Consider the following 56,737-nt stretch of genomic DNA (forward strand, 5'->3'; position numbering starts at 1 on the left):
TGCGCACTACGTCCACCCCGACCTCGACACGGACTTCAACACCCTGATCCGTACGACCAGTTCGCTGGGGAGGATGGCCCAGCCCGATGAGATCGCCGCCGTTGTCGCATTCCTGGTGTCGGACGACGCCTCGTTCATCACCGGCCGGACGATCCAGGTCGACGGCGGCTGGTTCTGACGACGTCATTCCTCCATGTCCGCCGCCTCGACGGCCGTGAGCGTCACGGTGCCGTCGGCCGCGACCGACCAGCCGGGGTTGTGGCACACCTCCCAGCGGTGGCCGTCCGGATCGGCGAAGTAGCCGTGGTAGCCGCCGAAGGCCGCGCGCTGCGGCTCCTTGAGGACGGTTGCCCCTGCCGCACGGGCCCTGGCCATGACCGTGTCCACCGCGGCAGGCGTATCGAGGTTCTGGGCGAGGGTGAACGAGGTTCCGGCCGTCGCCACATGCCCGGTGTCGGCACCGAGGTCCGCCAGGGGAAACAGCGCCAGGGCCAGCCCCTTGCCGATCTGGTAGAAGACGATCCCGTCCAGATCGAGCAGCGGCGTCCAGCCGAGGCCCTGGCTGTAGAACCGACGGCTCACCTGAACGTCCTGAACGCCCAAGGTCACCAGGTTCACCTGCTGGTTCATCAAACACCCCCATGCGCCGTAGGAGATCACCACTCACACGCAACGTTACCGGCGTGACAACGCGAACGGCGGCTGGGCAGGGAACAGCGCACAGATACTTCGGCAGACGCGTGAGTGAAGAGAGGTCGACGGCGCCAACCCGTCTTTCCGGGCCGTGCGGTTGACGATCCATCACCGGGGCAACGGGAGTTGCCCACGGTTCACGGATCCGGGCCCTGGTTGCGTCACTGCCCCCCGGACTCCCCCTGGGCCGGACGGGACAGGAGCGGGGCTTTTTACCGATCTCTCACCATTTCGGACACAGTGACTTACCTCGCGGAGTGACCGTCGGCTCTGTCGCAGGTCGCCGCACAACAATCCGCAGCGGATCAGGATCGACACCGGACCACGGCCATCGATTCCGTGATGCGAAAACCGGCTCGTCCCCGACCGCCGATCCCGCATCTCTTCCACCGGCTGGGCCCCTCGGCCGTACGACATGCCTCCCCCGCGCACGCAGTGACCCCATGCAGGAAGCGTCAATGAGATACATCCCCAGAACCATCGGCTCGATCGGCCTTGCAGGCGCGGTGTCACCACAGGGGGACGGGCGACCACGTCTGGTTCAGCCGTCGGCGACTCTCTCGCTCCTGATGATCGTGGCGACGAGTCTGGGCGCCTTCTTCGCCCCTGTGGCGATAGCCGGCCACTGGTCGCCTCTGCTCGTCGCCGCACCCATCCTCGCCGCAGCGTTCGTGGGCTCCCGGTTCACCGCCTGCGTCGTCGTGGTCGCCGGCGGGGCCACAGTGGTCATCGACCACCACGACGGACTACTGCGCTCGCCGATCCTCCCCCTGCACTTCGGCGCTCTGCTCGCCATCTCCGCCGTTGCCATGACCGCCCGCGCTCTCCACGACCGCAGTGTGCGGGACCTGAACCAGATAAGGACGGTGTCGGAGGCGGTCCAGACGGTACTGCTGCGGCCGATCCCGAGGCACATGGGCTGTCTGAGGGCAGCCGCCGTGTACCGGGCGGCCGCCGAACACGCCCGTGTCGGTGGGGATCTCTACGCCGCAGCCCGAACCGGCCGTGCCACCCGCCTCCTCATCGGTGACGTTCGCGGCAAGGGACTTCCGGCCATTCATGACGCCTCCGCCCTCATCAGCGCCTTCCACGACGCCGATCACCTTCACGACACCTTGGCCGAGCTGGCCGCTTCGCTGGAACGCAGCGTACGCAGACATCTGACCCAACTCACCGAGTGCGGCTCCGAGTTCAGCGAGTGCTTCATCACCGCCCTCCTTGCGGAAATACCCGACGACGGCGGACTCGTCGACATCGTGAACTGCGGCCATCCACCGCCGTTGCTGAGGCATCACGGCCATGTGAACGTCCTGGAGTCGGACCATCCCGCGCCGCCGTTCGGGCTGGCCGGCGACGAGGCCGGGGCCTTCCATCCCGACACCTTCGCGTTCGGCGCCGGAGACACCCTGTTGTTCTACACGGACGGCATCATCGAGGCCCGGGACACCGCCGGCGATTTCTACCCCCTTGCCGAACGGGCCTCGGGCTGGCCGTGGGGAGAGCCGGAAGCCATCCTGCAGCGCATCAGTGACGACCTCGACGCCTACACCGGTCGACCGCTGGAGGACGACCTCGCCATGATGGCCGTGCAGTACTGCGCCCGCTCAAGCGGAGAGTTCCCCCGACCCCGTTGACGACGCGAGGACACCGGGTCTCAGGACCACCGTTCACCCGCTTGCCCCAACAGCGGTGCGTGGGGCCTACGCCGGCCCGGGGCCGTGCCGGTGGTCCTGCGGAACGGTCGCGCGTCGGGCGGCGAAACCGCCTCGCCGGGCGTCGCTGCTCAGGCGAACTCCCGGCGCAACACATCGCTCAGGGTGTTCGTGGCATCGACGATGCTGTCCGTGATGGGAAGGAGGCGACTGCCGTCCGGCAGCGACCGGTCGCGCAGCGAGGCCTCCAGACGCCGCAGGGGCGGAAGGCCGCTCGGGGCCTTCAGGGTCACAAGGGCCTCCGCCAGCTTGTCCAAGGTGTCGCCCAGAGCGGCGGCCAAGGCCTCCAGTTGAGCGCTGGCGGCACAGCCGCGCCACTCTTCGTCCCGGTCCGCCGCGCCTGTGGCCGCCGCTCGCCGGGAAGCGGCCTGCTGGAGGACAAGCAGATGCAGGGAGAGCTCCGCGTGTGCCAGACGCATGACGACGGCGACCAGGGTCCGGGCGACGGCCGGGGTCAGCGGCGGGTGGATCGGCTCGGCGGCCAGTCGGGCCGTGGACGCGTCGGCATCGGTGCGAGCACGGCGGGCGGCGCTCTGCAGGGCGCGCAGCCGGACCTGGTCGGTCGTCCCGGGCCGGCCCAGCCGGCTCAGCAGATAGGTGAGGTACGCGCTCTGCGAGGTGAGCAGCCGTGCGAACTTCTGCTGGGCCGTGAGGCCCTCCCAGGTGGGCCATGCCCAGTAGGCGATGATCGCGAGCGCCGCTCCGATAGCCGTGTTGGCCAGGCGGGCCGTGGCCGTGGATTCGGCCGACAGCCCGAGGATGTCCAGGACGATCACGATGAACACGGTGAGCGAGACGCTGAAGAGCAGATAGTTCACGGAGAACAGCGCGTAGGCCGCGGCGACGGCGACGGTCGCCCCGACGATCAGGCCGGCGTCCTGCGGACGGGCCAGCATGGCGGCCGCCGCACCGAGGCCTGCCCCGGCGGCCGTGCCCAGCGCCCTGTGCACGCTGCGGGACAGCGTCGAGGCGAAGTCCGGTTTGAGCACCAGGAAGATCGTCAGCACCACCCAACGGCCCTGGAACAGGCCGGTCATGTGCACCATCAGCTCGGCCAGCCCGGCGACGACGGCCAGCCGCACCGCATGGCGCCCGGTCTCCCCCGCCGGGGTCAGATTGGCCCTGAGCGTCAGGGCCGTCCATTCCACCCCCGGCCCGGGGACCGGCCGCTCCGGCGCCTCGTCAGGACCGGCATGTCCGGTGCCGCTGCCGGTCGTTCGCATACGGCCCACGATGGCGTCGACGGCACGCAGTTGTCCGAGGAGCGCCTCGGCGACCCAGTGCCAGCCGCTCGTCCGGGCCGCGGCCGCCTGCCCGGCCAGGGCCGCGTTCAACTCCCTCAGCCGGGTGGCGGGAACGGCCGACCTGGTGCTCATCACCTCGGCGGCGACGTCCAGGACCTCGGAGGTCCGTACAGCGAAGGTCCGGACGGCCCCCGAGGGATCAGCGGCCGTGTGCGCGCCCAGGGCCGCGAGCGAGGCGCGGATGCGTTCGGCCTGCTCCAGGAGGTTCAGACAGATCGCGCGAGTTGTGTCCGAAAGGAGCGGGTTGGGATCGGCGACGACGGCTGTGGCGCTGAAGTCGGCCGGCGGTGGCGGTTCGGTGCTGCCCGCGGCCAGGCCCGACGCGTAGGCGGACAGGCTGCGGTAGGACTCGGCCAGGGCAGCCCGCTCGGCGGCGCCGCGTTGCACCGTCCACGAGGCGGTGACCAGCACACCCTGGAACAGGCCCCCCGCCAGCACCAGACCGGCCCGCAGCGCCGCCTGCGACGGGCTCTGCGGGATTCCGACCGCGATCAGCAGCGCCACCGCCCACTGGAGGATGGCGACGCTCAGCCACAGGCCGAGGCAGACCGACAGCCCGGTCGCGTACCCCCACAGAGCCACCACGGGCACCAGCAGCCAGGGGGCCGAGCCGGCCAGTACACCGCCGACGAAGGTGGACACCGCCATGCCTGTGCTGGCCGCCACCACGGCCGCGACCCGTGTCCGGGCCCTGCCTTCGAACGACGCGAACCCGGCGGGCAGCGCGCCCAGCGCGGCGAACGCCCCGTCGTCCAGGTGGTGGGTCATCGCCCCGACGACGAGCGGGACCGCCACGCCGAGCGCCACGCGAAGCGCCCTGCCGAGGGACAACTCGTGCCAGTTGAACGGCCCCAGCCGCAGCATCCCCCGCCACTGGCGCCGCTCCCAGCGGGCCCGGGAGGCACGAAAGTCGCCGCCATGGGCTTCTCCGCGCATCTCGCCCTCAGCAGGCAAGGGCCGGGAGGGCCGTCCCCGCGGCATGCCGCCCCGTCAGCCACCGCGCACCGTTGAGGGGATCCATCATCGCCCGTCCTTTCGGGCCGCCGACCGGCCGTCCGCGATGCGGTGGCCGGGTCCGCCGGCACCGTGGCCCGCAGGGCCCCGGCACCGCAGTGCTCCACCGGCTCACGTTTCCTCAGCGTCCCATGCGTGCACCGCAAGTCAAACCACATCGGCAGCGGGCACCGCGTGTCCTCGGTCCGGTCCGGGCGCGCCGTTGCGAGGACAAGACCGCCGCCCGCCGAACGGACGCGGCCGAGCATCCGGGCCCCTCCCGCGGTTCACCCGTTCACCGCGGCGACGGCGGCCTCCAGGAATCCAGTCCAGGTGGTCGGACCGGGCCAGGTCGCAGTCCTGGGAGCAGACGGCGATACGGGGTTCGTCGTACAGGTGCACCGCGCGGGCCGAGCGCGCTGCCCGACGGCGAGCCGGCCGAGGACGACGACCACTGGAGGGACAAGATCGACCTTTTGCTGGCCGATCCGGTCCCCGTGGTGTCCTTCACCTTCGGGCTTCCCGGTCGGTCGATCGTCGCCGAGCTGCGCAAGGCCGGGACCGTCGTCGTCCAGACGGTCACCTCGGCCGACGAGGCCCGCCGCGCCGCCGAGATCGGGGTGGACGCGGTCATCGTCCAGGCCTCGGCGGCCGGCGGGCACTCGGCCACCTTCACACCCGCGCACCCGCCCGGGGCCGTCGCGCTGCCGGAACTGATCACCCGGGTCCGAGGCGCCGTCCCGTTGCCCGTCATCGCCGCGGGCGGACTCGCAGGCCCGGCCGACGTGGCCGACGTCCTCGCCGCCGGAGCGGAGGCCGCGATGGTCGGCACCGCCCTGCTGCGCACCGACGAGAGCGGGGCGTCCGCACCGCACAAGGCCGCTCTGACCGATCCCGCCTTCGACACGACCGTGATCACCCGCGCTTTCACCGGGCGGCCCGCACGCGCACTGCGCAATCACTTCGTCGAGCGCTACGACCGTGTCGCCCCCGTCGGCTATCCGGCCCTGCACCACCTCACCGGCCGGCTGCGCAGGGCGGCCACCGCAGCCGGGGACACCCGGCTGATCCATCTGTGGGCGGGCACGGGCCACCGTCACGCGAGGACCGAACCCGCCGCCCGTACGTTCGCCCGGCTGGCCGGCCGCCTCTGACCTTCGAGGGACTCGGACACCACGGCGCGGGGTCCTTGTTCAGGCTCGTGACGTGCAGCCTCTTGACAATCTATTCAGTCACCAAGAACTCTGCATGATGTTATACATGCCCGACACACCTAGGTCCGTCGTGGAAGACGACCGAGGAGGGACAGCGGATCATGACAGAGACTCTGGTCGAGCGGCGCTCCATCGACGTCGTACCGGACGAGGAACGACACGGCACCGCCTTCTCCCAGTTCACACTCTGGCTCGGCGCCAATCTCCAGATCACGGCCGTGGTGACCGGTGCGCTGGCCGTCGTCTTCGGCGGGGACGTCGTCTGGTCGCTCCTCGGCCTGATGGTGGGCAATGTGCTGGGCGGCGCCGTGATGGCGCTGCACTCCGCGCAGGGCCCCAAGCTCGGCCTTCCGCAGATGATCCAGTCGCGCGCCCAGTTCGGCGTGCGCGGCGCCGTGGTCCCGCTGCTGCTGGTGATCCTGATGTATGTCGGGTTCTTCGCGAGCGGCACGGTGCTGGCGGGCCAGGCGGTCGGCGAGCTGACCCACACCGGCGACACCAGCGGCATCGTGATCTTCGCCGTGGTCACGGCGGTCGTGGCGGTGGTCGGTTACCGCGTCATCCACGCCCTCGGCCGGCTCGCGAGCGTCATCTGCGCGCTCGCCTTCGTCTACCTGGGCATTCGCCTGCTCGATCACGTCGACCTCTCGACGCTGATGAAGGACGCGCACTTCTCGCTGTCGATGTTCCTGCTCGCGATGTCGCTGTCGGCGTCCTGGCAACTCGCGTTCGGGCCCTACGTCGCGGACTACTCGCGCTATCTGCCGCGCACCATCTCCGGCCGGGCCACCTTCTGGTGGACCCTGTCGGGCTCGGCGATCGGCTCGCAGTGGTCGATGACGTTCGGCGTGCTGGTGGCGGCGACGGCCGGCGACAAGTTCCTCGCCAACCAGGTCGGCTATGTCGTCGGGCTCGGCGGCACGGGCCTGATCGCGTCCTTCCTCTACTTCGTGATCGCGCTCGGCAAGCTGACCATCAACGTGCTCAACACCTACGGCGGCTTCATGTCGATGGTCACGAGCGTCAGCGGGTTCCGCGGCCGGCGTCTGCTCTCCCAGCGCGGCCGGGCCGCCTACATCGCGTTGATCATGATCGCGGGCACGGCGGTCGCGCTCCTCGGCAAGGACAGCTTCCTGGCCTCGTTCAAGGATTTCCTGCTCTTCCTGCTGACCTTCTTCACTCCGTGGTCGGCCATCAACCTGGTCGACTACTACCTGATCTCGAAGGAGCGCTACGACATCCCGGCGCTCTTCGACCCCAAGGGCCGTTACGGCGCCTGGCGGTGGGACGCGCTCGTGGTGTACGCGGTGGGTCTGCTTGCCCAACTGCCCTTCCTTTCCACGGCGTTCTACACCGGTCCGCTGGTCGATCCGCTGGGCGGCGCGGACGTCTCCTGGATCGTCGGCCTCGTGGTACCCGCGCTGCTGTACTGGCTGCTGGCCCGGCGGAACCCGGCGCTGCCCAGCGGGAACGAGTCCCGCACGAAGCCGGCGACCGCCTCGAGGACCGAGGCCGTCTAGGGTCTCTCGTTCGGATCGGGTCGGCTGAGAGACTGCGCCTTTCAGTCGACCCGCGTCGCGGGCGGGCTCGGACGGAGCGTCGCCCGCCCGCCTCGGGCGGCTCGTTTCGGAAGGGCGATCGCCGCGGTCAACGGCTGCTCCCGGCACCGGAGAAGGGTTCGCGGGCGGAGTGCCGGGGGTCCTCGGCTGGGTGGAGGGGGTGACTCCACAGGTCCTGCGCCCGAAGCCTCGGCAGGACCCCTTCGCCGAACCAGTACGGCGAGCTTCGCGTCCTCGACCCGGAGGTGTTCACCGCGCAGATCCACGTGCGGGGCGCGAGTTGCCGTCGCCTCGGCGGCGGCCGTGTCCCGGAGCGGGTGGCCCGGGCCGCGGACCACGCCGCTCATCCGGCCGCCGTCAGTACCGTCGTACGGCCGCCCAGTGCGGCGGAGAACTGATCCGTGACCTGCACCAGGGGTCCCGCCGAGCCCGGTGCGAGGGTGACCGTCCCGTCGTCGGACACGGTGATGTCCTTGTCCAGCGTGAACCAGCCGGGAACGATGTGCGTGGCGCCCATGGAGCTCAGCACGGGACGCAGGGCATAGTCGATGGCCAGGACATGGGCGACGGATCCGCCGGTGGCCAGTGGCAGCACGGTCTTGCCCGCCAGCGCGTACTGCGGGAGCAGGTCGAGCAGCGACTTCAGCAGCCCGGAATAAGCGGCCTTGTAGACGGGCGTGCCGATGACGATGCCCTCCGCCCGTTCGAACAGGGCAATGGCCTCGACGATCGCGGGGTTCCTGAAGTCGGCGCCGAGCAGTGCCTCGGCGGGGAGAGTGCGGACGTTCAGGGTGGTCACCTCGTGCCCCTGCGCGACGAGGCGCTTGTCCAGGTGGCGCAGGAGCCGTGCGGTGCGGGAGGTGGCGGAGGGGCTTCCGGAGACGGAGAGGACGGTGGCCATGCGGCGGCCTTTCAGGAGTACCGGGTGGACTGGGGCGGTTCGCCGCCGGGGACGCCGCGGCCGAACTCACGAGGCGTGTGCGCGAGGGTGCCGGGGATCCGGCCGGTGGCCGCCGGGACGGCTCCGGGAGCGATGTCACGGGTGCCGCCCCGCGGGAAGGGCTTCACGACGCGGCCCGCTGCTCGCCCGGCAGGTCGTCGGGGTGGGCGAGGCCGAGCTGGTGCCGCAGCGTCGGGCCCTCGTACCGTGTGCGGAAGACGCCCCGTTCCTGCAGCAGGGGGACGACCTTGTCGGCGAACTCGTCGAGGCCGCCCGGTGTGATGTGCGGGACCAGGATGAATCCGTCGGCGGCGTCGGCCTGTACGAAGTCGTTGATGGTCCTGGCGACGGTGGCCGGTGAGCCCACGAAGTTCTGCCGGTTGCCGGTGTTGACGACCAGGTCACGAATGGACCAGTGGTTGGCGGCGGCCAGTTCCCGCCACTCCCGTGCCGTGGCCAGTGGGTCCCGGTACATGCGTACTTGGGCGCGGCCCTCGGCGATATGGGTGTCGCCGACATGGGGGTCGATGTCGGGAAGCGGCCCGTCGGGGTCGTACGACGACAGGTCCCGGTTCCAGACGAACTCGAGATGTTTGATGGCGGTGGCGCCGCTGACCTGCCGGCGGCGCACTTCGCGCGCCCGTTCCGACGCCTCCGCGTCGGTGTCGCCCAGCACGAAGGTGGCGGCGGGCAGGATCAGCAGTTGGTCGGGGCGCCTGCCGTACTTGGCGAGGCGGTTCTTCACGTCCGTGTAGAAGGCCTGCCCCGCTTCCAGGGTGGCGTACCGGCTGAAGATCGCGTCGGCTCCGGCCGCGGCGAACTCGCGTCCCTCGTCGGAGTCGCCCGCCTGGAAGACGACCGGGCGGCCCTGCGGGGAACGCGGGACGTTGAACCGGCCGTGGATGTCGAAGTGCCGACCCGAGTGGACGAAGGCGCCGGCCTTGGCGTCCCTCAGGAAGGTTCCGGTCGCCCGGTCCGCGACGATCTCGTCACCGCGCCAGGAATCGAAGAGTTCGTTCGCGGTGGCCAGGAACTCTTCGGCGCGCGAGTACCGCTCCTCCTGCGGCAGAAAGCCTCCCCGGCGGAAGTTCTCCCCGGTGAAGGCGTCCCAGGACGTGACGACGTTCCATGCGGAGCGGCCGCCGGACAGGTGGTCGAGGCTGGCGAACTGGCGGGCCACCTCGTAGGGCTCGTTGAAGGTGGAGTTGATGGTGCCGGTCAGTCCGAGGTGTTCGGTGACGGCGGCGAGCGCGGCGAGGACGGTGAAGGTGTCGGGTCGGCCGACGACGTCCAAGTCGTAGATCTGCCCGCCCTGTTCGCGCAGTCTGAGACCTTCCGCGAGGAAGAGGAAGTCGAACTTGGCTCGTTCGGCGGTCTGCGCGAAGTGGACGAAGGAGCGGAAGTCGATGTGACTGCCGGCCTCGGGGTCGCTCCACACCGTGGTGTTGTTGACTCCGGGGAAATGGGCGGCCAGATGGATCTGCTTGGGCGGCTTGTTCATGGTGCTTCGGCTCCTCCGGCTCAGGCGGTGGCGTAGCGGTTGGCGGGGCGGGCGAGGCCGAGCAGTCCGCGCAGGGTGTCGGCCTCGTAGGCGCGGCGGAAGGCGCCCCGCCGCTGCAGTTCGGGGACGAGACCCCGGGTGATCGCCGAAAGGTCGTGGCCGAGTACGCCGGGACGCAGCCGGTAGCCGGTGAGCCCCGCCGACTGCCACTCCTGGAGGAGATCGGCGAGTTGGGCGGGGGTGCCGGTGAAGATGCGGGCGTCACTGGTGTACGGCTCGCCCGCGAGCGCGTCGAGGCGTTCGCGCCGGGCCGCCGCGGCCGCGGGATCGCTGTCGAGGAAGACCACCAGGTCGGCGAAGACGTGCAAGGGCGTGCCGGGACGGCCGGCCGCCGCCTGCTCGGCGCGGACTTCGGCGACGATCGCCCGGACCTGCTCGGTGTGGTGCGGGGTGACATAGCCGATGTCGGCCTGGCGGCCCACGAGCCGGTAGGGCACCGTCCAGTGGGCGAGGGCGCTGACGACGGGCTGGCCCTGCGGTGGGCGCGGTGTGATGGACGGTCCCCTGACGCTGAAGTGGCGGCCCTCGAAGTCGATGTAGTGGAGCTTGTCGCGGTCGATGAAGCGGCCGGTGGCGGCGTCGCGGATCTCCGCGTCGTCCTCCCAGCTGTCCCAGAGCCGGCGCACCACCTCCACGTAGTCGGCGGCCTCGTCGAAGAGGTCGCCGATCACCTCCCGTGCGGCCAGGCTCTCGTAGCCGTCGATGCGGGGGATCGTGCGGCGGCCGAAGTGCGCCGCCTCGTTCGGACGGGCCGTGATCTGCACGCGCAGGCCCGCGCGGCCGGTGCTCACGTGGTCGAGGGTGGCGATCGCCTTGGCGATGTGGAACGGCTCGGTGTGGGTGGCGACCACGGTCGGGACCAGGCCGATGTGCCGGGTGAGCGGTGCGACGCGGGAAGCGACGAGTACGGCGTCCAGGCGGCCGCGGACCTGGTCCGTGCGCTCGTCGGGGTCGAGGAAGTGGGTCGACTGGGGGCCGAGGCCGTCCTCGAAGGTCACGAAGTCGAGCAGACCGCGCTCGGCCTCGGCGACCAGCTCGGCCCAGTATCCGGCGGAGTACAGACTGCCGGGTTCGGCCACCGGCTCCCGCCAGGAGGCGGGGTGCCAGCCGGTGCCGTCCAGGGCGACGGCGAGGTGCAGCGCTGAAGAAGGCGGGGAGGTCTGTGTGGACACGAGCGGATGCCTTTCTGAAAGGAGTCCTGGGCGCGAAGGGGGTGTGTGCCAGGCGGACCACTCCCGCGCTCCGATGCGGCTACTTGTTGGACCTGGGCAGTCCGGGCGGGTTGATCTCCGACTTCGACACGGCCTCGTCGGACAGGCCCCAGCGCTCGAGCACCTTCGCGTAAGTGCCGTTACGGATGACCTCGTTGAGGGCGTCGGCGAGCGGTTGGACCAGGCCGCTGTCCTTCTTGGTGGTGGCCGCTATGAGGCCCTGGAGGCTTGCGCCCGCACCGGAGTAGGTGCCGACGACCTCTGTTCGGCCCGTGGTGGCCGCGTGGTAGGCGGCGGTCGGGTTGGGGCCCAGATAGAGGTCGATGCGGCCGGATCGCAGAGCGAGGTAGGTGTCGCTGTCGTTCTGGTAGTACTTGATGTCCACCGGCTTGCGGCCGGCCTTCTCGTTCTCCTTGCTCCATTCGATGAGCAGCTTCTCCTGGTTGGTGCCGCTGCTCACGGCGACCGTCCTGCCCGCCACGTCCGCGGGGCCCCGGACCTTCAGGCCGCTGCCCTTCTTCGCCTCGAAGCCGAGGTTGTCCTCGCGGTAGGTGGCGAAGTCGTACTTCTCCTTGCGCTCCTCGGTGTCGGTGACGTTGCTGAAGCCGGCGTCGTACTTGCCGCTGTCGAGGCCGACGAAGATGTTCTCCCAGGAGACGGTGGTGATGTGCGGCTCGAGACCGAGGACGTCGGCGACCAGATGGGCGATGTCGGGCTCGACCCCGATGACGGTCCTGTTGTCGGTCGCGTGGAAGTTCAGCGGTGCCGCCGAGCCGGACGACGCGACGATCTCCAGGGTGCCTCTCTTCCTGATCCTCTCCGGGACCTCCGCGGCTATGGAGTCGACCTTGCCCGTGGTGACGCGGTTCTGGTCGGGACTGAGGTTGATCTTCGTCGTGCTGCCCTTCGTGGCCGCGACCTCGGTCGTGCCGCCGTCGGAGGGGTTGGCGCAGGCGGCCAGGACGAGGGCCGAGGAGAGCGTCAGCGCGGCGGCGACGGTGTGGCGGGCGAGAGTCGCGGTCATGGTCGTACTCCTTGTGTGTGCGAGCGGCGGTGACGGGGCGTCAGAGGACCTTGGAGAGGAAGGCGCGGGTGCGTTCGTGGCGCGGATCGTCCAGGACCGCCGCGGGCGGCCCCTGTTCCACGACCCCACCGCCGTCCATGAAGACCACGGTGTCGGCGACCTCACGGGCGAAGCCGATCTCATGGGTGACGACGATCATGGTGGTTCCGGTGCCGGCCAGGTCCCTGATCACGTCCAGGACCTCACCGACAAGCTCCGGGTCGAGTGCCGAGGTGGGCTCGTCGAAGAGCAGCACCTTCGGCCCGAGGGCGAGGGCGCGGGCGATGGCCACGCGCTGCTGCTGGCCGCCGGAGAGCCGGCGGGGGTAGGCGTCGGCCTTGTCGGCGAGACCGACCCGGTCGAGGAGCCGGCGGGCGGTCTCCTCGGCCTCCTTCCGCGGCCGGCGCAGTGCGGAGACGGGGGCCTCGACGAGGTTGTCCAGGACGGTCAGATGCGGGAACAGATTGAAGGTCTGGAAGACGAACCCGATGCCGGTGCGCTGCTTCAGAACGTCCTTCTCCTTGAGCTCGTGCAGCTTGCCGCCGGAGCGGCGGTAGCCGATGAGCTCGCCGTCGATGCTGATCCAGCCCTGGTCGACCTTCTCCAGGTGGTTGATCGTGCGCAGCAGCGTGGACTTGCCGGAGCCCGACGGGCCCAGGATCACGGTGACCTCGCCGGCGCGGACCTGAAGGTCCACCCCGCGCAGCACTTGCAGTGGGCCGAAGCTCTTGTGGACGCCGTGGACGTCCACCATCACCTCGCTCATCGGCTCTCTCCCAGGGGGTTCAGGGGTACGACGGGCTGGTCGCGCCGGGCTGCCGCCGCGCGCAGATCACGCACGAAGCGCCGGGCACGCTGGAGCGGAGTGGGCGGCGGCGTGCGGTCGGCGCCCCGCGCGTAGCGGCGCTCCACGTAGTACTGGGCGACCGACAGCAGCGAGGTCAGGACGACGTACCAGGCGGTGGCGACCAGCAGCAGCGGGATCACCCGGCCGTTGCGGCCGTAGACGACCTGCACCTGGTAGAACAGCTCGCCGATGGCCATCACATAGACCACGGACGTGCCCTTGAGGAGGCCGATGATCTCGTTGCCCGCCGTGGGCAGGATCGCGCGCATGGCCTGTGGCAGGACGATACGGCGGATCTGCCGCAGTCGCGGGATGCCCAGTGCGGCGGCGGCCTCGGACTGCCCGTGGTCGACCGAGATGACGCCGCCGCGGACGATCTCGGCGGCATAGGCGGCCTGGTGCAGCGTCAGGCCGATGACCGCGGCGCCGATGGTGCCGATCAGGCTGTCGCTGTCGACGGACCAGAACACCGGGCCGAAGGGGATGCCTACGCCCAGCCTGTCGTACAGGGCGCTCAGGTTGAACCAGAAGACCAGTTGCACGATCATCGGGATCGACCGGAAGATCCAGATGTACGTCCAGGCCACGGTCTGCAGTACCGGGCTGCGCGACAGTCGCATGAAGGCCAGGACGGTGCCGAGAAGGAAGCCGAGCACGGTGGCGTAGGCGGTGAGTTGCAGGGTCACCCACACCGCCTGGACGATCGTCTCCGACAGGACGTAGGCACGGAAGACGCCCCACTCCCACACGGGGTTGGTGGCCAGGCCGTGCACGAACTGGGCGACCAGCACCAGCACGACGACGGCCGCCGTCCAGCGGGCGTAGTGGCGGGCGGGGACGACCCTGAGCGCTTCCGGGGCGGGCGGAACGTCGGGGGCGGTGCCCGGGGAGATCGCGCCGGGTGGCGCGGTACGGGTGGTGGGCATGGTGGGGTCCCTGCTCCTATGTGTGCTCGGGCGGGCTGATGCGGGACGTGCCGATCGCGGAGCCGGTGGTGCCCCACTTCCTGAGGATCCGGGCGTATGTGCCGTCCTTGATCAGCTCGTTGACGGCGGCCTGGAACGGCTTGGTGAGGGGGGAGCCCTTCTTGAAGGCGAAACCGACGTCGAGGCGGTGGTACTCGCCGAGGAACGTGGTGTGGGCGGCGGGCTGCGCGGCCTGGTGGCGCAGCCCGTTGATGGTCGACATGATCACGTCGATACGGCCCTGCTGGAGGGCGGTGAGGGTCGCCCCGTTCTCCGAGTAGACCTTCACGTCGTAGGGCTTCTTGCCGGCCTTCGCGCACACCCCCTTCTGCGCGTCGAGCGTCGCCTCGAAGGTGGTTCCTGCGCCGATGCCCACGGTCCGTCCGCACAGCTGGGTCAGATCGCCGATCCGCTTGCCGAACGACGTGTCGCCCTGCTTCACCGCGAAGCCCTGGCCGTCGTCGATGTAGGTGACGAAGTCGATGGTCCTCAGACGCTCGGTGGTGACGCCGAAATTGCCGGTGCCGACGTCGTACTTGCCACTGCGCAGGGCGGGCAGGATCGTCTCGAAGGAGGCGTCCTGCCGCTCCAGCCTGACTCCGAGGACCTTCGCCACGGCGTCGGCGATGTCGATGTCCTGTCCCTCGGGTGTGTCGGAGCCGTCCGGGTAGTACGCCGAGGGCGGCGCTCCGACGGAGCTGCCGATCCGCAGCGTGCCCGACGAGCGGACGGATGCCGGGAGCAGAGCGGCGACGGCGTCCACCGTGCGGACGGCGGCGACCGGGTCGTCCGCGGTCGCCCGCGCAGCCGGCACCGCCTCGTCGCCGGGGTCGCCGGAGCCGCACGCGGTCAGGGTCAGCAGGGGCAGGAGCGCGGCGGTGGCCGCGAGCGGGCGCAGACGTGCGCCGATGCCATGGAGCTTCACTGGACGGGGGCCCTTCCGGTGGGTGCGGTGGCGGAGAGGTGTTTCTCGAAGGGGAGCGGGCCGATGGTTTCCGGATCGGCCCCGATGTCGAACAGCGGTGTGTAGCCGGTGGCCAGGTACAGGCCTCGGGCCTCCGGCTGGCGCGGCCCGGTGGTCAGCCGGATCCGCCGGTACCCGCGGACGCCCGCCTCGTGTTCGAGCTCGGCGACGACGCGCCGGGCGAGGCCGCGCCGGCGGTGGGCCGAGTGCGTCCAGATCCGCTTCAGCTCGGCCGTGTCCGCGTCGTACCGCCGGAAGGCGCCGCCCGCGACGGGCTGGCCCCGCTCCAGGAGCAGCAGCAGAACACCGCCGTACGGTGCGGTGAACTCCTCGTCGGGGTAGCGGGCCAGTTCGGCGTGTGCGTCCTTGCCGTACCGGGTGGAGTACTCCTCGCCGAGTTCGTGCAGCAGGGGTCTCACGCGTGGGTCGGAGACCGGGACATGCACCACCGTCGGCCCGGGGACGGGCTTCGGTGCGACGAAGGTCATTCGGCCACCGCCGCGTAGGTCCGGGGAGCATGCGCCGACCGCTCGGCGTCGCGCCTGGCGACCTCCTCGCGGACGATCGGGATCACGTGCCGCCCGAAGTCGACGGCGTCCCCGAGCAGGTCGTAGCCGCGGGCGGAGAGGATGTCGACGCCGATGTCGTAGTAGTCCAGCAGGGCCTGGGCGACTGTCTCCGGAGTGCCGACCAGGGCGTTGGAGTTGCCCGCGCCACCGGTCGCGGCGGCGGTCGGGGTCCACAGGGCGCGGTCGTAGCGCTCCCCCGCCTCGGCGATGGCGATCAGCCGCCGTGAGCCGGTGTTCTCCGGGGCGTCGCCGCGGTGGTGCCGGACGAGGCCGGCTTCGCGCCGCTGCCGGATGGCACCGACCGTGCGGTGGGCCTTTTCCCAGGCCAGTTCCTCGGTCGGGGCGATGATCGGGCGGAAGGCGACCTGGATGCGCGGCACGTCGGTACGGCCCGCCGCCCTCGCGGCGGCCTTCACCGCCTCGATCTGCTCGGCGGTCCTCTCCAGTGGCTCCCCCCACAGGCAGTAGATGTCCGCCTCGGCGCCCCCGGCGGCGTACGCGGCGGGCGAGGAACCTCCGAACGACACGTTCGGGCGGGGCTGCTGGACCGGGAAGACATCACTGACGAAGTCGTGGAAGCGGTAGTGCCCGCCCTCGTGGTCGAAGGGCTCGTGGGTGGTCCAGATCTTCTTGACGACGCGGATGTATTCGCGGGTGCGGGCGTAGCGCTCGTCCTTGGTCAGGGTGTCGCCCTCGCGGCCCTGCTCGTGGTCGTTGCCGCCGGTGATGAAGTGCACGGTCAGCCGGCCCTCGCTGATCTGGTCGAGGGTGGCGAAGGTCTTGGCGGCGAAGGTGGGGTACGAGACGTTGGGGCGGTGGGCGAGCAGGATCTGCAGCCGGTCCGTCCGGCTCGCGATGTACGCGGCCGCCGGGGCAGGGTCCGGGGACCCGGAGCCATAGGCGAACAGCACCCGGTCCCAGCCGTGGTCCTCGTGCGCCCGGGCGAGCCGGAGCGTGTACTCCTTGTCGAATGCGGGGCCGGAGCGCGGGGTGGTTTCGGAGCCGTTGTTGGTCGCGGCGATGCCGAGGAACTCCACGGGCATGACAGAAGCCTTTCGAGAGGCTGTCCGTGTGGGGGCATGACGGAACTGCCCTGCACACGAGCATGGGTGACGAACCGTCAGACAAATGGACGGGGTGAGGCGGGCGTGACGACGCCGGGCGTCGGGAGATACGGGGGTGCGGCAGCGCGCGCAGGAGGAGTCTCGGCCCGCGACGGGGTCACCGAGGGAGGGAAGGGCCGGTCAGGCGGCCCGCTGCCGAGTCAGGCGCAACACGCTGCGGACCACACACGACCGAAGTCGATGTGACCGCGCGAGACCAAGCGCAACTGGGCATTCATGCGATTCATTGAGCAGTACGCCGGGCTTTTCGTCAACCGGTGCCCGCATGCCGGACCGCAGGTGGCCGTGGGCCGCATGGTTGACACAACCGTGCGGCCCACACATACGATCGACGGCGGAGAGGCTCCGCCGTGCGCGGTGTCTGTCCGGCCGCGTTGAGGGACGCGGCGAGCGTGACGACATCCCGTCCCGGGGCCCCGAGGCGGCGCGGCACCTTGCGCCCGCGAGGGACCCCGGCTGGTCACCTACGCCTGCGATTCCCCTCCCCGGAGAGCCTCCCCATGGTCACGCCTTCTGATGTCATGCCCGCCCCCGCACACGAACCCGATGAGCGCGGCGCCCCCGAAGGACCGCCGCAGATCGTGCCGCGCCGGCACCCCGGCCGCCTGCTGACGGGCGCCGCCGCACTGGTGGTTCTCGCGCTGGTCCTCCATTCCGTGGTCCGCAACGCCGCCTTCCAGTGGGACGTCGTGGGCCGCTACCTCACCACCGGCGCGGTACTCGACGGGCTGCTGCTCACCCTGTGGCTCACGGGCGCGGTGATGGTGCTGGGATTCCTGCTCGGCACCTTTCTGGCGGTGCTCCGCCTGTCGGCCAACCCGGTCCTGCGCACGCTGAGTTGGGGTTACGTGTGGATCTTCCGATCCACTCCGCTGCTGGTGCAGCTGCTGTTCTGGTTCAACATCGGCGCCCTGTATCCGACACTCGGCATCGGCATCCCCTTCGGCCCCGAGTTCGTCACCGTCAAGACGGTGAACCTGCTCGGTCCCACCCTCACCGCCGTCATCGGACTGACTCTGCACGAGACCGCGTACGCCGCCGAGGTGGTACGCGGCGGCATCCTGTCCGTGGATGCCGGGCAGAGCGAGGCGGCCCAGGCACTGGGCCTCGGCAGATGGCGCACACTGCGCCGGATCGTCGTACCGCAGGCCATGCGCTCCATCGTGCCAACGGCCGGCAACATGCTGATCGGCACGCTCAAGGGCACAAGCATCGTCAGCGTGCTGGCCGTGCACGACCTGCTGTTCTCGGTGCAGCTGATCTACAACCGGACCTACCAGGTCATCCCGCTCCTGCTGGTCGCAACCCTCTGGTACGTCGCGGTGACCTCCGTGCTCGGCATCGGCCAGTACTACGTCGAGCGCCACTACGCCCGGGGCTCCGCACGCAGCCTTCCGCCCACCCCGCTCGCGCGGCTGCGCGCCCGACTCTCCGCGCTGCGGGGCCGGTTGCACGGGGCGACCGCGGCCGACTCCCGTCCCGCCCTCGGCGGTGACCGGTGAGCACCGGTTCCGTTTCCGCCCTCGTTGTCGTCGGCGCGGGACCGCGCGCCACCGGGCTGCTGGAGCGCATCGCCGCCAACTCACCCGAACTGTGGTCCGGCCAGCGGAAGTTGCGCATCCATCTGGTGGACCCGCATCCGCCGGGGCCGGGGCGGATCTGGCGGGCGGCGCAGTCGCCGCTGCTGCGTATGAACTCCATGGCCGAGGACGTCACGATGTTCACCGACGAGACGTCCACCATCGACGGCCCGGTCCGCCCGGGGCCCTCCCTGGCCGAGTGGGCCGCCCAGTTCCGTCCCGGCGGACCGCGGTTCGCACCGTACGCCGAACCGGCCGACCCGCGGGTACTGCCCGAACTGCGCACACTGACCGGGGCCGACTTCCCGACCCGGCGTGCCCAGAGCGCCTACCTGGACTGGGTGTTCCGCCGGGCGGTGGCCGAACTGCCGTCGACCGTCACCGTCGAATGGCACCGCACGACCGCGACCGCCGTCACCGGGCCGCCCGACGGAGCGCAGCAGGTGCACCTCGCCGGCCGCACCGCTCCGCTCACCGCCGACCTGGTGGTCCTAGCCCAAGGGCACCTCGGCTCAGCCCCCGCCGCCGAGCACCGCGCCCATGCCGCCTTCGCCCGCCGTCACGGACGCTTCCATCTGCCCCCGGAGTTCTCCGCCGACGCCGATCTCACAGGGCTGCGCCCCGGCGAGCACGTCGTCCTGCGCGGATTCGGGCTGGCCTGCGTCGACCTGGTGACGCTGCTCACCGAGGGTCGGGGCGGCACCTACCGCGACGAGCCCGACGGCACCCTCACCTACCTGCCCTCCGGCCGTGAGCCCGTGCTGCACATCGGTTCACGGCGCGGGGTGCCGTACCACGCCAAGACCGGCTACCGGCTCCAGGGACCCCGTCCTGCGCTGCCCCGCCACTTCGGCCCCGAGGCGGTCGACGCGCTGCTCGCCGAGGAACGCCCGCTGGATCTGCGCCGCGACGTATGGCCCTTGATGGCCAAGGAGATCGGCTTCGGCCACTACCACGAGTTGTTCCACGCCCACCCGGAGCGCACTGCCGTGCCGTGGCCGGAGTTCGCCGCCGCCTACGACCGCCTCGACTGGTACTCGGACGCGATGACGCGCCTGGTCGCCGGGGCCGTGCCAGGACCGGACGACCGCCTGGACTTCGAAGCCCTCGACCGCCCTTTGCAGGACTTGGCCTTCGCCTCACCGGACGACTTCGAGGAGCATCTGCGTGACCGCATCGCCCGGGACGTGGCCCGCCGTGAGGATCCCGCGTACAGCGCCGACCTGGGCGCGTTCCTCGCCCTCCTCTCCGTGTACGGCCAGTTGCCGCGCCTGATCGCCGGGGGACGGCTGTCGGCCCGCTCCCTCGCCGAGGGCCTCGACGGCTGGTGGCACGGCTTCTTCAGCTTCCTCGCCTCGGGTCCCCCCGGGTTCCGGCTGCGCCAGTTGCTCGCCCTGTCCCGCGCCGGGCTGGTCCGCTTCCTCGGTGCCGAACTCCGCGTCGGGACCGACGAGACCACCGGCACCTTCACCGCGACGAGTCCCACCGTGCCGGGTCGCACGGTCCGTGCCACGGCCCTGATCGAGGCATATCTGCCCGGCCCGAATCTCGACCGCACCGAGGACCCGCTGCTGCGGCGACTGCACCGCACGGGCGCGCTCGCGGAGGAGGTCATCGCCGACAGCGGACACACCCACCGCTCCGGCCGGCTCACCGTCGCCCCTGCCGACGGCCGCGTCATCGATCCCGGTCTCGGCGGCCCGCACCCCCGCCGTGTCGCCCTCGGCGCCCCGACGGACAGCCGCGCCGTGGCCGCCTTCGCCCGCCCCCGCACCAACGCCCCCGCCTTCCGCCAGAACGACGCGGTTGCCCGGGCGCTCCTGCGCGCCCTCGACACCGGTACGCACCCCGGCGCGCCCGGTGACGCCCCGGAACGGCTCGACGCCGACGTGAGCGTCGGAGCCGGTGTGCAGCCGGGCGAAGGGTGAAGCGCTTTCCCAGTTTTCCTATCGATTTACTAGGAAAGCATTGACGGGGCCGAACCCGGATGCGCAGGATGATGTACACGGCCTGCACCCGGCAACGACTCGTTCGTCGTCGGCATGTCGACCTCGGTCACGTCATCAGTGCCGTCTGCTGCTGAAGTTGAGGAGACCACCTCCATGGGCGTTGCCCTTGCGTCGTCCGGCCTCACCTCGGAGCCCGACCGAACCGGGCCGCCCCCCGCACACTGGCTGCGCGTGGCCCGCGAGACCGCCGACGATCTGGCCACGGACGCGGCGGCCCGGGAGCAGGCGGGCAAGGCCCCGTTCGACGAGGTGTCCCGGCTACGCGACGCGGGACTGCTCTCGCTGCTCGTCCCCGCCGAGTCGGGGGGAGGCGGCGCGGACTGGCCGACCGCCTACACCGTGGTCCGGGAGATCGCCGCGGCCGACGGCGCGATCGGCCGGCTCCTCGGCTCCCACTACCATCTGTCGTCCAGCCCCCGGTTCTTCGGCGAACCCGCTCTCGCCGCACGGGTCCAGCGCCGGACCGCGGCGGAGCAGTGGTGCTGGGGCGGAGGCTTCGCCCGCCAGGAGCCGTCCCTGACGCTGACCGAGACGGCCGACGGGCATGTGCTCGACGGCCGCCAGAGTCATGTCACCGGGGTCCTGGTCGCCGACCGTATAGCCGTGCGGGCCGTGCGGGCCGACACCGGTGAGCCGGTCGCCCTGGTCGTCGATCCCGCCCGTGGCGGGGTGAGGATCGACAGCGACATCGACACCTTCGGCCAGCGGCTCGCGGCCGGTGGCAGCGTCGAGTTCGACGCGGTCCCGGTGGCCGGCGACGACATACTCGGCTCCCTGTCCGCGGACGAGGACGTCCTCGCACCCCACGCCGCGCTGGCGTCGCCGATCGGGCGCCTCTTCTCCGTCCAGCTCTGTCTCGGCGCGGCCGAGGGCGTGCTCGCCGAGGTCCGCGAGTACAGCAGGGCGGGCCACTCGCCCTGGCACCCCGCCTGGCCGGCCGGTTCCCCCGAGGAGCCGCAGGTACTGACCGTCTACGGCGAACTCACTGTCCTCACCCGCTCCGCGTCGGCGCTCGCCGATCAGGCGCAGCAGGCCGTGTGCGGCGGACTGGCGCGCGGCGAGAACCTCGGCTACGACGAGTACGCGGAGATCTCCGTCCTCGTGGCCATGGCCGAGGCCGCCGCGTCCACGGCCGCCCAGGAGGCCACCACCCGCGCGCTCGACGTCATCGGCGCCCGCTCCGCGTCCTCCCACCTGGGTTTGGACCGCTTCTGGCGCGATGCGCGCACCCACACCCTGTACGAACCCGTCGCGCACCGACTCCGCGACGTCGGGGACTACTTCCTCAACGGTGCGCATCCTCCCTTCTCACTCCCCGTCTGACCGCCGGGGCCGCGCACCTCTGCCCCTTCTCACTCCCCGTCGACCGCCGGGGCGGAGCACCTCTGCCGGGCCCGATCGCACGGCGGGAACCCGTGCCCCATCCGGGCCCGCCCGGGACGGACGAGTACGGGAGCTCTGCGGAATAATGAGCGCATGCGGATCTCAGCCAGGGCGGACTACGCGGTACGTGCCGCACTGCAGCTCGCCGCGTCCCGGGACGACGAGCCACTGAAGGCCGAGGCCATCGCCGACGCCCAGGACATTCCGCACAAGTTCCTGGAGAGCATCCTGAACGACATGCGCCGGGGCGGTCTTGTGCTCAGCCAGCGCGGCGGCAAGGGCGGCTATCGGCTGGCCAGGCCCGCCGAGGCAATCAGCATCGCCGATGTCATACGCGTCGTGGACGGACCGCTGGTCTCGGTGCGCGGGGTCCGTCCCCCGGAGCTGTCCTACACCGGACCCGCCCAGTCGCTGCTCCCTCTGTGGATCGCGCTGCGGACCAATGTGCGCGAGATCCTCGAGGGTGTGTCGCTCGCGGATGTGGCATCGGCCCAACTGCCCGCCGGCGTGTCCGCACTGACCGACGCCCCGGGCGCCTGGGTGAACCCCTGACGCCACGCCCTGCGGCCTCACCGATCTCGAAGAGCGAGATCTGATCATCCAGCATGTGAACACCCCCTTGGGGTGGGCGCCGACTTCTGCCACGATCCCCATCAACCCGGTAGGAAAACTAGGGATCTGTGGGGGGGCGGTCATGAGAACACTCAGCCGGGCAGACCGGTTGCTGCCCCTTCTGACCTCACGTCGCCACATCGACCTCGGCCGTACGTCCAGCGCCATCTGTCGACCCGCCTGAGACCGTCCGCAGAAGCGGCCGGCATCCCGCCGGACATCACCGCGACCCCGCCGCTCCGCGTCGGCGGACGGGACGCCCCTCGACCGACGGCATCACCCGCGCGCTCCCGTGACCTCGCGCCTTCGGGTCCCGCACGGACGCCGTGAAGTCACACCGTCCCCTGCGGCACACCACTGCCCGCTTCACCGCCCACGACGGCCTTCCACCCGCCGAGGGCCGGTGAGCGTTGCGCCGGGGTGTGCCCACGGGCTCCGCACCGCCCAGTTCCGTTCCTTCCCCGATCACCTATTCCCTGAGAGGACACCTCCGTGTCTGCCGCAAGACCGCTCACCACCCTGCGCACGATCGCCGTCATAGCGGCGCTCCCTCTCCTGCTGACCGCCTGCGGCTACGGTTCCGAGTCCACGGACGACGGCAAGCAGACCAAGGTCGCGGCGGACGGCAAGAAGCTCTCCACCGACGAAGTGAGGATCGGGTACTTCCCCAACCTCACCCACGCCACGGCGCTGGTCGGCGTCCAGGAGGGCCTGTTCCAGAAGGAGCTCGGCGGCACCACGATCAAGGCGTCGACCTTCAACGCCGGGCCCTCCGAGATCGAGGCGCTCAACTCGGGCTCCATCGACATCGGCTGGATCGGCCCCTCCCCCGCCATCAACGGCTACACCAAGTCGAACGGCAAGAGCCTCCGCATCATCAGCGGCTCCGCGTCGGGCGGCGTGAAGCTCGTCGGCGACCCGAAGAAGATCAAGTCCCTGAAGGACGTCAAGGGCAAGAAGATCGCCACCCCTCAGCTCGGCAACACCCAGGACGTCGCCTTCCTCAACTGGATCGCGGACCAGGGCTGGAAGGTCGACGCCGAGAGCGGCAAGGGCGATCTCGGTGCTCCGGATGGACAACAAGGTCACCCCGGACGCCTTCAAGTCCGGCTCGATCGACGGCGCCTGGGTGCCGGAGCCGACCGCCTCCAAACTGGTCGCCGAGGGCGGCAAGGTGCTGCTCGACGAATCGGATCTCTGGCCGGACAAGAAGTTCGTGATCACGAACATCATCGTGTCCCAGAAGTTCCTGAAGGAGCACCCGGACGTCGTCGAGGCCGTGCTGCGCGGCTCGGTGAAGACCAACGAATGGATCAACGCCAACCCCGACAAGGCGAAGGCCTCCGCCAACGCCGCGCTGAAGGAACTGTCCGGCAAGGCGCTTCCCGCCGAAGTCCTCGACCCGGCCTGGAAGTCCATCACGTTCCTGGACGACCCGTTGGCCGCCACGCTCGACAGTGAGGCGGACCACGCCGTGAAGGCCGGTCTGCTGGAGAAGCCCGATCTCAAGGGCATCTACGACCTCGCACCGCTCAACAAGGTCCTCAAGGCGGAAGGCAAGAACGAGGTCGAGGACGCGGGTCTCGGAGCCGGGTGACGACGAGTCGGATGCGTCACCCTTCGGGGAGTAGCCGGCCTCGACATGCCGGCTCCACCCGGACCGTCCGCGGGCCCGCGCCCGCCGTCCGCCGGCACGACCGGCCTGGACGGCGGGCCCGGGCCCGACTGCACTTCCCGTGCGCATCCCCGGATCCACGAACGGCGCACGGAGGGCCCCGACGGCACCGACACGTTCGTCGCGGCTGCCGTTCCTCGCCGCACTGCTCGTGGGGGTCACCTTCAGCCGCCGCGTCGTCCGGGCCGGCGCTTGGCGGACATGAGCGGGGAGCGCCTCACCGAGGACCTCACCGCCGCCGTCCACGCGCTGCTCCACCGAACGGCCGGGACCGCAGTCCCCGGCGAGGCGCGGTCCGCGGGGAAGCCGGCGGCGCACACCGGCGAGGGCACCGCGGGCTGCGTCCTATCGACCGGCCGGCGCGGTCGAGGCCGCGCGCGGCCCACTCACCCGCCTGCGAGCACGGTAGGCGGCGGCCTTCACCCTGTTTCCGCAAGGATCCATGGCGCACCACTCCCGGAAGCCTCCACGCGACCGGTCGAGGAAGACCTGGGTGCATTCGGGCCTGCTGCACTCCTTGAGCAGCGCCGCCTCCGGACCGCCGAGCACCTCCACGGCCTGCCGGGCGACCGACGACAGGGCCTGCTGCGCCGTCGCCTCGATCCGGCGCCCCGCCCGCGTGAGCTGCGGAATCGCGGACGGAGTGCGCGCCCTGTCGTTGACCAGCGCGAGCGCCTCGGCGTCGTAGTCGTCGCCGGCCAGCCTGGCGACGATCAGGAGGTAGATCGCCTCGCGCAGAGCGATCGCGTCCTCCACGTCGGACGGTCCGCAGTGCGTGTCTCCGTCGACCATGCCGGACTCACGGAACCAGGCGTCGAGGCTCTCCGGGGAGGTGAGCACCTCGACGGGCACCGCGTTGCGCCGTGCACGCAGGGTCCCCAGGAAGTCCAGCACAGGGGCACCGCATTTGAAGACATGCATCATGTCACCAGTTTGACCGGTGATGGACAAAAGAACAAGGGGTCAGTCCTCAAGCACCTCAAGGCAGGTCGACCCCTGACCCTCACGCGCCGGAAGGGCGATCACCGCCTCGGCCGCCACCTGGCCCTCCCCCGTCGGGCGCCACACACTCCGCTCGGCAACCCAGGACACCCCACCCTCATCCACTCCCGTCCATCACCCGCTTGACAGGTGATTCCGACACTGTCAGAGTCGTCACCGGTCAGAGGGGTGACGAACTCGATCGGCTCCCTCCCAGGTGAATCCGAAAGGCGCGATCATGGCTGAAACGAACTACACCGCCGTCGTCACCGCGACGGGTGAGGGCCGCAACGGCGGCCGTGCCGCATCCAGCGACGGGCTTCTCGACGTCACCCTCGCCATTCCGAAGGAGTTCGGAGGCAATGGCGGAGCCACCAATCCCGAGCAGCTCCTCGCCGCCGGCTGGGCCTCCTGCTTCCTGGGCGCGGTCAAGATCACCGCCGCCGAGAAGAAGGTCGCTCTGCAGGACCCGGCGGTCGTCGCCGAGGTCACGCTGCACCACGACGCGGGCGACTACCACCTCAGTGCCGTCCTGCACCTCGAGCTCAGCGGAGTGGACCAGAGCACCGCGGAGGAGCTCGGCGCCGGTGCCCACCTGATCTGCCCCTACTCCAAGGCGCTCGACATCCCCGTGACCATCGAGGCCACGGTCGCCTGAGACCGCCGACACCGTCCCCGGGCGCCGAGGATCCCCGTACCGCCCGACCGTCCCCGCCACCGGCCACCGACACGGCCGATCCCCCGGCGCAGCGGGATACCGAAGGCCGTCGGGCGGCGCCCGGCCCTTCGAGACGACCGGGCACATGCAGAGGAGAGATTCGGTGAGTCAGGCAGTCGAGTACGGCGACGCCGCGGTGAGCGCGGCGCCGCGGATGGTGGGACGCGGTCGCACAGGGCGTGCCCCCGCATTCCCCCCGCACCCCGAGGTCCGGTGACGATGGGCCTCCGAAAGAACCGGCCGGCCGAGGGAGCACCCGTGGCGCGGCGGACGATGCTCACCATGCTCGGCGCCGGGGCCTTCGGCCTCGCCACCGCGCCCTGGCTGCAGGACGGCTGGGAGAAGGCGCTCGGCGCGGCGTCGCAGAAGGACCCCACGGGGCTCACCGGGGTGCTCCCCAACCCGGGGGGATTCCGCTACTACAGCGTGGTGGGCTCGGTGCCGCGCAAGGACGGGACCGACTACGCACTGCGGATCGACGGACTCGTCGACCGACCGACGACCTACACGCTCGAGGATCTGCGCGCACTGCGGCAGACCCGGATCGTCCACGACGTGCTGTGCACCGACGGCTGGCGGGTGGAGAACACTCCGTTCGAAGGTGTGAGGCTCTCCGACCTGCTCGAGGCCGCCGGAGTACGTCCCGAGGGCCGCGCCCTGCGCTTCACCTGCTTCGACGGCGTCTACACCGAGAGCCTCACCCTCGCTCAGGCGCGCCGCTCCGACATGCTGGTGGCGCTCAGGATGCAGGACAAGCCCATCACCCACGAGCACGGCGGTCCGGTCCGGCTCTACGCGGCCCCCATGTACTTCTACAAGTCGGCCAAATGGCTCTCCGGCATCTCGGTGACCGACAAGGTCGTCCCCGGCTACTGGGAGGAGTACGGCTATGACATCGACGGATGGCTCGACGGCGAGGACCGCGACGGCGACGGCTCCGCGGCCTGAGCGTTCGGGCCGGGTCCGCCGGTTCAGCCGGGCCGAGCGCCTGGTGCACCGGGCCACCGGCTGGCTGATGCTGCTCTGCGTGGGGACGGCGGCCTGCCTCTATCTGGCGCCGCTGGCCCAGCTGGTGGGCCGCCGCCACCTGCTCGTCACGGTCCATGAGTGGTCGGGCGTCCTGCTCCCCCTGCCCTTCCTCCTCGGCCTCGCCTCGCCCGCCTTCCGCGCGGATCTCCGCCGGCTGAACCGCTTCGCCGCGTACGACCGGGAATGGCTGCGCGCCGTCCGCAGGCGGCTGACCGAGCCCCGGGCGCGACCCGCCGGCAAGTTCAACGCGGGACAGAAGATCTATGCGGGCTGGATCGCGGGAGCGGTTCTGGTCATGATGGCCACCGGACTCCTGATGTGGTTCACCGGAGTGCTGCCGACGATCTCCCGCACCAGTGCCATCTTCATCCACGACATCCTGGCCTGGGGGATCGCCGCGGTGCTGATCGGGCACATGAGAAGGGCGTATCGCGACCCCGAGGCACGGCTCGGCATGCGCACCGGATTCGTGGGGCGCGACTGGGCGAGGACCTGGCACCGCCACTGGACGCCGGAGGACCCGCCGGCCGCACGGGGCCCGGGCTCGGGCGACGCCGGGCGGGCAGGCTGAGCCCGCGCCGGCCCCGCCGGCAGACCGGTCGGCCCGGTCCGCCGGCGAAGCTGCCTCATCTGCCCCCTCGGGCGACGAGGGTCCACCGGCTCACGGCCACGCCCGCAACGGTCGCCGGATCACAGCGCACGTTCATAACCCGCCCACGCGACATGGGACTCGTGCAGGGTCACGGCGAGGGTGGCGATGCCCTTGGCGCCCTCCCCGAGTGCCCCCTTGTGGATGCGCTCCGCGAGCCGGTCGGCGATCACCTTCGCCAGGAACTCCGTCGAGGTGTTGATCCCGGCGAAGTCCGGCTCGTCGTCGAGATTGCGGTAGTTGAGCTCAGCCACGACCGCGCCCAGTTCCTTCGTGGCCAGCCCGATGTCGACGACGATGTTGTCGTCGTCCAACTCCTCCCGCCGGAACGTCGCGTCGACGAGGAACGTGGCACCGTGCAACCGCTGCGCGGGCCCGAACACCTCGCCGCGGAAGCTGTGGGCGACCATGATGTGGTCGCGAACGGTGATGCTGAACAACGAACGGCCCTCCGGGTGGCGCGACTGATCTTGCTGCTACCTGCCAAGGGACACTTGTAACACGTTCCGGATTCCCGCACTGCGGCCGTCTCGCTCTCCACACAGGAAGGTCGGACGGACGTCTCCTGGGCGAGCCGGTCAGAGCCGTCGGCGGCGGGACGATCCGACGGAGGCGAACCTCCCGCGACGACACCAGGCCGGTCACCACCCGGGGGGAGGTGCCGGCCTGCGCGGGCGTGCGCCGCAGTCATCGAGCGCCGGCCCCACCTTCGAAGCCGCTCTGGGCGAGCATCGAGCGGGTGCCCAGTGCGACGGCCACGCTCACGATCGCCACGAAGGCGAGCATCACCACGCGCGCGGACACATACTGCGTCGCGATCCCCAGTGCCACGACCGGCACGGACAGACCGATGTAGGCGCCGAGAAAGAAGAAGGCGAGCGCCTCGGCCCGGGACTCGGGCGGGGCGGTCGCACCGGCGGCGGTCAGTGCGCCTCGGAAGGCCAGTCCTCCGCCGGCGCCGGTCAGTATCCCGCCGATCACGAACATGGCCAGGCTGGGCAACCACATGCCGCCCACCAGCAGGGCCAGGCCGGCAACGAGGACGATCGGGCCCGTGCGCAGCGTGAGAGCGAACCCGCCGCGGATCAGCGCGATCTGGGCGACTGCCCCCGCGGCGAATGCGGCGAACGCCACGGCGCCTGCCACCGCGTGGGAGCCCTCGTGGAGGGTCCCGACCAGGAACGACGGCGTCAGGGAGTTGAAGATTCCGAAGACGGCGAACGAGGCCAAGCCCGTCGCGACGGCGGCGAACAGCATCCGCCGTGCGTGTTCCGGCACCGCGACATGTTGCGGCCGGTATCGCGGGGCAGGATCGGGCAGGTCGGCGGTCTCGGGCGAAACGGCGACGAGGGCTGCCAGTACGGCCAGCGTCACGACCCATACCGCGTAGGGCAGCTCCAGCGGCCGGGGGGCGTACTGGGCGAGCAACCCGGCGACCAGCGGGCCGAATCCGATACCGCCCAGGTTCGCCGCGGTGGCGACGACCTGGGAACGGCGAGGTGAGCCTGTCTGGCCGCGCCAGGTTCCAAGGTGCAGTTCGCCGAGATAGGCGGTGGCCGTCGCGGTGGTAAGGCCGACCGAGACCCCGCAGACGACCCGGGCCACCAGCAGTCCTGTCAGGCTCGGTGCGAACAGAAAGATCAGCGCACTGACGATGTTGAGCAGCAGCGCGGGAACGAGCACCCGCTTGCGGCCGATCCAGTCCGACAGGTGGCCGGCGAGGAACAGGCTGGCGATGACACCCACCGCGTACACGGCGTACACGACGGTGATCATGATCGTGGAGAAGTGGTCGCGCTGCTGGTAGAGCACGTACAGCGGGGTCGGTACGGCCGAGAAGCCCATGTTCATCAGGAAGGCGAGCGTGGTTGCCCAGAAGCCGAACGAGTGGTGCCGGTGGCGGCGGGTGGGTCCCTGGGGGTGCGTGCCTGGCTTCGCCCGTCCTGGGGTGATGACGGCCATCGGGGTCCTTTTCGAGGTGTGTACTCAGTGCAGCTTCAGCGGCGCCGTTGCCCTGCTGCACGTACCTCTTAGGCTTCCTGGCTGGAGTTATGATGTCCAACGAAGGGTATGCATGACATTCATCGCTGCCACACATGAGTGCGGAGAGAGAGGGACGTGGAGCTTCGCCACCTGGAGCACTTCGTGGCCGTCGCCAGGGAAGGCAGCTTCACCCGCGCCGCGGCCCGGCTGCATCTGGTGCAGTCGACGCTCTCGGTCTCCATCCGGTCCCTGGAGCGCGAGCTCGGCGGGCGGCTCTTCGAACGCACGACACGCCAGGTCGAGCTCACCGACGCCGGCCGGGCCCTGCTTCCCGAGGCACACACCGCGCTGGGCGCGGTGGACGCGGCTCGGGACGCCGTCGCAGCCGTACAGAACGGTGTGCGCGGCACCGTACGCCTCGGCATCATGCAGTCGCTGACGCTGATCGATCTGGCCACCACCCTCTCCCGCTACCATCGGGAACTGCCCCACGTGGAGATCATCCCCAGCACCTCTCCCGGCGGTTCGGCCGAACTGGTCAGCCAGGTGCTCGCCGGGGACCTCGACCTCGCCTTCGCCGCGCTCCCGGGCCACTACCCGGGCGGGGTGACGGTGCACCGACTGGCCTCCGAACCCTTGATGCTCGCGTGCCTGGAAGATCATGCGTTCGCCTCGCGCCCGGTCGTACCGCTCGCCGACCTCGACGGCGAGCGCTTCGTGGACGTCCCCATCGGATGGGGCACCCGGGCCAGCGTCGACCGTCTGTTCGCCCAGACCGGCCTACGGCGGGAGATCACCGTGGAGGTGACCGACATCCCCACGGTCGTCAATCTGGTGCGCGCCGGATTCGGTTGCGCCTTTGTGAGCACCTCGCTCATCTCGGGCTCCCGCACCGACTCCCTCGCGGTACGTCCGGTCCATCCCGCGCCCCTTTTCGAGGTTTCCCTCGTCACCGCCTCGGGACGTCGTCCCTCCGCTGCCGCAAGGGCGTTCATCGACCTCGTCCTGGCCACCCACGCCGACCGGGAGTCCGCTCCCGACCGATACGACACGCTCTGACGCCGCGCCCGGGTCAGCCGAGTTTGCGTTGCAGCTGAAGCGTGTAGAGCAGGACGAGCGAAGGCGCGATCAGGGCGGCCGCTACGCAGGAGACCACGAGCAGCACCCACAGGGTGGCCCACGGCGCGGCCGCCTGCTGGATGGTCAGGTGGGTGCCCAGGAGGTACGGATACTGGGCGACTCCCCATCCGGCGACGACGGTGGCGATCGCAAGGGCCGCCAGGGCGCGTACCACGGGCGGACGGCCCCGGTGCAACAGGATCAGCGCGGCGAGACCGCACAGGCCCGAGACGGCCAGGAGCGGCGCGCCCACCGTCCTCAACTGGTGGAACAGACGCGGGGCGTCCGAGTACAGGACGTACACGCCGACCAGGGCCACCACTCCCCCGCCGACGCCCGCCGCGAAGGCTCTCAGGCGGCATGCGTGCTCCAGGGAGGCGTCCGCTCGACGTTGGGCCTGCCCGGTCAGGAACACGGCGGCGAGGTAGGCGCAGACGGTGACCGCGAGGATCCCGCCGAGGACGGAGGTCGGGTTGAGCCAGCTGGACAGCGCGTCACCGTGCCCCGCCGACGGCACGCGTCCCGAGGCGATCCCGCCCGCGATGGTGCCGAAGAAGAACGGGGTGAGCACCGACGAACAGGCGAACGCGATACCGCTGACGCGCTGTGCCTGACGTTCGGTCAGTGCATGACGGAAGGCGAAGCCGGCTCCTCTGGCGACGATCCCCAGCGCCGCAAGTCCCAGTGGGATGTACAAGGTCGTGGTGATGGCGGTGAAGGCCCGGGGAAAACCGGTCCAGATCGTGACGAGACAGAAGACCAGCCATGTGTGGTTGGCCTCCCACACGGGGCTGAGGGAGAGGTTGATCAGCTCGCGGACGCGGTGTCCCCGCGTCTCGCCCCCGGCCGTCAGATCCCAGAAACCGGCTCCGTAGTCGGCCCCGCCGAAGAGGGCGTAGGCGATGACACCGACGAACAGGATCACGGCGATCACAGTGCTCATGCGTCATCAGCTCCGGAGGTGCGCCCGTTCATCGCCGGTGCCGGCCGGGGGCCGTACGGGACCGCCACGGCATCGGTTCCTTCTTCCGCCCATCGGCGGCGCATGGTCCGGAGCACGAACAGGGCACCGGCACCGACGCAGAAATAGATCGCGAGGACCGTGGCGAACAGCGGCCACAGATTGCCCTGCGTGGCGACCGCGTCCCGAGTGAGCAGGAGCCCCACGACGGTCCAGGGCTGCCGGCCGACCTCGGTCACCACCCAGCCGCTCTCCAGCGACAGCAGCGAGACCAGACCGGCCACGGCCGCACTGCGCAGGAACCATGGGTTCGTCGGCACCTCGCGCCGCCGCCACCACAGCCAGGCGAACCACAGGGCCAGCAGGAGCAGGAGCGACGCCGTGCCGACCATCACGTCGAAGGCGAGATGGACGACGCTGACCACCGCGTCGTCGGGGCGTACGTCCGGCGGGATCGCGTCGAGCCCCTTGATGGGGGTGGAGGGACGGAAACCGGCGAGGATCGACGCGACACCGGGGAGCGGAATGCCATAGCGCACCTCGCCGTCGATGTAGACGCCGCCGAGGATCTCCGGGACATGGGTGCCGGTGGTCGGCACCATCTCGATGGCGGCGAACTTGGCCGGTTCCCTGTCGAAGACCTGGCGCGCGATGGTGTCCCCGACGAGGAACTGCAGCGGCATGGCGATCGCGGCGACCGCGAAGGGGACGAGGAACCCGAGCCGGTGATAGTGGTCGCGGCGCCCCTTGAGCAGGTCCCATGCGTACACACCGGCGACCATGAACCCCGCGACGATGTACGCCGCGAGGAGCATGTGCACCATCTCCCACCAGAAGGCCCCGTTGAAGAAGACCTTGGACGGGATCACGTCCACCACGCGCCCGTTCTTCACCACGATGCCGGCCGGCTGGTTCATCCAGCTGTTGGCAGCGATGACGGACGCCGTTCCGCCCACGCCCGACAGAGTTACCACGACGCCGGTGAAGAAGTGTGGCCATGGTGGCAGTCTCTTCCAGCCGTAGATGTAGATGGCCATGAAGATGGCTTCGAGGAAGAAGAAAAGCCCTTCGATGGCGAACGGAAATCCGAACGCCGAACCGTACTTGCCCATGAGCCCGGGCCAGAGAAGGCCCAACTCGAAAGTCAGCACGGTTCCTGACACGGCCCCGACCGCGAACAGCACGGCGGCCACTTTGGACCATCGCTGTGCCAGGAGGAGCGCTTGCTGATCGCCGCGGCGCAGCCCGCGGTACTGGCAGATCAGCATCATGAAGGTGAAGGCGACGCCGAAGGGCACCAGAATGATGTGGAAGCCCAGGGTGAATGCCATCTGCTCACGCGCGGGGAGGAGTTGTGGCGGGTCGACGGCTCCCAGCAGGGCAGACAGCGTCATGAATTCTCTCTCCGGCTCGGAACGGCGGCGGACCATTCGCATGTCACGCCGGAAGGCGGCTGATGATGCCGGAATCCCTGTGCAGGCGAACCCCGCCGGGCGGCGAAAATCCCGAGGCCGACCGGCCGATAGGTCGTCAGCGTCGGTGCGCTACTGATATGTCCAGGTGCAGTCCTGTCATATCGCCCGGCCGGTGGCCGCGTCTCCCCGCCCTTTCCGCTGTCCGTTCAACGGACCGTCCCTTGTCCCATTGATCGCGAGAACGCCGTGCCTTTCGTGGTCGATGATAGACAGCGACTCGGCGGCTCACCGCAAAGGCATGAACGAAAGCACCGTCGTGTACGAACTCCACTCGATGCGCGTCGTCCGGACGGTCAATCCGTCGCGGATCCGGCCGCGGTGGACCCCGTGTACTCCTGCGACCACTCCAGCCAGCCGTCGAGGCCGACGATGCCGAACAGTTCCGCGGGACCGTGGGCGTCCGTCGGGGGCAGTCCGCTTTCGGCGAGGGTCGACAGGGCGGCGTCGACAGCGGCCGCGGCGGCAGCGGCGGACAGCAGGGGGTAGATCGCGAGGCGGAAGCCCAGGCGCCCGAGATCCGAGGCCGAGAGAACCGGCGTCCTGGACCGCGCGATCACGTTGGCCACCAGCGGTGCCCGCACCTTCTGCGCCACCTCTTCGAGCTCGTCCCTGCTCCGGGGTGCTTCAAGGAAGATCATGTCGGCGCCGGCGTCCACGTAGGCGTTCGCCCGGTCGATGGCGTCCCGCAGCCCGAGCGGCGCACGGGCGTCGGTCCGGGCGATGATGATCATCTCGTCGTCCCCACGGGCCGCGACCGCCGCCCGCACCTTCGACACCGCCTCTTCGACGGGCACGACCGCCTTGCCGTCCAGATGCCCGCACCTCTTGGGGGACACCTGGTCCTCGATATGGACGGCGGCGACTCCGAGGCGACAGTAGGTCTCGATGGTCCGCCGCACGTTCAGTTCGTTGCCGTATCCGGTGTCGATGTCCACGATCAGCGGCAGCGACGTCGCCGCCCGCAGCCTCGCGACGTGCGCTGCCATCTCGCTCGCGGTCATCAGGCCCAGGTCCGGCTCCCCCAGCAGGGACACGGACGCCGACGCTCCGCTCACATAGGCGGCCCGGAAACCACGCCGCTCGACGAGGGCGGCGGTCAGTCCGTCGTAGATGCCGGGGGCGGTCACCAGATCGCCCGCCGCCAACAGCTCACGCAGGCGGCGTGCGCCGGACTGCGCGCCGCGCTCGCGTGTCGGGGAACTGGTCATATCGCTCACTCCAGGATCGACGGGAGCTACAGTTCCAATGTAGGACGAGATTGTAGGACAATCCAGCGAAGCATGAGCGAGGCCGAACGAGAGGCGAGTCGTACCGCCCAACACATCCAGGAGGATCACCGTGACGGGCAGCGGGGCGCACGGGGGTGGCCGGCGCACCATGGGCACACACCCGCCGGACGGCAGGCCGTCGGCCGTCGACCGGGTGGTCGCCACGGTGCGTTCCGGGGTACGCGACGGGCGCTTCGCTCCGGGGCAGCGCCTGGTCGAGGCCGACCTGATGCGGGAACTCGGCATCGGCCGCAACACTCTGCGCGAGGCACTGTCACGACTCAGCAGCGACGGGCTCGTCACCATCGCACCCCATCGCGGGGCGTCCGTCCGCCGCCTCACCCGTACCGAAGTCGAACAGTTGTACGAATTGCGAGAGGTTCTGGAAGGCCTGGCGGCCCGGCTCGCCGCTCTGCACATCAACACGCCGGGCCATCGTGACCGTCTGCTCGCGGCCCTGGATGCCGTGCAGGAGACGGCGCGCACCGCAGAGATGCCGCAGTACATCGACGAGAACCTGCGCTTTCACCGGACCGTCGTCGAGATGAGCGGCCACACCCGGCTGCTGGAACTCGTCGACCAGCTGCAGTTGCAGACCTTCCGGGTCCAGTTCCGCTCGGCCGCGGCCCACGACCGTACGGGCATGCGCGGCTTCTCCGTCTCCGAACACCAGTCACTGGCGGAGGCGATCCTCGCCGGAGATGCCGAGCAGGCCGAGAACATCATGCGGACGCACCTTCGTCATACGGGCAGCAGCATTCTGCAGCTTCCCGACAGTGACTTCGCCTGACGCGACGTACCGAGAAGTCCATCGCCCGCTGCCCGGGACGGGCGGACGCAGGGGAGTTCGTTCGCCGTCGGACACAGGGTCAGCACTATTTTTTTGAGTGTGTGGCGCAACCCCGTCACCCGATCCCGCGATGATCGCCCGGGCCGAACAGGCGGGTACGGATGTGCGCGGCACCCGGGAGATGTCTCCTCGGCGGTCGGCGGTCGTCCCGTCTCCCCCGCCCGCAGCATGTCATCAGTCCGTCGAGCATCTGGAGCACTGGGTGAAACGCGCGAATCGATTGTCTGTTTACCGGTCACTGGCCGCCGGCGTTCTCGCCTTCGTGGCGTTCGGTGCGACAACACCCGGCGTGGCCACGGCCCGCCCGTCGACCGCTGCCGAGCAGGCGACCCGGAGTGTGCCGCTGCGGGTGGCCACGTACAACATCCACGCGGGGGCCGGCGAGGACAACGTCTTCGACCTCGACCGCACCGCCGACGCCGTCCGGGCCCTCCATGCCGATGTGATCGGCCTCCAGGAGGTCGACGTGCACTGGGACGCACGGAGCAACTTCACCGACGAAGCGCATGAGTTGGCGGCACGCCTGCACATGCGTGTCTTCTTCGCCCCGATCTACGACCTGCCTCCCGCACCGGGGCACACGGAGCGGCGCCAGTACGGTGTCGCGATCCTGAGCCGCCACCCGATCGTGCGCGCGGAGAACCACGAGATCACACGGCTGTCCACCCAGGACCCCAACCCGGTGCCGGCCCCTGCCCCGGGCTTCGCGGAGGTGACGCTCCGGGTTCGCGGGACCGATGTGCACGTCTACTCGACGCACCTGGACTATCGCGCCGACCCGACCGTCCGACGGACCCAGGTCGACGACATGTCGGGCATCCTCGCCCAGGACTTCGGGCCGAAGGTCCTCGTCGGTGACTTCAACGCCGAGCCCGGCGCCCCCGAGTTGGCGAAGCTGTGGGGACCCCTCGCCGACGCCGCCCCGCAGGGCGGAAAGACGTACCCGGCGATCACCCCGGTCAAGCGCATCGATGTCGTATCGGTCTCCCCCGAGGTCACCGTGACCGGCACCCGCGAGGAGGAGACCGCGGCCTCGGACCACCGGCCGGTGGTCGCCGACCTGCTGCTCCACCGGCGCGGTATCTGACCTTCGCCGGTCCGGAGTGCACTCCGACACCTGTTGGAACTGGGTCCGTCGGGGTGCGTATGCCGAACGTCGTCGTCCGGTGGGCGCAGATCCGGCCGCGCCCATCGGACGATGCCGGGACGGCGGGACGGCGGTTCTCGACCGTGCCTCCGCCCCGGACCATCGCAGGCAGGCATCGCCGATTCCTCGGCCGGCGGCGATGGCGCCGGCCGACTCAAGAGGTGGCGCGTACGGCGGTCACCGCCAGGGTGGTGTAGTTCATGATCAACTACCCGGTCCTGAAGGACCGGGCTTGCAGGCAGAGCACGGCCGAGCCGTGCTGTGGTCCCCTGCGTCCGGTATGGCGCTAGGCCGTACTGGGGCGGTTTTGGGCGGCTACGACGGCGTCGTACGTCCGGCCCGCCGGCTGCCATGTCTCGAAGGCCGCGACCTCGACCTGCAGCCCACGCGCTCGCGCGAACCCCGCCATCCGCACATCGGGCTCGACACCGAGTACGGCGCACCCTGCCGCCTGGAACTGACGAGCCGCGATGCCGGTGCCGCAGCCGACGTCGAGCACGTCGGGCGCAGGGCCGGCGGCGACGATCCGTGCCACCAGCGCCTCCGGATAGCCGGGCCTGGCCCGGTCGTAGCGTTGCGTGTCCACGCCGAACGACTCGGCCATCCGCCGGACCTTGTACGGCTCCGGCGAGGAGGGTTCGGGCTGTTCTCGCGGTAGAGTGGGCATGCGCCCACCTTAGTGGGCGCATGCCCACTGGGCCATGGCCGCGGGCGGGCCGACACGAGAGGACGGCAAGTGCCGACCGGGGTGCATCTTCGAGACGCGCGGCAGCAGCTGTTCGACGCCGCCGAACGCGTCCTGCTGCGGGACGGTCCGAACGCGCTGACCAGCCGGGCCGTCACCGACGAGGCGGGCTGCGCCAAGGGAGTCCTGCACCGTCACTTCGCGGACTTCGACGCCTTCCTCACCGATCTCGTACTCGACCGGGCCGCGCAGCTCGAGTCGCAGGCAGTTGCGCTGCGGGAGTCCGCCGGCACCGGGACGGTCGTCGACAACCTCACCGGCGCGCTGACGACCCTGTTCGGACCGATCCCGATGGCGATCATCCCTCTCGTCACCTTCCGGGACCAGCTGCGCGAGCGGCTGCGGCACGCCATGCCCGGCGGCGGCATCGCGATCCTCGCCCAGGCCACGACCGCCGTCTCCGCCTACCTTGCGGACGAGCGCGATCTGGGCCGCATCGCAGCAGACGCCGACATCGACTCACTCACCCTTTCCCTGGTCGGCGGCGGGCATCTGCTGTTCACGGACCGCGAACCCGGCCCGCCGGCCACCGGGGCCGTCCACAGGTTCGTGACGTCCGTCGTCGCCGACGCCGTACACCGGCGACCCGCGCGGTAACGTCTGCGACCTCCTCCGTTTCAGGGCGACGGCCCCCGGCGGCGGACGCATTCCCGCACACCCCTTGTTCTGGCGGGAGTGCGGCTGTACCCAGGTCACGTGTGACCCTTGACACAGCTCCGGCACCACTGCATTCTTCCACCATTCGGTTGGTGTCTACCGAGTAGTGGAATCGACCTCGTCGCCAACTCGGAGTACCCGCATGGGACACCGCATCAGATCCCGCGTCCGCGCGGGAGCGAGCGCCGGAACGTGCCACCTGTTGCGTCACGGGGCCCGCGGTCCCGGTGAACGCAGGACCAAGGCGATGCCGGCCAACTGCTCCCGGGGCACGTCGGGGACTGACCGCCGCCCCCGGGTGCTGGATACAGGTCGCGACCACGTCCGCCCGCATGTGCGAAGAATGCCCCTCGCCCCCACCGTGCAGGTGCTCGATGCCGCCGTCCGCAGCGTCCTCGCACGACAGTTGCCCAAGGGCGCGCCCGCGTTCCCGGCGACGTCGTCATGTACGCCATCCCCCCCGACCACCACGGTGCCGATCCGTGGCGCGGCCCCCTCATCTCCGGCGTCGTAGAAAAGGGTGCTACATGTTCCTCGCCAACTATCAGCAGGACTACAGTCCGGTGGGCGATTCGCTCGGGCTGTCGTCCATCGTCGCGATCCTTCCGCTGCTGGTCCTCTTCGTCCTGCTCGGCGTGGTGCGGATGAAGGCGTGGCTCGCCTCGTTGATCTCCCTCGTCGTCGCCGTGGTGCTCGCGGTCGCCGTGTACTCGATGCCGGTTGCCGACGCGCTCAACAGCGGCCTGCTGGGCGCCGCGTTCGGCTTCTTCCCGATCATGTGGATCGTCATCAACGCGATCTGGATCTACAACCTGACCGTGGAGACCGGTCACTTCGACGTACTGCGCCGGTCGTTCGCGTCCATCAGCGACGACCAGCGGGTGCAGGCGATCATCATCGCCTTCTCCTTCGGTGCCCTCATGGAGGCGCTGGCCGGTTTCGGCACCCCCGTCGCGATCAGCGCGGTCATGCTGATCGCCCTGGGCTTCAAGCCGCTCAAGGCGGCCACCGTCGCCCTGGTCGCCAACACCGCACCCGTGGCGTTCGGCGCGATCGCCGTGCCGATCACCACACTGGCCGGCGTCACCGGCCTGCCCGTGGACGACCTCGGCGCTATGGTCGGCCGGCAGACCCCGATCCTGGCGCTGTTCGTGCCGCTGGCTCTGGTGTTCATCGTGGACGGCCGCAGGGGGCTGCGGCAGACCTGGCCGCCGGCGGTGGTCTGCGGCGTGTCCTTCGCGGTGTTCCAGTACCTGTCCTCGAACTTCTGGTCCGTGCCGCTCGCCGACATCGTCGCCGCGCTCGCCTCCGCGCTGGCGGTCCTGGTGTTCACCCGTCTGTGGCACGCCGAGGAGACGTACCAGGAGAGCGACGAGGACGAAGGACTCGAAGGCGGCGACGCCGGCTCCAGCAGGCCGCACACCCCCGGGGGCGAACCGGCCCCGGGCCGCGACGAGTCCGCGGACAGCCAGGTGCTGACCCGGGCCCGCGCGGACGCCGACCGCGACATACACGACTCGCCGCTGGACGTCTTCAAGGCGTATGCGCCCTACCTGGCCATCATCGTGGTGTTCGTACTGGCCACCCGGGTTCCGGCGATCACCGGAAAGCCGCCGACCGGCGTCGGCGCGACCGGTACCGGCCTGGAGTCGGTGACGCACATCGTCAACTGGCCCGGGCTGCACATCCTCAAGGCGAACGGCGACCCGGTCGCCACCACCTTCAAGCTCAACTACCTTTCGGCGGCCGGGAGTCTGCTGCTGATAGCCGGACTGATCAGCATGGTGCTCATCCAGGTCGGGCCGCGCCGCGCCCTGCGCGCCTACGGACGCACCCTGGACCAGCTGAAGTTCGCGGTGCTCACCGTCATGCTGGTGCTGGGGCTCGGCTACATCATGAACGAGTCCGGCCAGACCACCACGCTGGGTCTGTGGGTGGCCGGGGCCGGCGGCGCCTTCGCCTTCCTCTCACCGATCCTCGGCTGGCTGGGCGTTGCCGTCACCGGATCCGACACCTCGTCCAACTCCCTCTTCGGCGCCCTCCAGATCACCGCCGCCCACCAGGCCGGCCTGTCGCCGACCCTCATGGCCGCGGCCAACTCCTCGGGCGGTGTGCTCGGCAAGATGATCTCGCCGCAGAACCTCGCCATCGCCGCGGCCGCGGTCGGCTTCGAGGGCCGCGAAGGGATCCTCTTCCGCCGGGTCATCGTGTGGAGCGTGGTCTTCATGCTCTTCATGTGCGTGCTGGTCTATCTGCAGAGCACCCCGGTGCTCGACTGGATGGTCGTGGACACACCGGCGAGCACCCCCTGACGAAGGCGTCCGTCCGAGGCCCTGTCAGTACGGCAACGCCACTGGCGTGAGGTCATGGTGCGTGGCCGACCGGTCGTCCCGCCGACGGTGGAAGCTCACCTCGGCGGGACGGGGAGGACCACCCGGAGTGTGCGAACCCTTCCGTTCCTGCGGACCATGAGCCGCGCGAGGTTCGGCGTGCAGGGGGTCCAGGGCCCCGACGAGCCGGCAGTTCGGCCGGCGAGGCGAAAGCGAGGTGGTTGGATGGGGCGGTGAGCGCGATCCGGCAACGCACCCGTGTCGGTGGTGGGCCTCTGGGAGATCCGACCTACCGCATGCTCTGGGCCGCCCAGTTGGGCTCGGCCGTCGGCGGCTGGATGCAGGCGGTGGGAGCACAGTGGATGCTGGTTCACCGCCCGGGCGCCGCCACCTGGGTCTCGCTCGTGGAGGCGGCGAGCCTGCTGCCGGTGATGTTCGTGTCGCTCCCCGCGGGCGTGCTCGCCGACGTCCTGGATAGGCGTCGGCTGCTCATCGGCGTGCAGAGCGCGATGACGGTACTCGCCGCGCTGCTGACGTTGCTCACCGCCACCGGACGGACCACTCCCAGCGTCCTCATCGCCTTCACCTTCCTGCTCGGTTGCGGGCAGGCCGTCGGCAATCCTGCGTGGCAGGCGATCCAGCCCGAGCTGGTACCCAGGGAGCAGATCCCGGCCGCGGCCGCTCTGGGGAGCCTCAGCGTCAACGTGGCGCGCGCGGTCGGCCCGGCCCTCGCGGGCCTGCTGCTCACCTTCACCTCCACCTGGGTGCTGTTCGGCATCAACGCGGTGTCGTTCACCGCCGTGATCCTGGCGCTGCTGCGCTGGCGCCGGAGCTGGGAGGAGCGCGCCGCGCCCGAGGCGGTCGTCGCCGCCCTGCACGCAGGGGGCCGCTATGTGCGCCACGCCCCGGGCGTGCGCCGGATCCTGTGGCGGGCTGCCCTGTTCGTCCTGCCTGCCAGCGTCCTGTGGGCCCTGCTGCCCGTGATCGCCAGCGGGCATCTGCACCAGGGCTCCGGCGGCTACGGCCTGCTGCTCGCCGCATTCGGGGCGGGCGCGGTGGCCGGGGCGCTGGGTATGGGCCGGCTGCGCAAAAAACTGACAGTCAATCAACTTCTTTTGTCCTCGGGCCTGCTCTACGGCGCCGGCGTTCTGGTCACGGCTTACTCCACCAGCCTGCTCGTCGTCACCGCGGTGTCCGTCGTGACGGGATTGGGGTGGCTGGTCACCCTGTCGACGCTCAACACCTCCATGCAGCTGACGCTCCCCGCCTGGGTCCGGGCCCGCGCGCTCGCGGTCTATCTGATCGTCTTCCTCGGCGGTCAGGGCGTCGGCTCGCTGCTCTGGGGGTTCGTCGCGCGGCCGCTGGGCGCCCAAGGGGCACTGGTGCTGGCCGGCTTGCTGCTGGTGGCCGGAGCGGTGAGCATGCCGCTGCTCCCGCTACTGCCCGACACCGGCACGCTCGACCGAACCGTCTCCGCCCACTGGCCGGAGCCTGCCCTGGTCTTCGACACCGTCGGCGACACGGGCCCCGTGCTGGTGGAGGTCGTGTACGAGGTGGACCCCGAGGAACTGTCCGAGTTCCTCCCGGCGGCCCAGCGGCTGTCCCGCTCCCGCCGCCGAACGGGAGCGACCCGCTGGCGGTTGTACCAGGACGCGGCGGACCCGGTGAAGGTGTACGAGGTCTGCGAGGTGCCCAGCTGGGACGAGCACCTGAGGCAGCATCATGAACGGACCACCGGCTTCGACCAGGAGGTCCTGGAGCGGGTGCGGTCCCTGTCGCGCACCGAGCCGCAACTGCGGCACCTGCTCCCGGCCGGGTCGGCGACGGCCGGCGGCTGACCTCGGACCAGGGGCCGGGGCACGGCCGGAGGTCTCGATCAGGGCCGGGGCGCGAGTGGCGCGCCCCAGGCACCGGTCAAGAGGGTTCTATCCCCTCGGGACCATCTCTTCCAGGTTCTGCGTGGCGATCAGGGTGGGGATGGTGACACCCGTCACGTACTGCTCGCCGAGCCCCGGCTGGCCGAACCAGGGCCTGATGGGCCCGGCCTGCACGGTGAACGCCTTGATGCGGTAGAGGTGGTAGTTGTACGCGGGAGCGGCCGGGTCGTACTCGTCAAGGTTGGTCGGCGGGAGCGCGCGCTTCGCGTAGGGCGTGCCCGCGGACGCAAGGAAGTTGCCGGTACCTCTGCCGAAGAGGTCGACCAGCTGCCCCACCCTGAGCGTCCTCGTCGACTGGACCGGACGACCGTTGCGGAGCACGAACCCGTTGTTGTCCGGGTACCACCAACCGAACTGGTTCTGCTGGTTCGTCTGCCAGTAGCAGCCCAGGAACCAGTACTGCGATGTGCTGTCCTCCGGGTGGCAGCCCCGAAGCATCCTTCCGATCGGCCCGGTCCGGCGCAGCTGGCCGGGCCCGAGCCGCCAGTCGTTGTGGTAGTAGTTCTGCAGCCCCGTCGGCGGAGCAATTGTCGTACTGGCCGACCGATGGTCCCTTCTCTTGCGGTGCCGGCCGGCACCGCATACGCGGGCATGACGGTTGACCGCGAAGAGGGCTGCGACAAACGGATCCCTGCCGCGCGGCTGGGGGCAGTCAATGCGCGCCGATCGAAGGTGGGCCGAGATCGCCCCGGCGGGCCCCCTGAACGGCGCAAGGAAAGACCTCGAACAGCCGAGCAGCGAACTCATCGTGGACGCACCGGGATCGGCCCCTGGGTACCGCTGCGCCGCGGACGTCATGGTGAGCCCGCCGCATCGCTGCCCGTACCGGAGCCCCCGCGAAAGCGCGAGGAACCCGACCCTGAGGCCGAGGTCCCTGGTGATACCGGATGCGTGAACGTCTGCCGCCACCGAGCGCGCCGCCTACCCGCGCCTCACCGCGGACGCCGCGGACCACGGCGGCCACAGGACCGCTCGTTCCGTGCTTGCCCGCGTGCCCCGTCGCTCCGGCGCCGTCTCCGGAGCGACGGGAATCAGTGGCCCGCCGTCGGGCGGGCGGCCGCGGTGATCAATGGAGGCTGCCCACGAGTCCCACGTGGAAGGGGTTCAGTTCCTCGGTACGTCCGGCGAGGACCTTCATCAGCCACTCCGGGTCGCCGAGAAGGGCACGTCCGACCGCGACGAGGTCGAACTCCTCGCGCTCCATGCGGTCGAGCAGCTCCACGATGTCGGTGACGCTTGCCTGCTCCCCCTGGAACACCTGGAGGAACTCATTGCTCAGACCCACCGAGCCCACGCTGATGGCGGGCTTCCCCGACACCTTCTTCGCCCAGCCCGCGAGGTTGAGGTCGGAGCCCTCGAACTCGGGGAGGTGGAAGCGCCGCGTGGAGCAGTGGAAGATGTCGGCGCCAGCCTCGGCCAGCAGGCCGAGGATGGTCTCCAGTTCCTGCGGCGTCTCGGCGATCCGGGCCGGGTAGTGGTTCACCTTCCACTGGGAGAACCGGAACGAGATCGGGAACTCCGCCGACACGGCCGAGCGGCAGGCGGCCACGATCTCGGCCGCGAACCGGGTACGGCGGGCGGCATCACCGCCGTAGCCGTCGGTGCGCCGGTTGGTGTGGGCCCACAGGAACTGGTCGACCAGATAACCGTGGCCGCCGTGGATCTCCACACCGTCGAAGCCGAGTGCCTCGGCCGCAGCCGCGGCCGTCGCATAGGCGGCGACCACGTTGTCGATGTCGGCCTGGGTCATCGAGTGGCCCGAGCGCGTGCCGTCCAGGGCGATACCGGAGGGACCGATCGCCGGGGCCCCCGGCACGGGCGGATTGCCGGCGGTGCGGTCCATGCCGACATGCCACAGCTGCGGCATGATCCGACCGCCCTCCCGGTGGACCGCCTCGGCCACCGCGGACCAGCCGGCCAGCGCCTCGTCGCCGTGGAAGTGCGGTACCCGGGCGCTGGTGCCCGCCGAGTCATGACCGATGTAGGTGCCCTCGGTGAGGATCAGGCCGACGCCGCCGGCGGCCCGCCGGGCGTAGTACCGCGCCACGTCCTCGCCCGGCACCCCGCCGGGGGAGAACTCGCGCGTCATCGGAGCCATCACGACACGGTTGGGCAGGGTGAGACCACCCAGGGAGAAGGGACGGACCAGGACGTCCCTGGCACGCTCGACCGGATTCGCGGACATCAGTCTTCGCCTTCGATTGGGAGCCGACCGCACGGCGACGGGGGATGACACCGTACGGTCGGCGGCTTGGATGGGAGGTGGTGCCTGGGTGCGGCCGGGCCGCGCTCAGTCCACGTGCGGAGTGCGGACGGAGTCCTTGTCCGGTGCGCTTCCCGGGGCGGCCGTCGCAGCGGCCGCCGGGTCTGGTTCCGGGGTCGCGCGGATGAACCACGCCGTGCCGAACGCGATCACCGACAGGACGGCCGCGCCGACCACGACACCGTGGAGTCCGCTGCTGACCGCGTCCTCCACGGTGTGGCGCACGCGGGCGGGCATGTCCTTCAGCAGGGCCGGGGTCAGTCCGCCGCCGGCGGTCAGCCGCTTCTCCGTGTCGGTGCCCAGCTGTTCGGCCAGGACGTCCGCCATGCGGCTGCTGTGCACGGCACCGAGGACGGCGACACCGAGAGAGCCGCCGATGGTGCGCACCAGGGTGACGGTGCCGGTGGCGGCGCCCATGTCGCGCGGGGCGGCGCTGTTCATGGTGGTGAGCAGGGTGCTCTGCATCAGGATGCCGACGCCTGCCCCGACGACCAGGGTCAGGGCCGAGGCGGCGACGAGCGGGGTGTCCGCGCCGAGCAGGAGCAGCAGCATCGCACCGGCCACGGTGACGGTGCCGCCGGTGAGCGGGACGATGCGGTCCAGTCCCCCGCGGTCCATGAGCCGTCCGGTGGTGAGCTGGGCGGTGAGCATGCCGAGCATCAGCGGCAGGATCAGCATGCCGCTGACCGTGGGCGAGGCGCCCTGGACGAACTGCATGTACTGCGGAAGGTAGTTGATGACGGAGACGAGCACGGCGCCGACCAGCAGGCTGAGCACCTGTGCGAGGGTGAACTCCCTGCTGGTGAACAACCGGGGCGGTGTGATCGGTTCGGTGGCGCGCAGTTCGACGCGCACGAACCAGGCGAGGCTGAGCACGACCACGACGGCGAGCGCGGCGATCTGCCAGGACGTCCAGGCGTAGGTGGTGCCGGCCCAGCTCGCGAGCAGGGTGAGTGCCAGGATGCCGCTGGTGAGCAGCGCCGCGCCCAGGTAGTCCACCCGCCCCGTGACCCGCTGGGCGGGCAGCCGTACGCCCTTGCCGACGGCCAGCAGCGCGACGATGCCGATGGGCACGTTGACGTAGAACGTCCAGCGCCAGTCCAGGTAGTCGGTGATGAATCCGCCGAGCAGCGGCCCGCCTACGAAGGCGACCGGCAGCATGACCCCCACCATCGACTGGATACGGCCACGCTCCTGCGGCGGTACCAGCACGCCGATCACCGACAGCGCCCCGACCATCAGTCCGCCCGCGCCGAGGCCTTGGACGGCCCGGAAGGCGATGAGCTGGCCCATGCTCTGGGCCAGGCCGCACAGCACCGTGCCGATCAGGAAGAGCACCACGGAGTTGGTGTAGGCGCCCTTGCGGCCGTAGAGGTCACCGAGCTTGCCCCAGATGGGTGTGGAGGCGGCCATGGTGAGCAGATACGCCGTCACCGACCAGGAGAAGTGGTCGAGTCCGCCGAGGTCGCCCACGATCGTGGGGAGCGCGGTGCTGACGATCTGCCCGTCGAGAGTCGCCAGGAAGATGCCGAGCATCAGCCCGAAGACGCCCAGCCGGGGCAGTGCGGGCCGGTCGGCTGCGGAAGTGGGTGTCGCGGGGTCGTTCATGGCTTCCCCCAGGGCAGAAGTGGCGGGACGTCAGACGGCGTACGGGCGAAGGCTCCTGGCCTCGCGCAGGGCGTGCGCCCACCAGGTGAGCTGGTCGAGCATGGCCTTGGCCGCGACCTCGCAGCCGGGATCGGTCGGCCTGCCGTCGGCGCCGAAGATCTCGCCGTAGTTGTGGAAACTGACGGTGTTGCGGATGGTCACCGCGTGCAGTTCCGCGAGGACGACCCGGAGATGCTCGACCGCGCGCAGGCCGCCCGCGAGGCCGCCGTAGGACACAAAACCGACCGGCTTGGCGTGCCACTGCTCGTTGTGCCAGTCGAGGGCGTTCTTCAGCGCCGCCGGGAAGCTGTGGTTGTACTCCGGGGTGACGATCACGAAGGCGTCGGCCTCGGCCAGTCGCGGTGTCACCGCACCGAGTTGGACCACGACCTCCTCGGAGGGGGCCTGGCCGAAGGCAGGGAAGACGGTGGGCAGCGGGGTCTCGACGAGGTCGACCACGTCGGCCGTCATGTCCTCGCGCTCGCCGATGTGCCCGGTGATCCAGTCGGCGACGACCGGGCCGAACCGCCCGTCCCGCGTACTGCCGATGATCACCGCGGTCCGCAGGGGGGTACCGGTCGCGTCGGCCATGGGAAAGCACCTCCAGTTGTGTACGCCGTATCCTCGACGTACAACGTACACATCAACGTGTACGTTGTCTACTACTGATACGCTGTACACAGCACTGTTCGGCGGAAGGAACGCATGCGATGGCCTCCCAGGAGAGACAGGTAGAGACCGAGGACAGGGACCACGTCTCCGTGTGGGAACGCCTCGAACGCCCCACGCCGGCCCCCCGCACCACCCTCACCCCCCAGCGGATCGCCAGAACCGCGGTCGGCATCGCCGACGCCGAGGGCCTCGACGCGGTCACCATGCGGCGGCTCGCCACCGAGCTCGGCGTCGCCCCCATGGCCGCGTACCGCTATGTCACGGGCAAGGACGAACTCCTGGAGCTGATGGTCGACTTCGTCTACGGCGAGCTGGACCTGCCGGACGGCACCGACGGCTGGCGCACGACCATGCGCACCCTCGCCCTGCGCATCAGAGAGGTCCTGCTGCGGCACTCATGGGTGACCCGCGCGACCTGGTGCGCGCCCACCCCGCACCAGTTGGCCGTACCGGAGGCCGCGCTCGCCGCGCTCGACGGCCTCGGACTCGACGCCGACACCGCGATGGCGGTCTACAGCACCGTCACCGCGTATGTGCACGGCGCCGTCGACTCGGAGATCGGGCTGACCCAACTGCTGCGGGTGCGCGGCTGGTCCAGCCGCGAGGAGGCCCGTACGGGACTCGCCTCGCAGATGACCTGGCTCATGAGCACCGGCCGCTTCCCGATGTACGCGCGCTACATCGGGGAGGCAGACCGCAAGGACGATCTGCAGTGGCAGTTCGAGACGGGTCTGGACTGCGTCCTGGACGGCATCGCGACCCGTCTTGCGGTCTGAGACACATCCCGAACAGGTCACTCAGAAAAACAGAAGGCTCGCTACAGAGGAATTACATGTAGCGAGCCTTCACTTGTCCGTGCCGGAATCCCCGAAATAGGTTCGCCGTACTTCGAGGCGGTGGGGGAAATGACCAAAGGATTCACGGACACCACGAAGACAGCACCTGGGACGACCGAACCGAGGGAGTGCGAGGGTGCCGCGTGCGGGCGCGACGGGACGGCGGGCCGGGCCCGCGATCTCGCCGCCGCCGGCAGCCGGCTCTGCCCGAACTGCCGGCTCCGGCTCACCCGTGATCTTCAGCGGCTGCCGCGGCTGCACGACGAGTGCGGCCGGCTGCTCACCGGCACCGACCGGCCGCGCGATCGCACCTCCGGCGGCCCGCTGCCGGGCATGCCCTTCAACACGGCGGCTGCCGACGCACGTTCGGCGATCGTCGGGCTGCTGCGGTCCTGGGCCGCGCTGGTGATCGCGGAACGCCGTGTCGGCGCTCCGCGCGACACCCCGCCCCAGCTCGCCGCACTTCTGCTCGTGCACCTCGACTGGCTCGCCTCGCACCCGGCCGCCGGCGAACTGTCCGACGAGGTCAGCAAGTGTGTGCACCGGGCCCGTCAGGTGATCGATCCCGCTCCCCGGCGCCGTGTCCCGGTCGGCGACTGCGTGGTGCCGGGGTGCCGGGGCGTCCTGCTGGCGGCGGTGCGGCCCGGCTCCGCCGCGGGCACGGTGGAGGTCGGCTGCGACGCCGATCCCGAGCACCGGTGGTCCGGTCAGGAGTGGCTGCGGCGGGGCGGAAGGTCGGAGGAGCGAAGGGAGCCCGCGGTCCGCTGGATGACCGCCCGGGACATCGCCCTGCTGTGGGGCATCGCGCCGGGCAGTGTGTACCGCCGCGCCAGTGAGGACCGGTGGCGTCGGCGCGCCCAGGGCGGCCGGACGTACTACCACGAGCAGGACATCCACGCGTCGCTCGGCGTCCGCACCTGAGCGACGCGGGCCGCAAAACAAACGGAAAAAAAGAAGCTCTGCCAGGGGTGATTCACCTGGCAGGGCTTTTCTTTGTTGCCCAAGGAATTCAACTTGACAGGGGTTTGACACAAGCTTGTTGTCGAACTGTCATATCTGCATTGACATCGGCCGTGATTCCGAAGAAGCTCTTCATTAGCTTCCGCAGCACTGTGCCGATTCATCCGGCACACATCGGCCACGGACGAATATCACGACCCGTCAGAGGCGGCGCACCGAAGTCCCTTCCGGTGCGCCGCCTCGTCGTATCCCCATTCCGACGCCCCGGAGGACACATCCATGGACGCTTCCGTCATCGTCGCCGGCGCAGGTCCCACCGGACTCATGCTCGCCGGGGAACTGCGGCTCGCGGGAGTCGATGTCATCGTGCTGGACCGGCTCCGGGAGCGCACCGGCGAGTCCCGCGGGCTGGGTTTCACCACCCGCACGATGGAGGTCTTCGACCAGCGCGGACTCCTGCACCGCCTCGGCGACATGGGTACCAGCAACGCCGGGCACTTCGGAGGCCTGCCGGTCGACTTCGGCGTCCTCGACAGCATCCACCAGGCCGCCAAGACCGTCCCCCAGTCGGACACCGAGACGATGCTCGAGGAGTGGGCCCGCGAGCTCGGCGCCGACATCCGGCGCGACCGTGATCTGATCGCGCTGCACGACCACGGCGACCACATCGAGGTCGTGGTGCGCGGTCCCGGGGGCGAGGAGGGCCGGCTGGCCGCCCACTACCTCGTCGGGTGCGACGGCGGCCGCAGCACCGTGCGCAAGGCCGCCGGCTTCGACTTCCCGGGCACCGCCGCGACCATGGAGATGTATCTGGCGGACATCAAGGGCGTGGACCTCGCACCGCGGCTGATCGGTGAGACGTACTCCGGCGGCATGGTCATGAGCGGCCCGCTCGGCGACCGCGGCGTCACCCGCATCATCGTCTGCGAGCACGGCACCCCGCCCCGACGCCGCACCGAGCCGCCCTCGTACGCGGAGGTGGCGGCGGCCTGGCAGCGAATCACCGGCATCGACATCTCACACGCCGAGCACGAGTGGGTCAGTGCGTTCGGCGACGCGACCCGGCTCGCCACCGAGTACCGGCGGGGCCGGGTGCTGCTCGCCGGGGACGCCGCGCACATCCATCTGCCGGCCGGCGGCCAGGGCATGAACACCGGCATCCAGGACGCCGTGAACCTCGGCTGGAAGCTGGCCTCGGTGGTCCTCGGCACCGCACCCGAGGCCCTGCTGGACACCTACCACGGTGAGCGGCACCCGGTCGGCGAGCGGCTGATGATGAACACCAAGGCCCAGGGCCTGCTCTTCCTCACCGGAGACGAGATCCAGCCGCTGCGCGACGTGCTGAAGGAGCTCATCCACTACGAGGAGGTCAGCCGCCACCTCGCCGGGATGGTGAGCGGCCTGGAGATCCGCTACGACGTCGGCCCGGGCCGGCATCCCCTGCTGGGACTGCGCATGCCGCACCTGGAGCTGGTGGGCGATCGGCGCAAGACCAGCAGCACCGAACTGCTGCGCGCGGGACGGGGCATGCTCCTCGACCTGGAGGACAACGCCGTCCTGCGCGACCGCGCGGCCGGATGGTCGCACCGCGTCGACCTCGTCACCGCCGAGCCCCACGGCGTGCCGGCCGGCAGCCCGCTCGCGGACACCTCGGCGGTACTGGTGCGGCCCGACGGGCACGTGGCCTGGGCGGCGCCCGGCAGCCATCACGACCTGCCCATGGCACTGGAGCGCTGGTTCGGTCCGTCCCGGATCCAGCAGTCCTGACAAGGAGAGACACATGCACAGCACCCTGATCGTGGCCCGGATGGAACCCCACACCGCAGACGAAGTGGCGGGGCTTTTCGGCGAGTTCGACGGCACGGAGATGCCGCATCTGATGGGCACCCGGCGTCGGCAGCTCTTCAGGTACCGCGGCCTCTACTTCCATCTGCAGGACTTCGAGACCGAGGACGGCGGCGAGCGGATCGAGGCCGCGAAGACGGACCCCCGGTTCATCGGCATCAGCGAGGACCTCAAGCCGTTCATCACCGCCTACGACCCCGCAACCTGGCGCTCCCCCGCCGACGCGATGGCCCAGCGCTTCTACCACTGGAGCGCACGGTGAGCGGCCCGCACGCCAGGCGGGTCGTGATCACCGGGATCGGGGTCACCGCACCCGGCGGGGTGGGCGTCAAGAACTTCTGGAGCCTGCTGTCCGACGGCCGTACCGCCACCCGGCGCATCAGCTTCTTCGATGCCTCCCCGTTCCGCTCGCAGATCGCCGCCGAGGTTGACTTCGACGCCGAACTGCTGGGCCTGGGCGCCCAGGAGATACGCCGGATGGACCGGGCCGCGCAGTTCGCGGTGGTCACCGCGCGGGAGGCGGTCGAGGACAGCGGCCTGGATCTCCACTCCCTCGATCCGCACCGCACCGGCGTGACCATCGGCAGCGCCGTCGGCGCGACGATGGGGCTCGACCAGGAGTACCGCACCGTCAGCGACAGCGGCCGGCTCGACCTCGTCGACCACGAGTACGCGGTCCCCCACCTCTACAACTACCTCGTACCCAGCTCCTTCGCCGCCGAGGTGGCCTGGGCGGTGGGCGCCGAGGGACCGACCACCGTGGTGTCCACCGGCTGCACCTCCGGTCTGGACGCCGTGGGCTACGCCACCGAACTGATCCGGGAGGGATCGGCCGACGTCATGGTGGCCGGGGCGGCGGACGCACCGATCTCGCCCATCACCGTGGCCTGCTTCGACGCGATCAAGGCGACCACCCCGCGCAACGACGACCCGGAGCACGCCTCGCGCCCCTTCGACGGGACCCGCAACGGCTTTGTGCTGGGTGAGGGCTCAGCCGTGTTCGTGCTGGAGGAACTGAGCAGCGCACGCAGGCGCGGCGCCCATGTGTACGCGGAGGTCGCCGGGTACGCCACGCGCAGCAACGCCTTCCATATGACGGGCCTGCGCCCGGACGGACGCGAGATGGCGGAGGCCATCAGGATCGCCCTGGACGAGGCCCGCCTCGGACCCGAGGCCGTCGACTACGTCAACGCGCACGGCTCGGGTACCAAACAGAACGACCGGCACGAGACCGCCGCGTTCAAGCGCAGCCTCGGCGAGCACGCCTACGGCGTGCCCGTCAGCTCCATCAAGTCGATGGTCGGCCACTCGCTCGGCGCCATCGGTTCGATCGAGATCGCGGCCAGCGCGCTGGCGATGGAGCACGGCGTCGTGCCCCCCACCGCCAACCTGCACACGGCGGACCCCGAATGCGACCTCGACTATGTGCCGCTCACCGCCCGGGACTGGCGAACGGACGTGGTGCTCTCGGTGGGCAGTGGCTTCGGCGGGTTCCAGAGCGCCATGGTGCTCGCCCGTCCCGATCGGAGGGACGCATGAGCGAGTCAGGTGTCCGGGTCGTCGTCACCGGGCTGGGCGTGGTCGCGCCCAACGGCCTGGGCGCGGAGGCCTACTGGGCCGCGACCCGCAAGGGGACCAGCGGCATCGGACGGATCTCGCGCTTCGTGCCCGACCGTTACCCGGCCCGACTGGCGGGGGAGATCGACGGGTTCACCGCGGAGGAGCATCTGCCCGGCCGACTCCTGCCGCAGACCGACCGGATGACCCAACTGGCCCTGGTGGCCGCCGACTGGGCGTTCCGGGACGCCGCCGTGCGCCCCTCGGAGCTGCCCGAGTTCGAGATGGGTGTGATCACGGCGAGCTCCTCGGGCGGCTTCGAGTTCGGCCAGCGAGAGCTTCAGGCTCTGTGGAGCAAGGGCGGCCGGTACGTCAGTGCGTACCAGTCCTTCGCCTGGTTCTACGCGGTCAACAGCGGCCAGATCTCCATCCGCAACGGCATGCGCGGCCCGAGCGGCGTGGTGGTCAGCGACCAGGCGGGCGGGCTCGACGCCGTCGCCCAGGCACGGCGGCAGATCCGCAAGGGCACCCGGTTGGTGATGTCGGGCGCCGTCGACGCCTCGATCTGCCCGTGGGGCTGGGTCGCGCAGATGGCGAGCAACCGGCTGAGCACCACCCACGACCCGGAGCGCGCCTACCTTCCCTTCGACGGATCCGCGCACGGACATGTGCCGGGCGAGGGCGGCGCCCTGCTCGTCCTGGAGGAGTTGGAGCAGGCGCGGGCCCGGAGCGCCGATCAGATCTACGGCGAGATCGCCGGGTACGGCGCCACGCTCGACCCCCGTCCCGGCAGCGGGCGTCCGCCCGGCCTGCGCAAGGCGGTGGAGCTGGCGCTCGCCGACGCCGGGACACTGCCCCGTGACATCGACGTGGTGTTCGCCGACGGGGCGGCGATCTTGGAGCTTGACCGGATCGAGGCCGAGGCGATCAACGGGGTGTTCGGCGAGCGGACGGTGCCGGTCACGGTGCCCAAGACGATGACCGGGCGGCTCTACTCGGGAGCCGCGCCCCTGGATCTGGCGGCGGCGTTCCTCGCCATGCGGGACGGCGTGATCCCGCCGTCCATCGGCATCACCCCCTCACCCGGCCACGCCCTCGACCTGGTCGTCGGCCACGAACGGACCGCCCCGGTGCGGTCCGCCCTGGTGATCGCCCGGGGCCACGGCGGATTCAACTCCGCGACCGTGGTGCGAGCCGTGGAGTAGGCGCTCCACGGGCCGTGCCGCCCCGAGTCCTGCGGACGGTCACCGGCCGGTCACGCCGTTGCCGCGCCCTCACGGGGCGGAGCATCGCACCGGCCTGCGCGGGCCCCGGCCCGCAGGCTCACGACGGCATGCGCAGGGCCGGGCGTGACCGCCTCCCCACAACAGCGACGAAAGGACAGCAACCATGCCCGCCCACGAGTTCACCCTCGACGACCTCAAGCGGATCCTGCGCGAGGGAGCCGGCGCGGACGAAGGTGTCGACCTCGACGGCGACATCACCGACACCGACTTCGAGTCGCTGGGCTACGAGTCCCTGGCCATGCTGGAGACCGGCAGCCGGATCGAGCGCGAGTTCCGCGTCACCCTGGACGACGACACGCTGACCGAGGCCAGGACACCGCGTGCGCTCATCGAGGCCGTCAACGCTCTGCTGGTGCCCGCCGAGGTCGGCTGAGCCCGGCCCGGACGGCGCCCGCCGGTTCCCGCCGGCCACCGTCGATGCCTCCGGCGGGAACCGGCGGCGCGCTTCCCCCCTCCCCTCACTCCCCTCCCCCCGCTGCCGCCGTGCGCCCGTCGGGCCCGGCGGCAGCGGCCTGTCAGCCGCCCACCGACACATCCAGGAGACATGACAGCCATACCCAGAGCCCCTGGGCCCATCGATCTTACGAATGACCGATCAAGCCCGAGAAGAAGGTAGGACAGACATGACGCAGCAGAGCCCGAAGGTCGCCGTTGTCACGGGTGCGACCAGCGGTATCGGCCTGGAGGTGACCAGGCTGCTGGCCGGCCGGGGCCACCGGGTGTTCCTGTGCGCCCGCACCGAGGACGGCGTGACCCGGACGGTCAAGGAGCTGCTCGACGAGGGGCTGGAGGTCGACGGCGCCCCGTGCGACGTCCGCTCCCGGGACGACGTGGGGCGGTTCGTGCGACAGGCGGTCGACCGCTTCGGCACGATCGACGTGCTGGTCAACAACGCCGGCCGGTCGGGCGGCGGAATCACCGCCGACATCACCGACGACCTCTGGTACGACGTCATCGACACGAACCTCAACAGCGTCTTCCTGATGACACGCGAAGTGCTCACCACGGGCGGCATGCGCGGGAAGGACCGCGGCCGGATCATCAACATCGCCTCCACCGCGGGCAAGCAGGGTGTGGTGCTCGGCGCCCCCTACTCGGCGTCCAAGCACGGTGTCGTCGGCTTCACCAAGGCGCTCGGCAACGAGCTGGCGCCCACCGGCATCACCGTCAACGCGGTCTGCCCGGGCTACGTCGAGACCCCGATGGCGCAGCGCGTGCGCCAGGGCTACGCGGCCGCCTACGACACCACAGAGGACGCGATCCTCGAGAAGTTCCAGGCGAAGATCCCACTCGGCCGCTACTCGACCCCCGAGGAGGTCGCGGGCCTGGTCGGCTATCTGGCCTCCGACAGCGCCGCCTCCATCACCTCCCAGGCGCTGAACGTCTGCGGCGGCCTGGGCAACTTCTGAGACCTCGCCCAGCACTTTCGACGACACGAGGAGAGCACGTCATGACGACCCGTCAGGTCGAACACGACATCATCGTCGAGGCCCCGGCAGCCGCCGTCTACCGGCTGATCGCCGAGGTGGAGAACTGGCCCCGGATCTTCCCGCCCACCCTCTACGTCGACCACGTGGAGCGGGGAGCCGGTGAGGAGCGCATCCGGATCTGGGCCACCGCCAACGGTGAGGCGAAGACCTGGTCCTCGCTGCGCACCCTGGACCCGGCGAACCTGCGGATCACCTTCCGCCAGGAGGTCTCCACCCCGCCTGTGGCCGCCATGGGCGGCACCTGGATCATCGAACCGCTCTCCGGCGGCTCCGCCCGGATCCGGCTGCTGCACGACTACCGGGCCGTGGACGACGATCCGGCGGGCCTGAAGTGGATCGACGAGGCCGTGGACCGCAACTCCCGTGCAGAGCTGGCCGCCCTGAAGACCAACGTCGAACTGGCCCACGCCGCCGAGGAGATCACGTTCTCCTTCGAGGACACCGTGCAGATCGCCGGTTCGGCCAAGGACGCCTACGACTTCGTCAACGAGGCCGGGCTGTGGGTGGAGCGGTTGCCGCACGTGGCCTCCGTACGCTTCTCGGAGGACACCCCGGGGCTGCAGACCCTGGAGATGGACACCCGCGCCAAGGACGGCTCGACACACACGACGAAGTCGTACCGGGTGGCCTTCCCCCACCACACCATCGTGTACAAGCAGGTCACGCTGCCCGCGCTGATGACGCTGCACACCGGCCGCTGGACGTTCACGGAGAACGACGGCGGTGTCGCCGCCACCTCGCAGCACACCGTGGTCCTGAACACGGAGAACATCGCGCGCGTCCTCGGCCCCGAGGCGACCGTCGCCGACGCCCGGGAGTACGTCCGGGGTGCGCTGAGCACCAACAGCCGCGCCACGCTGGGCCACGCCAGGGACTACGCCGAGGACAAGCGCTGACCATGGCCGGACCGGACACCGATGTGATCGTGGTCGGCGCCGGACCCGTCGGTCTGATGCTCGCCGGGGAGCTGCGCACCGGCGGTGCTCGGGTGACCGTGCTGGAACGGCTCACGGAGCCCACCACCGAGTCGCGGGCGTCGATCCTGCACGCCCGCACCATGGAACTCCTCGACGAGCGCGGCCTGCTGGAGCGGTTCGGCCCGTTGCCCGACGCCGGTCCCGGCCACTTCGCTGGCATGCGCCTCAACCTGCGCGAGGCCGGCGACAGCCCGTACGCCGGACAGTGGAAGGCCCCGCAGACCCGGATCGAGGCCGTCCTGGCCGCATGGGCCGCGGAGCTCGGCGTCGAGGTACGGCGCGGTCACACGGTGACCGGCCTCGTCGAGGAACCCGATCGGGTCCGTGTCCTCGCCGGCGGACCGGACGCGGAGCGCCTGCGCCTCGACGCCGCGTACGTCGTCGGCTGCGACGGCGAGGAGAGCGCCGTGCGCCGGCTGGGCGGCTTCGACTTCCCGGGAGCGGGGGCGACCAAGGAACTGCTTCGCGCCGACCTCACGGGCGTCGACCTGCGCGAGCGGCGCTTCGAGCGGCACCCGGAGGGGGTGGCCAACGCCCGCCGCGGACCGGACGGCATCACCCGCATCATGATGCACGCCTTCGGCCGGGCCCCGGGCAGGACCCGGACTCCCGCCTTCGCGGAGATCTGCGCCGTATGGGCCCGTGTCACCGGAGAGGACATCAGCGCCGCCCGGCCGGTCTGGGTCAACGCCTTCCACAACGCCAGGCGGCAGGCGGCCTGTTACCGCAAGGGACGGGTGTTCCTGGCCGGGGACGCCGCGCACGTCCAGCTGCCGGTCGGTGGCCAGGCGCTCAACCTCGGTCTGCAGGACGCGATGGACCTCGGCGGGAAACTCGCCGCGTACCTGGCCGGCCGGTCGGGCGCCGACCTGCTCGACACCTATCACGCGGTCCGCCACCCGGCGGGCGCGCGCACGCTCACCCACATCGAGGCGCAGGCCCAACTGCTGTTCGGCGGACCCGAGACGGACGCCCTGCGCGCGGTGTTCCGGGAGCTGCTGGACATCCCCGCCGCCCGGCGCGCACTCGCCGCGACGATCAGCGGGCTCGACGGCGGCGGCCCCGTCGCGGCGCGGCCGCACGCCCCGGCCGCACCGCCCCCGTCCGACGCCGCCGAACCGACTCGTCAGCACACCACGACCAGGAGGATCACCATGGGCAAGCTCACCGGGAAGACCGCGCTCGTCACCGGCTCCAGCAGGGGTATCGGGCGGGCCACGGCCCTCCGCCTGGCCCGCGAAGGGGCGCTCGTCGCGGTGCACTGCTCCAGCAACCGGGAGGCCGCCCGGGACACCGTCGCCGCGATCGAGAAGGACGGCGGCAGGGCCTTCCCGGTGCCGGCCGAACTCGGGGTGCCGGGCGACGTGCACGAGCTCT

The 56,737-nt window shown here is 70.5% G+C and carries 50 protein-coding genes and 2 pseudogenes (2 of these 52 only partly in view); 29 read left to right on the forward strand and 23 right to left on the reverse strand.

Going from position 1 to position 56,737, the window contains the following annotated elements:
- Positions 1–178, forward strand: the end of a protein-coding gene (locus ADL25_RS26195; RefSeq protein WP_059130281.1) for an SDR family NAD(P)-dependent oxidoreductase. The gene continues 590 nt to the left of window position 1, outside the view; only the last 178 of its 768 coding nucleotides appear in the window; its start codon lies off the left edge, out of view; its stop codon occupies positions 176–178.
- A gap of 5 nt (positions 179–183) precedes the next feature.
- Here the strand turns inward: ADL25_RS26195 and ADL25_RS26200 are convergent, their stop codons facing one another.
- On the reverse strand, positions 184–630 hold the full coding sequence (locus ADL25_RS26200; protein WP_059130282.1) for a VOC family protein: 447 nt from the start codon (positions 628–630) through the stop codon (positions 184–186).
- A gap of 521 nt (positions 631–1,151) precedes the next feature.
- On the opposite strand from ADL25_RS26200, the gene ADL25_RS26205 reads away from it, so the two are divergent.
- Positions 1,152–2,327 (forward strand): PP2C family protein-serine/threonine phosphatase, encoded by a 1,176-nt coding sequence (locus tag ADL25_RS26205; protein WP_234381044.1) that lies wholly within the window; start codon positions 1,152–1,154, stop codon positions 2,325–2,327.
- Positions 2,328–2,476: 149 nt separating this feature from the next.
- On the opposite strand, the gene ADL25_RS26210 is transcribed toward ADL25_RS26205, so the two are convergent.
- The gene (locus tag ADL25_RS26210) at positions 2,477–4,645 is read right to left on the reverse strand and encodes an FUSC family protein (RefSeq protein WP_147318051.1); all 2,169 of its coding nucleotides are present in this window, start codon (positions 4,643–4,645) and stop codon (positions 2,477–2,479) included.
- A gap of 209 nt (positions 4,646–4,854) precedes the next feature.
- Between ADL25_RS26210 and ADL25_RS26215 the strand changes: the two genes are divergently transcribed.
- Complete coding sequence (locus ADL25_RS26215) at positions 4,855–5,856, forward strand: NAD(P)H-dependent flavin oxidoreductase (RefSeq protein WP_079050579.1); 1,002 nt, start codon at positions 4,855–4,857, stop codon at positions 5,854–5,856.
- A gap of 161 nt (positions 5,857–6,017) precedes the next feature.
- The gene (locus ADL25_RS26220) at positions 6,018–7,436 is read left to right on the forward strand and encodes a purine-cytosine permease family protein (RefSeq protein ID WP_059130284.1); all 1,419 of its coding nucleotides are present in this window, start codon (positions 6,018–6,020) and stop codon (positions 7,434–7,436) included.
- A 382-nt stretch (positions 7,437–7,818) separates the two neighbouring features.
- Here the strand turns inward: ADL25_RS26220 and ssuE are convergent, their stop codons facing one another.
- The 10 genes from ssuE to ADL25_RS26265 all read right to left on the reverse strand — a co-directional run bounded on the left by ssuE (position 7,819) and on the right by ADL25_RS26265 (position 16,638).
- Complete coding sequence (gene ssuE, locus ADL25_RS26225; RefSeq protein ID WP_059130285.1) at positions 7,819–8,376, reverse strand: NADPH-dependent FMN reductase; 558 nt, start codon at positions 8,374–8,376, stop codon at positions 7,819–7,821.
- Positions 8,377–8,387: 11 nt separating this feature from the next.
- Entirely contained in the window at positions 8,388–8,543 is a 156-nt protein-coding gene (locus tag ADL25_RS49135) for a hypothetical protein (RefSeq protein ID WP_159045007.1), read from the reverse strand.
- Positions 8,540–9,916: an NtaA/DmoA family FMN-dependent monooxygenase gene (locus ADL25_RS26230; RefSeq protein ID WP_059130286.1), complete on the reverse strand. Its 1,377-nt coding sequence runs from the start codon at positions 9,914–9,916 to the stop codon at positions 8,540–8,542. The genes ADL25_RS49135 and ADL25_RS26230 overlap by 4 nt, the downstream gene beginning before the upstream one ends.
- A gap of 20 nt (positions 9,917–9,936) precedes the next feature.
- On the reverse strand, positions 9,937–11,148 hold the full coding sequence (locus ADL25_RS26235) for an LLM class flavin-dependent oxidoreductase (RefSeq protein WP_059130287.1): 1,212 nt from the start codon (positions 11,146–11,148) through the stop codon (positions 9,937–9,939).
- Between the two features lie 79 nt (positions 11,149–11,227).
- Positions 11,228–12,211 (reverse strand): ABC transporter substrate-binding protein, encoded by a 984-nt coding sequence (locus ADL25_RS26240; RefSeq protein ID WP_059130288.1) that lies wholly within the window; start codon positions 12,209–12,211, stop codon positions 11,228–11,230.
- 40 nt (positions 12,212–12,251) lie between these two features.
- Positions 12,252–13,016 (reverse strand): amino acid ABC transporter ATP-binding protein, encoded by a 765-nt coding sequence (locus ADL25_RS26245; protein WP_059130289.1) that lies wholly within the window; start codon positions 13,014–13,016, stop codon positions 12,252–12,254.
- Positions 13,013–14,023 carry an amino acid ABC transporter permease gene (locus ADL25_RS26250; RefSeq protein WP_059130290.1) on the reverse strand — a complete coding sequence of 337 codons (1,011 nt, stop codon included), beginning with the start codon at positions 14,021–14,023 and terminating at the stop codon, positions 13,013–13,015. The genes ADL25_RS26245 and ADL25_RS26250 overlap by 4 nt, the downstream gene beginning before the upstream one ends.
- Before the next feature lie 16 nt (positions 14,024–14,039).
- Positions 14,040–14,987: an ABC transporter substrate-binding protein gene (locus tag ADL25_RS26255; protein ID WP_234381046.1), complete on the reverse strand. Its 948-nt coding sequence runs from the start codon at positions 14,985–14,987 to the stop codon at positions 14,040–14,042.
- A complete protein-coding gene (locus ADL25_RS26260; protein ID WP_059130291.1) occupies positions 14,984–15,514 on the reverse strand; it encodes a GNAT family N-acetyltransferase in 531 nt (176 codons plus the stop codon). The genes ADL25_RS26255 and ADL25_RS26260 overlap by 4 nt, the downstream gene beginning before the upstream one ends.
- A complete protein-coding gene (locus ADL25_RS26265; protein WP_059130292.1) occupies positions 15,511–16,638 on the reverse strand; it encodes an LLM class flavin-dependent oxidoreductase in 1,128 nt (375 codons plus the stop codon). Before ADL25_RS26265 ends, ADL25_RS26260 begins: the two co-directional genes overlap by 4 nt.
- Before the next feature lie 581 nt (positions 16,639–17,219).
- Between ADL25_RS26265 and ADL25_RS26270 the strand changes: the two genes are divergently transcribed.
- From ADL25_RS26270 to ADL25_RS26290, 6 genes and pseudogenes are all read left to right on the forward strand, one after another.
- Positions 17,220–18,221 carry an amino acid ABC transporter permease gene (locus ADL25_RS26270; RefSeq protein ID WP_059130293.1) on the forward strand — a complete coding sequence of 334 codons (1,002 nt, stop codon included), beginning with the start codon at positions 17,220–17,222 and terminating at the stop codon, positions 18,219–18,221.
- On the forward strand, positions 18,218–20,227 hold the full coding sequence (locus tag ADL25_RS26275; RefSeq protein WP_059130294.1) for an FAD/NAD(P)-binding protein: 2,010 nt from the start codon (positions 18,218–18,220) through the stop codon (positions 20,225–20,227). Before ADL25_RS26270 ends, ADL25_RS26275 begins: the two co-directional genes overlap by 4 nt.
- Before the next feature lie 174 nt (positions 20,228–20,401).
- Positions 20,402–21,631, forward strand: coding sequence for an acyl-CoA dehydrogenase family protein (locus tag ADL25_RS26280; RefSeq protein ID WP_059130295.1), 1,230 nt, complete (start codon positions 20,402–20,404; stop codon positions 21,629–21,631).
- 153 nt (positions 21,632–21,784) lie between these two features.
- On the forward strand, positions 21,785–22,243 hold the full coding sequence (locus ADL25_RS26285; protein ID WP_059130296.1) for an RrF2 family transcriptional regulator: 459 nt from the start codon (positions 21,785–21,787) through the stop codon (positions 22,241–22,243).
- Positions 22,244–22,385: 142 nt separating this feature from the next.
- Entirely contained in the window at positions 22,386–22,487 is a 102-nt protein-coding gene (locus ADL25_RS51925; protein ID WP_319114129.1) for a putative leader peptide, read from the forward strand.
- Positions 22,488–22,795: 308 nt separating this feature from the next.
- Positions 22,796–23,900 (forward strand): annotated as a pseudogene (locus ADL25_RS26290) (aliphatic sulfonate ABC transporter substrate-binding protein).
- A 423-nt stretch (positions 23,901–24,323) separates the two neighbouring features.
- Here ADL25_RS26290 and ADL25_RS26295 read toward each other — a convergent pair.
- On the reverse strand, positions 24,324–24,899 hold the full coding sequence (locus ADL25_RS26295; protein WP_079050582.1) for a CGNR zinc finger domain-containing protein: 576 nt from the start codon (positions 24,897–24,899) through the stop codon (positions 24,324–24,326).
- Positions 24,900–25,197: 298 nt separating this feature from the next.
- Between ADL25_RS26295 and ADL25_RS26300 the strand changes: the two genes are divergently transcribed.
- From ADL25_RS26300 to ADL25_RS26310, 3 genes are all read left to right on the forward strand, one after another.
- Entirely contained in the window at positions 25,198–25,617 is a 420-nt protein-coding gene (locus tag ADL25_RS26300; protein WP_059130344.1) for an Ohr family peroxiredoxin, read from the forward strand.
- A gap of 333 nt (positions 25,618–25,950) precedes the next feature.
- Positions 25,951–26,625 carry a molybdopterin-dependent oxidoreductase gene (locus ADL25_RS26305; protein WP_059130345.1) on the forward strand — a complete coding sequence of 225 codons (675 nt, stop codon included), beginning with the start codon at positions 25,951–25,953 and terminating at the stop codon, positions 26,623–26,625.
- On the forward strand, positions 26,567–27,277 hold the full coding sequence (locus tag ADL25_RS26310) for a cytochrome b/b6 domain-containing protein (RefSeq protein ID WP_079050580.1): 711 nt from the start codon (positions 26,567–26,569) through the stop codon (positions 27,275–27,277). The genes ADL25_RS26305 and ADL25_RS26310 overlap by 59 nt, the downstream gene beginning before the upstream one ends.
- A 119-nt stretch (positions 27,278–27,396) precedes the next feature.
- Here the strand turns inward: ADL25_RS26310 and ADL25_RS26315 are convergent, their stop codons facing one another.
- Positions 27,397–27,795, reverse strand: coding sequence for a 6-pyruvoyl trahydropterin synthase family protein (locus tag ADL25_RS26315; protein WP_059130298.1), 399 nt, complete (start codon positions 27,793–27,795; stop codon positions 27,397–27,399).
- Positions 27,796–28,042: 247 nt separating this feature from the next.
- On the reverse strand, positions 28,043–29,317 hold the full coding sequence (locus ADL25_RS26320) for an MFS transporter (RefSeq protein ID WP_059130299.1): 1,275 nt from the start codon (positions 29,315–29,317) through the stop codon (positions 28,043–28,045).
- A 156-nt stretch (positions 29,318–29,473) separates the two neighbouring features.
- Between ADL25_RS26320 and ADL25_RS26325 the strand changes: the two genes are divergently transcribed.
- Positions 29,474–30,397, forward strand: coding sequence for a LysR family transcriptional regulator (locus ADL25_RS26325; RefSeq protein ID WP_059130300.1), 924 nt, complete (start codon positions 29,474–29,476; stop codon positions 30,395–30,397).
- A 13-nt stretch (positions 30,398–30,410) separates the two neighbouring features.
- Here the strand turns inward: ADL25_RS26325 and ADL25_RS26330 are convergent, their stop codons facing one another.
- The 3 genes from ADL25_RS26330 to ADL25_RS26340 form a co-directional block, all read right to left on the reverse strand.
- A complete protein-coding gene (locus ADL25_RS26330; protein WP_059130301.1) occupies positions 30,411–31,400 on the reverse strand; it encodes a cytochrome d ubiquinol oxidase subunit II in 990 nt (329 codons plus the stop codon).
- Complete coding sequence (locus ADL25_RS26335; protein WP_059130302.1) at positions 31,397–32,812, reverse strand: cytochrome ubiquinol oxidase subunit I; 1,416 nt, start codon at positions 32,810–32,812, stop codon at positions 31,397–31,399. Before ADL25_RS26335 ends, ADL25_RS26330 begins: the two co-directional genes overlap by 4 nt.
- A 374-nt stretch (positions 32,813–33,186) precedes the next feature.
- Complete coding sequence (locus tag ADL25_RS26340; RefSeq protein WP_059130303.1) at positions 33,187–34,101, reverse strand: isocitrate lyase/PEP mutase family protein; 915 nt, start codon at positions 34,099–34,101, stop codon at positions 33,187–33,189.
- A gap of 130 nt (positions 34,102–34,231) precedes the next feature.
- On the opposite strand from ADL25_RS26340, the gene ADL25_RS49140 reads away from it, so the two are divergent.
- Positions 34,232–34,951 (forward strand): GntR family transcriptional regulator, encoded by a 720-nt coding sequence (locus ADL25_RS49140; RefSeq protein ID WP_059130304.1) that lies wholly within the window; start codon positions 34,232–34,234, stop codon positions 34,949–34,951.
- 262 nt (positions 34,952–35,213) lie between these two features.
- Positions 35,214–36,098: an endonuclease/exonuclease/phosphatase family protein gene (locus ADL25_RS26350; protein ID WP_059130347.1), complete on the forward strand. Its 885-nt coding sequence runs from the start codon at positions 35,214–35,216 to the stop codon at positions 36,096–36,098.
- A 364-nt stretch (positions 36,099–36,462) separates the two neighbouring features.
- Here ADL25_RS26350 and ADL25_RS26355 read toward each other — a convergent pair.
- Positions 36,463–36,825: pseudogene (locus ADL25_RS26355) on the reverse strand (class I SAM-dependent DNA methyltransferase); the annotation flags it as partial.
- A gap of 69 nt (positions 36,826–36,894) precedes the next feature.
- Here ADL25_RS26355 and ADL25_RS26360 point away from each other — a divergent pair.
- From ADL25_RS26360 to ADL25_RS26370, 3 genes are all read left to right on the forward strand, one after another.
- On the forward strand, positions 36,895–37,500 hold the full coding sequence (locus ADL25_RS26360) for a TetR/AcrR family transcriptional regulator (protein WP_059130305.1): 606 nt from the start codon (positions 36,895–36,897) through the stop codon (positions 37,498–37,500).
- A gap of 587 nt (positions 37,501–38,087) precedes the next feature.
- Complete coding sequence (locus tag ADL25_RS26365) at positions 38,088–39,872, forward strand: L-lactate permease (RefSeq protein ID WP_059130306.1); 1,785 nt, start codon at positions 38,088–38,090, stop codon at positions 39,870–39,872.
- Positions 39,873–40,123: 251 nt separating this feature from the next.
- Positions 40,124–41,728: an MFS transporter gene (locus ADL25_RS26370; RefSeq protein ID WP_059130307.1), complete on the forward strand. Its 1,605-nt coding sequence runs from the start codon at positions 40,124–40,126 to the stop codon at positions 41,726–41,728.
- Between the two features lie 87 nt (positions 41,729–41,815).
- On the opposite strand, the gene ADL25_RS50745 is transcribed toward ADL25_RS26370, so the two are convergent.
- The 4 genes from ADL25_RS50745 to ADL25_RS26390 form a co-directional block, all read right to left on the reverse strand.
- Positions 41,816–42,265 carry a TNT domain-containing protein gene (locus ADL25_RS50745; protein WP_234381049.1) on the reverse strand — a complete coding sequence of 150 codons (450 nt, stop codon included), beginning with the start codon at positions 42,263–42,265 and terminating at the stop codon, positions 41,816–41,818.
- Between the two features lie 628 nt (positions 42,266–42,893).
- Complete coding sequence (locus ADL25_RS26380) at positions 42,894–44,012, reverse strand: NADH:flavin oxidoreductase (RefSeq protein ID WP_059130308.1); 1,119 nt, start codon at positions 44,010–44,012, stop codon at positions 42,894–42,896.
- 105 nt (positions 44,013–44,117) lie between these two features.
- A complete protein-coding gene (locus tag ADL25_RS26385) occupies positions 44,118–45,698 on the reverse strand; it encodes an MDR family MFS transporter (protein ID WP_063805752.1) in 1,581 nt (526 codons plus the stop codon).
- 30 nt (positions 45,699–45,728) lie between these two features.
- A complete protein-coding gene (locus tag ADL25_RS26390; RefSeq protein WP_059130309.1) occupies positions 45,729–46,328 on the reverse strand; it encodes an NADPH-dependent FMN reductase in 600 nt (199 codons plus the stop codon).
- 119 nt (positions 46,329–46,447) lie between these two features.
- On the opposite strand from ADL25_RS26390, the gene ADL25_RS26395 reads away from it, so the two are divergent.
- The 10 genes from ADL25_RS26395 to ADL25_RS26440 all read left to right on the forward strand — a co-directional run.
- Positions 46,448–47,185 (forward strand): TetR/AcrR family transcriptional regulator, encoded by a 738-nt coding sequence (locus ADL25_RS26395; RefSeq protein WP_059130310.1) that lies wholly within the window; start codon positions 46,448–46,450, stop codon positions 47,183–47,185.
- Positions 47,186–47,314: 129 nt separating this feature from the next.
- Positions 47,315–48,166: a hypothetical protein gene (locus ADL25_RS26400; protein ID WP_059130311.1), complete on the forward strand. Its 852-nt coding sequence runs from the start codon at positions 47,315–47,317 to the stop codon at positions 48,164–48,166.
- A 318-nt stretch (positions 48,167–48,484) separates the two neighbouring features.
- Positions 48,485–49,972 carry an FAD-dependent monooxygenase gene (locus tag ADL25_RS26405; RefSeq protein ID WP_059130312.1) on the forward strand — a complete coding sequence of 496 codons (1,488 nt, stop codon included), beginning with the start codon at positions 48,485–48,487 and terminating at the stop codon, positions 49,970–49,972.
- Positions 49,973–49,985: 13 nt separating this feature from the next.
- Positions 49,986–50,312, forward strand: a complete 327-nt coding sequence (locus ADL25_RS26410; RefSeq protein ID WP_059130313.1) for a TcmI family type II polyketide cyclase — start codon at positions 49,986–49,988, stop codon at positions 50,310–50,312.
- On the forward strand, positions 50,309–51,589 hold the full coding sequence (locus ADL25_RS26415; RefSeq protein ID WP_059130314.1) for a beta-ketoacyl-[acyl-carrier-protein] synthase family protein: 1,281 nt from the start codon (positions 50,309–50,311) through the stop codon (positions 51,587–51,589). Before ADL25_RS26410 ends, ADL25_RS26415 begins: the two co-directional genes overlap by 4 nt.
- Complete coding sequence (locus ADL25_RS26420) at positions 51,586–52,812, forward strand: ketosynthase chain-length factor (RefSeq protein WP_059130315.1); 1,227 nt, start codon at positions 51,586–51,588, stop codon at positions 52,810–52,812. The genes ADL25_RS26415 and ADL25_RS26420 overlap by 4 nt, the downstream gene beginning before the upstream one ends.
- Positions 52,813–52,996: 184 nt before the next feature.
- Positions 52,997–53,266, forward strand: coding sequence for an acyl carrier protein (locus ADL25_RS26425; protein WP_059130316.1), 270 nt, complete (start codon positions 52,997–52,999; stop codon positions 53,264–53,266).
- 250 nt (positions 53,267–53,516) lie between these two features.
- Positions 53,517–54,302 carry a 3-oxoacyl-ACP reductase FabG gene (gene fabG / locus ADL25_RS26430; RefSeq protein WP_059130317.1) on the forward strand — a complete coding sequence of 262 codons (786 nt, stop codon included), beginning with the start codon at positions 53,517–53,519 and terminating at the stop codon, positions 54,300–54,302.
- Between the two features lie 41 nt (positions 54,303–54,343).
- Complete coding sequence (locus ADL25_RS26435) at positions 54,344–55,279, forward strand: aromatase/cyclase (RefSeq protein ID WP_059130318.1); 936 nt, start codon at positions 54,344–54,346, stop codon at positions 55,277–55,279.
- A gap of 2 nt (positions 55,280–55,281) precedes the next feature.
- Positions 55,282–56,737, forward strand: partial view of an SDR family oxidoreductase gene (locus tag ADL25_RS26440; protein ID WP_059130319.1) — the 5' portion only. It continues 542 nt past the right edge of the window; only the first 1,456 of its 1,998 coding nucleotides appear in the window; its start codon is at positions 55,282–55,284; its stop codon lies off the right edge, out of view.

This window comes from Streptomyces sp. NRRL F-5122 (assembly GCF_001507435.1).
Classification (GTDB): Bacteria; Actinomycetota; Actinomycetes; order Streptomycetales; family Streptomycetaceae; genus Streptomyces; species Streptomyces lannensis.

What these genes read in the sequence shown, in the direction of transcription:
- ADL25_RS26200 (WP_059130282.1), bottom strand. Translation starts at nt 630, where the DNA reads ATGAACCAGCAGGTGAACCTGGTGACCTTGGGCGTTCAGGACGTTCAG.
- ADL25_RS26205 (WP_234381044.1), top strand. Translation starts at nt 1,152, where the DNA reads ATGAGATACATCCCCAGAACCATCGGCTCGATCGGCCTTGCAGGCGCG.
- ADL25_RS26210 (WP_147318051.1), bottom strand. Translation starts at nt 4,645, where the DNA reads ATGCGCGGAGAAGCCCATGGCGGCGACTTTCGTGCCTCCCGGGCCCGC.
- ADL25_RS26215 (WP_079050579.1), top strand. Translation starts at nt 4,855, where the DNA reads ATGCGTGCACCGCAAGTCAAACCACATCGGCAGCGGGCACCGCGTGTC.
- ADL25_RS26220 (WP_059130284.1), top strand. Translation starts at nt 6,018, where the DNA reads ATGACAGAGACTCTGGTCGAGCGGCGCTCCATCGACGTCGTACCGGAC.
- ssuE (WP_059130285.1), bottom strand. Translation starts at nt 8,376, where the DNA reads ATGGCCACCGTCCTCTCCGTCTCCGGAAGCCCCTCCGCCACCTCCCGC.
- ADL25_RS26230 (WP_059130286.1), bottom strand. Translation starts at nt 9,916, where the DNA reads ATGAACAAGCCGCCCAAGCAGATCCATCTGGCCGCCCATTTCCCCGGA.
- ADL25_RS26240 (WP_059130288.1), bottom strand. Translation starts at nt 12,211, where the DNA reads ATGACCGCGACTCTCGCCCGCCACACCGTCGCCGCCGCGCTGACGCTC.
- ADL25_RS26245 (WP_059130289.1), bottom strand. Translation starts at nt 13,016, where the DNA reads ATGAGCGAGGTGATGGTGGACGTCCACGGCGTCCACAAGAGCTTCGGC.
- ADL25_RS26250 (WP_059130290.1), bottom strand. Translation starts at nt 14,023, where the DNA reads ATGCCCACCACCCGTACCGCGCCACCCGGCGCGATCTCCCCGGGCACC.
- ADL25_RS26260 (WP_059130291.1), bottom strand. Translation starts at nt 15,514, where the DNA reads ATGACCTTCGTCGCACCGAAGCCCGTCCCCGGGCCGACGGTGGTGCAT.
- ADL25_RS26265 (WP_059130292.1), bottom strand. Translation starts at nt 16,638, where the DNA reads ATGCCCGTGGAGTTCCTCGGCATCGCCGCGACCAACAACGGCTCCGAA.
- ADL25_RS26270 (WP_059130293.1), top strand. Translation starts at nt 17,220, where the DNA reads ATGGTCACGCCTTCTGATGTCATGCCCGCCCCCGCACACGAACCCGAT.
- ADL25_RS26280 (WP_059130295.1), top strand. Translation starts at nt 20,402, where the DNA reads ATGGGCGTTGCCCTTGCGTCGTCCGGCCTCACCTCGGAGCCCGACCGA.
- ADL25_RS26285 (WP_059130296.1), top strand. Translation starts at nt 21,785, where the DNA reads ATGCGGATCTCAGCCAGGGCGGACTACGCGGTACGTGCCGCACTGCAG.
- ADL25_RS51925 (WP_319114129.1), top strand. Translation starts at nt 22,386, where the DNA reads ATGAGAACACTCAGCCGGGCAGACCGGTTGCTGCCCCTTCTGACCTCA.
- ADL25_RS26295 (WP_079050582.1), bottom strand. Translation starts at nt 24,899, where the DNA reads ATGCATGTCTTCAAATGCGGTGCCCCTGTGCTGGACTTCCTGGGGACC.
- ADL25_RS26300 (WP_059130344.1), top strand. Translation starts at nt 25,198, where the DNA reads ATGGCTGAAACGAACTACACCGCCGTCGTCACCGCGACGGGTGAGGGC.
- ADL25_RS26305 (WP_059130345.1), top strand. Translation starts at nt 25,951, where the DNA reads ATGCTCACCATGCTCGGCGCCGGGGCCTTCGGCCTCGCCACCGCGCCC.
- ADL25_RS26310 (WP_079050580.1), top strand. Translation starts at nt 26,567, where the DNA reads ATGACATCGACGGATGGCTCGACGGCGAGGACCGCGACGGCGACGGCT.
- ADL25_RS26320 (WP_059130299.1), bottom strand. Translation starts at nt 29,317, where the DNA reads ATGGCCGTCATCACCCCAGGACGGGCGAAGCCAGGCACGCACCCCCAG.
- ADL25_RS26330 (WP_059130301.1), bottom strand. Translation starts at nt 31,400, where the DNA reads ATGAGCACTGTGATCGCCGTGATCCTGTTCGTCGGTGTCATCGCCTAC.
- ADL25_RS26335 (WP_059130302.1), bottom strand. Translation starts at nt 32,812, where the DNA reads ATGACGCTGTCTGCCCTGCTGGGAGCCGTCGACCCGCCACAACTCCTC.
- ADL25_RS26340 (WP_059130303.1), bottom strand. Translation starts at nt 34,101, where the DNA reads ATGACCAGTTCCCCGACACGCGAGCGCGGCGCGCAGTCCGGCGCACGC.
- ADL25_RS26365 (WP_059130306.1), top strand. Translation starts at nt 38,088, where the DNA reads ATGTTCCTCGCCAACTATCAGCAGGACTACAGTCCGGTGGGCGATTCG.
- ADL25_RS50745 (WP_234381049.1), bottom strand. Translation starts at nt 42,265, where the DNA reads ATGCTTCGGGGCTGCCACCCGGAGGACAGCACATCGCAGTACTGGTTC.
- ADL25_RS26380 (WP_059130308.1), bottom strand. Translation starts at nt 44,012, where the DNA reads ATGTCCGCGAATCCGGTCGAGCGTGCCAGGGACGTCCTGGTCCGTCCC.
- ADL25_RS26385 (WP_063805752.1), bottom strand. Translation starts at nt 45,698, where the DNA reads ATGAACGACCCCGCGACACCCACTTCCGCAGCCGACCGGCCCGCACTG.
- ADL25_RS26390 (WP_059130309.1), bottom strand. Translation starts at nt 46,328, where the DNA reads ATGGCCGACGCGACCGGTACCCCCCTGCGGACCGCGGTGATCATCGGC.
- ADL25_RS26395 (WP_059130310.1), top strand. Translation starts at nt 46,448, where the DNA reads ATGGCCTCCCAGGAGAGACAGGTAGAGACCGAGGACAGGGACCACGTC.
- ADL25_RS26400 (WP_059130311.1), top strand. Translation starts at nt 47,315, where the DNA reads ATGACCAAAGGATTCACGGACACCACGAAGACAGCACCTGGGACGACC.
- ADL25_RS26405 (WP_059130312.1), top strand. Translation starts at nt 48,485, where the DNA reads ATGGACGCTTCCGTCATCGTCGCCGGCGCAGGTCCCACCGGACTCATG.
- ADL25_RS26410 (WP_059130313.1), top strand. Translation starts at nt 49,986, where the DNA reads ATGCACAGCACCCTGATCGTGGCCCGGATGGAACCCCACACCGCAGAC.
- ADL25_RS26420 (WP_059130315.1), top strand. Translation starts at nt 51,586, where the DNA reads ATGAGCGAGTCAGGTGTCCGGGTCGTCGTCACCGGGCTGGGCGTGGTC.
- ADL25_RS26425 (WP_059130316.1), top strand. Translation starts at nt 52,997, where the DNA reads ATGCCCGCCCACGAGTTCACCCTCGACGACCTCAAGCGGATCCTGCGC.
- fabG (WP_059130317.1), top strand. Translation starts at nt 53,517, where the DNA reads ATGACGCAGCAGAGCCCGAAGGTCGCCGTTGTCACGGGTGCGACCAGC.
- ADL25_RS26435 (WP_059130318.1), top strand. Translation starts at nt 54,344, where the DNA reads ATGACGACCCGTCAGGTCGAACACGACATCATCGTCGAGGCCCCGGCA.